This window comes from Kitasatospora sp. NPDC089913 (assembly GCF_044748625.1).
Lineage (GTDB): Bacteria > Actinomycetota > Actinomycetes > Streptomycetales > Streptomycetaceae > Kitasatospora.
Genome location: NZ_JBIVGI010000045.1, coordinates 1 through 49,008 on the forward strand (window position 1 = coordinate 1; position 49,008 = coordinate 49,008).

24 protein-coding genes and 1 tRNA gene are annotated in these 49,008 nt (G+C 75.6%); 21 read left to right on the forward strand and 4 right to left on the reverse strand.

All coding sequences use genetic code 11. The features are described from left to right. Positions 1-8: 8 nt before the first annotated feature. A tRNA-Met gene (locus ACIPYS_RS37805) sits at positions 9-82 on the reverse strand. Positions 83-914: 832 nt separating this feature from the next. On the opposite strand from ACIPYS_RS37805, the gene ACIPYS_RS37810 reads away from it, so the two are divergent. From ACIPYS_RS37810 to ACIPYS_RS37890, 17 genes are all read left to right on the forward strand, one after another. After that, entirely contained in the window at positions 915-2,558 is a 1,644-nt protein-coding gene (locus tag ACIPYS_RS37810; RefSeq protein WP_400754878.1) for an alkaline phosphatase D family protein, read from the forward strand. Between the two features lie 383 nt (positions 2,559-2,941). Beyond that, positions 2,942-4,201, forward strand: a complete 1,260-nt coding sequence (locus ACIPYS_RS37815) for a helix-turn-helix domain-containing protein (protein WP_093862987.1) — start codon at positions 2,942-2,944, stop codon at positions 4,199-4,201. A gap of 310 nt (positions 4,202-4,511) precedes the next feature. Beyond that, positions 4,512-5,078: a cobalamin B12-binding domain-containing protein gene (locus ACIPYS_RS37820; protein ID WP_353653515.1), complete on the forward strand. Its 567-nt coding sequence runs from the start codon at positions 4,512-4,514 to the stop codon at positions 5,076-5,078. Continuing rightward, on the forward strand, positions 5,075-6,487 hold the full coding sequence (locus ACIPYS_RS37825; RefSeq protein ID WP_400754883.1) for a methylaspartate mutase: 1,413 nt from the start codon (positions 5,075-5,077) through the stop codon (positions 6,485-6,487). Before ACIPYS_RS37820 ends, ACIPYS_RS37825 begins: the two co-directional genes overlap by 4 nt. Beyond that, complete coding sequence (locus tag ACIPYS_RS37830) at positions 6,484-7,494, forward strand: asparagine synthetase A (RefSeq protein WP_093862990.1); 1,011 nt, start codon at positions 6,484-6,486, stop codon at positions 7,492-7,494. Before ACIPYS_RS37825 ends, ACIPYS_RS37830 begins: the two co-directional genes overlap by 4 nt. Then, positions 7,491-8,747 (forward strand): glutamate synthase-related protein, encoded by a 1,257-nt coding sequence (locus ACIPYS_RS37835; protein WP_400754886.1) that lies wholly within the window; start codon positions 7,491-7,493, stop codon positions 8,745-8,747. The genes ACIPYS_RS37830 and ACIPYS_RS37835 overlap by 4 nt, the downstream gene beginning before the upstream one ends. A gap of 232 nt (positions 8,748-8,979) precedes the next feature. Continuing rightward, on the forward strand, positions 8,980-13,746 hold the full coding sequence (locus ACIPYS_RS37840) for an amino acid adenylation domain-containing protein (RefSeq protein WP_400754889.1): 4,767 nt from the start codon (positions 8,980-8,982) through the stop codon (positions 13,744-13,746). A gap of 56 nt (positions 13,747-13,802) precedes the next feature. After that, positions 13,803-18,290, forward strand: coding sequence for an amino acid adenylation domain-containing protein (locus tag ACIPYS_RS37845; RefSeq protein ID WP_400754891.1), 4,488 nt, complete (start codon positions 13,803-13,805; stop codon positions 18,288-18,290). Positions 18,291-18,497: 207 nt separating this feature from the next. Further along, entirely contained in the window at positions 18,498-20,333 is a 1,836-nt protein-coding gene (locus ACIPYS_RS37850; RefSeq protein WP_400754894.1) for a non-ribosomal peptide synthetase, read from the forward strand. Between the two features lie 59 nt (positions 20,334-20,392). After that, a complete protein-coding gene (locus tag ACIPYS_RS37855; RefSeq protein ID WP_400754897.1) occupies positions 20,393-21,361 on the forward strand; it encodes a thioesterase domain-containing protein in 969 nt (322 codons plus the stop codon). After that, positions 21,355-22,539, forward strand: a complete 1,185-nt coding sequence (locus tag ACIPYS_RS37860; protein ID WP_197698641.1) for a cytochrome P450 — start codon at positions 21,355-21,357, stop codon at positions 22,537-22,539. The genes ACIPYS_RS37855 and ACIPYS_RS37860 overlap by 7 nt, the downstream gene beginning before the upstream one ends. A gap of 273 nt (positions 22,540-22,812) precedes the next feature. Beyond that, the gene (locus tag ACIPYS_RS37865) at positions 22,813-23,025 is read left to right on the forward strand and encodes an MbtH family protein (protein WP_093862994.1); all 213 of its coding nucleotides are present in this window, start codon (positions 22,813-22,815) and stop codon (positions 23,023-23,025) included. A gap of 8 nt (positions 23,026-23,033) precedes the next feature. Next, positions 23,034-24,032, forward strand: a complete 999-nt coding sequence (locus tag ACIPYS_RS37870) for a TauD/TfdA family dioxygenase (RefSeq protein WP_093865267.1) — start codon at positions 23,034-23,036, stop codon at positions 24,030-24,032. A gap of 45 nt (positions 24,033-24,077) precedes the next feature. Beyond that, positions 24,078-37,607: an amino acid adenylation domain-containing protein gene (locus ACIPYS_RS37875; RefSeq protein ID WP_400754902.1), complete on the forward strand. Its 13,530-nt coding sequence runs from the start codon at positions 24,078-24,080 to the stop codon at positions 37,605-37,607. Continuing rightward, the gene (locus ACIPYS_RS37880) at positions 37,604-38,899 is read left to right on the forward strand and encodes an MFS transporter (protein WP_093862996.1); all 1,296 of its coding nucleotides are present in this window, start codon (positions 37,604-37,606) and stop codon (positions 38,897-38,899) included. Before ACIPYS_RS37875 ends, ACIPYS_RS37880 begins: the two co-directional genes overlap by 4 nt. A gap of 203 nt (positions 38,900-39,102) precedes the next feature. Further along, a complete protein-coding gene (gene ddaH / locus ACIPYS_RS37885) occupies positions 39,103-39,915 on the forward strand; it encodes a dimethylargininase (protein WP_197698642.1) in 813 nt (270 codons plus the stop codon). 190 nt (positions 39,916-40,105) lie between these two features. Next, positions 40,106-40,327 carry a hypothetical protein gene (locus ACIPYS_RS37890; RefSeq protein WP_093862997.1) on the forward strand — a complete coding sequence of 74 codons (222 nt, stop codon included), beginning with the start codon at positions 40,106-40,108 and terminating at the stop codon, positions 40,325-40,327. Between the two features lie 75 nt (positions 40,328-40,402). On the opposite strand, the gene ACIPYS_RS37895 is transcribed toward ACIPYS_RS37890, so the two are convergent. Next, positions 40,403-43,612 (reverse strand): AfsR/SARP family transcriptional regulator, encoded by a 3,210-nt coding sequence (locus tag ACIPYS_RS37895; RefSeq protein WP_400754907.1) that lies wholly within the window; start codon positions 43,610-43,612, stop codon positions 40,403-40,405. 297 nt (positions 43,613-43,909) lie between these two features. Here ACIPYS_RS37895 and ACIPYS_RS37900 point away from each other — a divergent pair, with 297 nt between their 5' ends. From ACIPYS_RS37900 to ACIPYS_RS37910, 3 genes are all read left to right on the forward strand, one after another. After that, on the forward strand, positions 43,910-44,995 hold the full coding sequence (locus tag ACIPYS_RS37900) for a hypothetical protein (protein ID WP_400754910.1): 1,086 nt from the start codon (positions 43,910-43,912) through the stop codon (positions 44,993-44,995). 135 nt (positions 44,996-45,130) lie between these two features. After that, the gene (locus ACIPYS_RS37905; RefSeq protein WP_093863000.1) at positions 45,131-45,499 is read left to right on the forward strand and encodes a DUF1304 domain-containing protein; all 369 of its coding nucleotides are present in this window, start codon (positions 45,131-45,133) and stop codon (positions 45,497-45,499) included. Then, positions 45,496-46,068 carry a TetR/AcrR family transcriptional regulator gene (locus ACIPYS_RS37910; protein ID WP_093863001.1) on the forward strand — a complete coding sequence of 191 codons (573 nt, stop codon included), beginning with the start codon at positions 45,496-45,498 and terminating at the stop codon, positions 46,066-46,068. Before ACIPYS_RS37905 ends, ACIPYS_RS37910 begins: the two co-directional genes overlap by 4 nt. A gap of 106 nt (positions 46,069-46,174) precedes the next feature. Here the strand turns inward: ACIPYS_RS37910 and ACIPYS_RS37915 are convergent, their stop codons facing one another. Then, positions 46,175-46,699 (reverse strand): hypothetical protein, encoded by a 525-nt coding sequence (locus ACIPYS_RS37915; protein ID WP_400754915.1) that lies wholly within the window; start codon positions 46,697-46,699, stop codon positions 46,175-46,177. Between the two features lie 114 nt (positions 46,700-46,813). Beyond that, positions 46,814-47,179: a hypothetical protein gene (locus ACIPYS_RS37920; protein WP_400754918.1), complete on the reverse strand. Its 366-nt coding sequence runs from the start codon at positions 47,177-47,179 to the stop codon at positions 46,814-46,816. 474 nt (positions 47,180-47,653) lie between these two features. Here ACIPYS_RS37920 and ACIPYS_RS37925 point away from each other — a divergent pair, with 474 nt between their 5' ends. Further along, positions 47,654-48,508 (forward strand): S-methyl-5'-thioadenosine phosphorylase, encoded by an 855-nt coding sequence (locus ACIPYS_RS37925; RefSeq protein ID WP_400754921.1) that lies wholly within the window; start codon positions 47,654-47,656, stop codon positions 48,506-48,508. Positions 48,509-49,008: the final 500 nt, after the last annotated feature.

Sequence of the window (49,008 nt, forward strand, 5' to 3'; positions counted from 1 at the left end):
CTACTGAGTAGCGGGGACAGGATTTGAACCTGCGACCTCTGGGTTATGAGCCCAGCGAGCTACCGAGCTGCTCCACCCCGCGTCGGTGAACACGACCTTACGCACCTGGCCGGTCGAAAGCCAATCGGTTGTTCCCGCACGGTCCGCCCCGGGCATCCGCCCGGCCGTCGGCGGCGACCTCCGCGCGGCTGCGCCCGGCCCTCGTGCGTCGGTCTCCCGGTGGCCGGCCGGCAGGCTGCTCCGCACCTGCCCGTAGGCCGTGAACAACCCTTCCGGGCTCGGAGTATGACGCAGCGTCCGGTCCCGTGAGCGGCGGGTTTGCGGGTGGGTGCGGTGTCGTGATTGGCTGCCGCCACCCACCCGCAGGCCCACCGGGGTGATCTCGCTCCGGGCTCTGCCGCGAACGCCGTTCACCTCGGCCTTCGCGGTGGCCGAGGACCTGCCGGTCGCCGTCCGGCGCGGGGCCGTTGAGGTCCCGCCGACGGGCGTGCACCCCGTGCGCGGTGGAGGGACGGGCGGCGCTCGTCCACCTGCGCGCGGGGCAGGACCGGCGGGCCGAGTGGGGCGGGCGGGTCCGCGCCGACCGCCCCGCTCGGTGCGAAGCCGGGGCGAGCCGGGCCCGGAACGAAGCCGGAACGAGCCCGGCCCGGAACGAGCCCGGCCCGGTACGGACCGCAGCGGACTCCGCGCGGTGCGCCCGGAGCGACCCCGCCGGGTCTCCGGGACGAATCTCCCGATTGTCCGGTCCGACCGCTGTGATCACACGATGATCACCTGTCGGCCGGTGCTCCGACGCCCGCCGTACCGCCCGGGCCGGTCCAATTTCCCTCCGTACACAGTCGGTGCGTACGTCCGGTCTGCCCGGCCGACGTGCGCCGCCGGTCCGTCCCCGCGTACGGAAGGCAGTCCAGCCCGTGGCCAGTACAGACCAGCAGCCCTCGCCCGACCGGCGGTTGACCGAGGCGGCGGCCCGGCTCGGCCTCGGCCGCCGCCGCTTCCTGACGGTCGCCTCGGCGGCCGCCGCGCTCGCGTTCACCACCGAGCTGCCGAGCGCCCACGCCGCCGACGCCGAACTCGCGCCCCGCACCCTGACCGAGGACCCGTTCACCCTCGGTGTCGCCTCCGGTGACGCGCTCGGCGACGCGGTGGTGCTCTGGACCAGGCTCGCGCCCCGTCCGCTGGAGCCCGGCAGCGGCCTGCCGCCGGCCGGACTGGTCCGGGTCGACTGGGAGGTGGCCCGGGACGAGGGCTTCCGCAGGGTCGCCCGGCGCGGCACCGCCAGGGCCCACGCCGAGTTCGACTGGTCGGTGCACGTGGACGTCGACGGCCTCGACCACGACCGGGTGTACTGGTACCGCTTCCGGGTGGGCGCCTGGACCAGCCCGGTCGGCCGGACCCGCACCGCCCCGGCCCGCAACCGCAACGTCGACCGGGTCCGCTTCGGTCTGGTCTCCTGCCAGGCCTACGAGGACGGTTACTTCACCGCCTACCGGCACCTCGCGGAGGAGGACCTCGACGCCGTCTTCCACGTCGGCGACTACATCTACGAGTACGGGATCGACGCCGCCGGCGGCGACCGCAAGTACACCGACCGGACCCTGCCCTCGCTGTTCGCCCACGAGACCACCACCCTGGCGGACTACCGGCTGCGCTACTCCCTCTACAAGACCGACCCCGACCTCCGGGCCGCGCACGCCGCCTTCCCCTGGTACGTCACCTGGGACGACCACGAGGTGGAGAACAACTACGCGGCGGGCATCCCCGAGAAGGGCCAGTCCCCGGAGGCCTTCGTCGCCCGCCGCGCCGCCGCCACCCGCGCGTACTGGGAGAACATGCCGCTGCGGATGCCGCGGCCGAACGCCGCCGAACTCAAGCTGTACCGGCGCCACCACTACGGGCGGCTGGCGCAGTTCGACATCCTCGACACCCGCCAGTACCGCTCCGACCAGGCCAACGGCGACGGCTGGCAGTACCCCACCGCCGAGTCGGCGGACCCGCGCCGCACCCTGATGGGCGCCACCCAGGAGCGCTGGCTGCTGGACGGCTTCCGCAGCTCCCGCGCGGTGTGGAACGTGGTGCCGCAGCAGGTGGTGCTCTCCCGCCGCAAGAACACCACCGCGGAGGTCTCCAAGCTGTCCATGGACGCCTGGGACGGCTACCCGGCCGCGCGCGAACGGCTGCTGGCCGGGGTGGAGGACATCGGCGTCGAGAACCTCGTGGTCCTCACCGGCGACGTGCACGTCGCCTACGCGATGGACGTCAAGCGCGACTTCGACGACCCGGACTCGCGGACCGTCGGCGTGGAGATCGTCGGCACCTCGATCGCCAGCGACGGGGACGGCGAGGAGCACCCGGGCAACTGGGCCACGCTGACCGCCGCCAACCCGCACCTGAAGTTCTACGACGGGCGGCGCGGCTACACCGCGATCACGCTCGACGAGGAGCACGCCCGCGCCGACTACCGGGTGGTCTCGCACATCACCCGCCCCGGCGGGACCGTGTCCACCGCCGCGTCCTTCGTCAGCGAGGCGTACAACCCGGGGCTCAGGCCCGCCTGACGCCTCCCCGTCCCGCCCCGGTCCCGTCCCGCCCCTGCCGCTCCCGCCCCGCCCCCGAGCCACCGGCCCGGTCGTACCGTTCCCCGATGCGGTACGCCCGGGCCGGTCCCGTCCCGCTGCCCTTTTCCCGGTCGTCCCGCCGACCGCCGTCGATCCCGCTCCGCGCCTTCGGGCGTCCGGGGGGTTCGTGGACGATGCGGAGGTGCCGTGAATCTGTGGTGATCGGCCGTTGATCGGCCGTAGAGCCGGGCCGTGGACCATCGGCGCCAGGGGAAAGCCGGTCCGACGGTCACCACCGTCCGGCGCCGCACTCGGGCCCGCCTGACGGGGGCGCGGGCCCCTGGTCCCCGGTACTTGGCCAACCCACGGAAGGCGGACGGAGCATGGACGGCGGTCACACCCTGCAGTTGACGGCGGGCTTCGGCGAGCTGCTCAGGATCCGGCGCGAGCGCATCGGACTGACCCAGCAGGTGCTCGCCGACCACGCGACACTGAGCGTCCGGGCGATCCGCGACATGGAGAGCGGACGGGTCCAGCGCCCCCGGCAGGAGACGGTCCGGCTGCTCGCCGACGCACTGCGGCTGGAGGGCCGCAGCCGCTCGGTCTTCGAGGCGGCCGCGCGACGCCAGGCGCTCGCCGAGGAGCCGCGCGACGAGCCGACCGCGCCGCCGGTCGCCCGGGGCGCGATCGTCGGCCGCGAACCGGAGATCGACGTGCTCACCGAGGCCCTCGCCGTGCACGGTGACCGGCTGGTCACCGTGGCCGGACTCGGCGGGGTCGGCAAGACCCGGCTGGTGCTGGAGGTGGCCCGCCGGCTGCACCTGACCGCCCGCTGGTCGGTGCGCTGGATCGACTGGGCCCGCCAGCCCGGAATGGGCCCGGAGCGCCGGGCCGACCTGGTCGCGGCGATCGGCGCCCACCCCACCCTGCTGGTCCTGGACGGCGCCGACGCCGGTGTGGAGACCGCCCTGCTGGACGAGCTGTTCCAGCGCTGCCCCGGCCTCAGTGTGCTGATCACCGCCCGGGTCGCGCAGCCGCTGCCCGGCGGGCAGGTGGTCCCGCTCGCGCCGCTGCCCACACCGGGCCCGGAACTCGACCACGACCCGGTGGCGCTGGCCGAGGTCGGTGCCGTCCGGCTGCTGCTCTCCCACCTGCGCCGCTTGCGCCCCGGGTACCGGCTGGAGCCGGAGGAGGCGCCCGCGGTGGCCGCGCTCTGCCGGCAGCTGGACGGGCTGCCCGGCGCCCTGGAGCTGGCCGCCGGCTGGTCGACGGTGCTCTCGCCGCGCCAGCTGGTGGCGCGGATGGCGGACGGGCCGTTCCAGCTGGGGCCGCCGCCGGCCGGATTCGGCGGGCGCGGGGGCGTGGGCGAGGCGCTGGACGCGGCGGTGGACCGGCTGACCCTGGGCCAGCGCGACCTGCTGGAGCGGCTGGCGGCCGAGCCGGGGGACTGGTCCGGGGAGGACGCCGTGGAGCTGAGCGGACGGCCGCCGCAGGAGTCGCTGGCCGCCGTGCACGAACTGCTGGCCAGTGGGCTGATCCGCAGCGTGCCGGCCCGGGACGGCGTCCGGTTCACCGTGCTGAACCTCTGCCGCCGACTGTTCGGCGGCGCCGGGGCGTACCCGCTGCTGGCGGCGGCGGGCTGAACCGCCGGACGGCCCAGGACCGGGCCGCCGGACGCTGAGGACCGGGCCGCCGGACGCCCAGGACCGGACCGCCGGACGGCTCGGCACCGGACCGCCGGACGCCCAGCACCGGACCGCCGGACGGCTCGGCGCCGGACCGCCGGAGGGCGGGGCACCGCGCCGCCGGGCCCGATACTGCCCGTCACTTGCCGGGCGAGCTGCCGGTCCGCCCGCCGGATCGTCCCTAGCGTTCTGCTCAGGCCGGGCCGGCCGGTCGCCGGTGCCGCCGGCCGGGACTCCCACCACCCACCGACTACAGAGGGTTTGCGCCGTGAACCAGTTGGAGCCGCAGCGCGGCGAGGCCGTACCGGCGGGTCTTGAGGTCGTCGTGACAACCATGTCCTCGGACTCGCACACCTGGAACCTGGTCTTCCTGCAGCTGCTGCTGGAGGAGCTCGGTCACCGGGTCACCAACCTCGGCGCCTGTGTCCCGGACGAGCTGCTGGTCTCCGAGTGCCGCCGGATCGAGCCCGACCTGATCGTGCTGAGCAGCGTCAACGGACACGGCTACCACGACGGACTGCGGGTGATCGCCGCGCTGCGGGCCTGTCCCGAACTGGCCCGCACGCCCACGGTGATCGGGGGCAAGCTCGGCATCGCCGGCTCCGGGGACCCGGAGCGGCAGCGCTCGCTGCTCGCCGCCGGGTACGACGGGGTGTTCGAGGAGGGGCGCTCGGTCGCCGACTTCCGCTCCTTCGTCGGCGCCCTGCCCGCGTCGGCCGGGCGGTCGCTCCCGGCCTCCGCCGGGCTCGCCCTGCCCGCTCCCGGCCGGGCGCTGTCCGCCGAGGCGGTCGTCGGGGTGCGGTCCGGGGCCACCGCCTCCGGGACGCGGCGATGAGCGGCCTCGCCACCGCGCCGCGCGGGGACGCCCCCGCCGCCCCGGGCTTCGGCGCCTTCGTCGCCCGCGCCAGGGCCGCCGGGACCCTGGTGGTCCAGCCCCGGATGGGCATGGCCGACCCGCTGCGGATGCGCGACGGCCTGCTCGCCACCCGCGGCGCCGCCGCCACCACGGTCGGCACCATCACCCTGGACAGCTACACCCGCACCGGGGACCTCGCCGCCGCCCGGAGCGCCCTCACCGAGGGTGTCGGCCTCAACGGCTACCCGATCGCCAGCCACCCGGTCGACGTCACCCGGGCCGTGCTGCGCGGGATCGCCGACGCCCGCTTCCCGGTGCAGGTCCGGCACGGCTCGGCGATGCCCGAGCACATCATCAGGGCACTGATCGCGGTCGGTCTGGACGCGACCGAGGGCGGCCCGGTCTCCTACTGCCTGCCGTACAGCCGCACCCCGCTCAGCGAGGCGGTGGCCTGCTGGCGCCGCAGCTGCGAACTCCTGGCCTCACTCAGGGAGTTCGGCGCGGAGCCGCACCTGGAGACGTTCGGCGGCTGTCTCATGGGCCAGCTCTGCCCGCCGAGCCTGCTGATCGCGATCAGTGTGCTGGAGGCGATGTTCTTCCGTCAGCACGGGCTGCGCAGCGTCTCGCTCAGCTACGCCCAGCAGCCCGAGCCGCGGTACGACGAGGAGGCCATCACCGTCCTGGGCCGGCTCGCCGACGAGCTGCTGCCCGACGTCGAGCGGCACATCGTCCTCTACGCCTACATGGGTGTCTTCCCGCGCACCCCCGGCGGGGCCAGGCTGCTGCTGGAGGACGCGGCCCGGCTGGCGGTGCGGACCGGCGCGGCCCGGCTGATCGTGAAGACGACGGCCGAGGCGCACCGGATCCCGACCGTCGGCGAGAACGTGACGGCGCTGGAGACGGCCGCCGCCGCGGCCGCCGCCGAGCGCCTGCGCCCGCCGCTCACCGCCGTACCGGACACCGGGGTCGAGGCGGAGGCGCGGGCGCTGATCGGGGCGGTGCTGGAGCTGGACACCGACATCGGCCGGGCCCTGGTCCGCGCCTTCGCGGCCGGCTACCTGGACGTGCCCTACTGCCTGCACCCCGACAACGCCGGGCGGGCCCGCAGCTCGCTCGGGCCGGACGGGCGCCTCCAGTGGTCGAACGTCGGCTCGATGCCGATCGCCGGCCTGTCCGGGGGCCCGCGCCCGCCGATCCTCGGCTCCGCCGAACTGCTCGGCGCGCTCTCCTACGTCCAGTGGAGCTACGACAGCCGCGCCGCCGAAGCCCGGGAGCTCGGCCGGACGACCGCCGACTCCGACCGGACATCCGCCGACTCCGCCCGGACATCCTTCGATCTCGACCGAACACCCGCCGCACCACGAGAGTTGGGACACACCACGCCATGACCACCGACGGGCCCACCCCCGCGACCGCCGCCGCGACGCTCCCCGAGCCCGGCCGCCACCTGACCTCCCCGACCACCCGGGCCGCCCTGCGGATCCAGCACCAGCTGCTGTTCGCCGCCCGCGAGTTCCTGCGCGCCCGGGGCTTCACCGAGCTGCTGCCGCCGATCATCGGCCCGGTCACCGATCCCGGTTCGCGCGGTTCCAAGCAGGTCGACATCGACTTCTACGGTCACCGCTACAAGCTGATGACCAGCGCGATCCTCTACAAGCAGGCTTCGCTGCTGGCCTTTGACAAGATCTTCTGCATCGCGCCGAACGTCCGGCTGGAGCCGCTGGAGACCGCCGGCACCAACCGCCACCTGGCCGAGTTCCACCAGCTGGACGTGGAGGTGGCGGGCGCCACCCGGGACGACGCGGTGCAGCTGGTGGAGGAGCTGGTGGCGCACATCGTCGGCAGCGCGGTCCGCGAGCTGCCCAAGGAGTTCGCCGAACTCGGCCGCGACACCGATGCGTTCGCCGAACTGCTGAAGGGCTCCTTCGGCCGGATGCGGCACGCCGAGGCGGTGGCGGAGCTCCAGGGACTGGGCCACCCGCAGAGCCCGGACGCCGAACTCGACTGGGCCGGCGAGGCGCTGCTCTCCGCCCGGCGCGACCGGCCGTTCTTCGTCACCGACTACCCCAAGGGCTCGCGCGGCTTCTACGACCGGGAGAACCCCGAGGACCCGGGCCTGCTGCGGAACTTCGACCTGATCGCGGCCGAGGGCTTCGGCGAGCTGTGCAGCGGCAGCCAGCGCACCAACGACTACGCCGAGATCATCACCCGGATGCGCGAGACCGGCGAGAACCCGCAGAAGTACCGCTGGTACCTGGACCTGGTCCGCGAGGGCGTGCCCGGCAGCGCCGGCTTCGGCATCGGGGTGGAGCGGCTGACCCGCTACGTCGCCGGGCTGGACGCGGTCTGGCAGGCCAGCGCCTTCCCGAAGCTGGCGGGGGTGGTGTCGCCGTGAGCGACCTCTCGGCACCCGGCTTCCCGGAGGAGGAGGTCCGGCACCGGGCCCGGGCCGGGACGGCCGCCGCCTTCCCGCCGCCCGGCAGCTACGGGCAGGTCCTGCTCGGGGCCGAACCCCCGGCGGAGGGGCGGACGGCCGGGGACGCGCTGGACGCCCTGCGGATCGTGCCGCCGGTGTTTGTACCGCAGCGCCTCGCCCGGCTGATCGACCTGGGCCGCGAGCCGGACTACCGGGACGTCGAACTCACGACGGCCATCGGCGGGTTCACCTCGGCACTGCCGGTGTACGTGTCCGCGACCGGCTCCACCCGGGCGGCCGGCGGTGACATCGGCCTGGCGCTGAGCCGGCAGGCGGGCGCGCTCGGCCTGCCGATGGTGATCGGCGAGAACGTCGTCCCGGTGAACGGCTACGGCCGGCTCGGCGAGGCCGCCGACCGGGCCCTGCTCGGCCGACTGCGCGCCTACGCGGAGGAACTCCCGGACGGGCTGGGCGGGGTGGCCGTCCAGCAGTCCACCGAGGACGCCGACGCCGAGGTGTGGAACCTCGTCTACAGCGACCCGGCGGCCCTGCCGCTGCTCGAATCCGGGCGGCTGGCCTTCGAGTTGAAGGTCGGCCAGGGCGCCAAGCCGGGCCTCGGCGGGATGACCGTGCTGGACGCCGCGGACGCCGAGCGGCTCGGCGACCGTTACGGCATCGACCCGGTCTTCGGCGACGACGGACGGGTCCTGCGCGCCAGTACGCCCGGCACCTTCACGGCGGAGATCCTGCGCCAGCAGGTCCGGCTGATGCGCAACAACTTCCCGCGGGCCCGGATCTGGGTGAAGCTGCACCCCGGCCGGGACGTCGCCGAGGCCGCCCGGGTGGCCGCCGAGGCGGGCGCGGACGCCGTCACCGTGGACGGTGCGGAGGGCGGCACCGGCTGGGCGCCCGGGGTGTTCCCGGCCCAGGTCGGCCTGCCGCTGGCGGAGTGCCTGCGCCGGCTGGCCGCCGCCGGGCCGCCGCCCTGCCTGCTGGTCTCGGGGCGGATGTGGGAGGGCGGCCGGGCGGTCAAGAGCCTGGCCCTGGGCGCCCGGGCGGTCGGCCTGGGCCGGGCGGCCCTGCTGGCCGCCGCCGAGGACCCGGAGGACGGGCTGATCCGCTTCGCCGACTGTCTCGCCCTGGAACTGCGGCTGCTGATCAGCGCGCTCGGCAAGTACACGCCGGCCGCGCTGGAGCGCGCGGACGTGTGGTCCCCGGACTTTCCCCAGTAATTCCCGCCCCCACCTCACCACCGTCTCCACGACAATCGCAGACCGTATTCCCGCGAGCCCGTCGCGGCGCCTCCGTGCGCCCCGGCGGGCCGTCTGCGTCTGCGGCAACTCTGTTGTGGTGAGCGGCAGTTGAAACTGCCGATGGTCTTCCGGGAATTCTGCCGATCGGCCCCGGAAGGCGGGCCTATCGTCGAGACCACTGCCCGCAGCATCGTTAATTCATCGGGGTTGGATGATGGAATCTCGCGGTTTCCCCTTCATATCCGTCGCGCGCCGGTTCCCGGACCGCCCGGCCGTCCGGCTCGGCGGGCGGACCGTCCGCTACCGGGAGCTGGACGAGCTGAGCGGCGCTCTCGCCGCCCGGATCGCCCCCGGCCGCACGGTCGCCGTCACCGGTCGCGACCGGCTCGACCACCTGGTCGGCCTGCTCGCCGCGCTCCGCGCCGGTGCCACCTACCTGCCGCTGGACCGGGACGCCCCGGAGGAGCGCAACCGCTGGATCCGCGAGGACGCCGGCGCCACCCTCGCCCTCACGGACGGCGAGCTGACCGGCGAGCCGGCCGGCGACCTGACCGGAGAGCCCACGGGTGAGGCGGCCGCGGACCTGCCGGACGAGCCGCCCGCCACCGCCGGCTACCTCATCTACACCTCCGGCACCACCGGCCGCCCCAAGGGCGTGCACGTCCCGCTCGCCGCCCTGGCCGGCCACCTGGCCGCCGCCGTCGAACGCTTCGGCCTCACCGCCGAGGACGTGGTGCTGCACCTCGCCCGCCCCACCGTCGACGTCGCCGTCGAGCAGGTGCTCACCGCGCTCTCCGCGGGCGCCTGCCTGGTCGTCCCGGAACAGCAACTGCTCGCCCCGGACGCCCTGCTGGACCTGCTGGACACCGAGGGCGTGACCGTCGCCAACCTGCCCGCCGGCTACTTCCAGGAGGTCGTGCCGGCCGTGCGCGACCGGGGCCGCGAGCGGGCGCCCCGCACCCTGCGGCTGATGATCTCCGGCAGCGACCGGCTCCACCCGGACGCCGCCGCCACCTGGTGGGACGCCACCGGAGTGCCGCTGCTCAACGCCTACGGCCCGACCGAGACGGTCGTCACCGCCACCACCCACCGGCTGGCCGGCCCCACCGCGCACGGCGCCGGGTCCGTCCCGATCGGCATCCCGCTCGGCGACCGCCGCACCTACCTGCTGGACGACCGGCTGCGGCCCGTCACCGCCCCCGGCGAGGCCGGCGAGCTCTACCTCGGCGGCCCGCTGCTCGCCGCCGGCTACCACGGCCGCCCCGGCCAGACGGCCGGCCGCTTCGTCGCCGACCCCTTCGCGCCCGAGCCGGGCGCCCGGATGTACCGCACCGGCGACGTCGTCCGGCGCGAGGCCCCGGACGCCCCGCTGGAGTTCGTCGGCCGCGCCGACCACCAGGTGAAGATCCGCGGCTTCCGGGTCGAGCCCGGTGAGATCGAACAGGTCCTGGCCGCCCACCCGGACGTGGCCGGCGCCGTGGTGGTCGCCCACGAGGGCCGGCTCGCCGCCTACGTCACCGGCGCCGCGCCGGACCCCGGCGCGCTCCGCGCCCACCTGGCCGAGCGGCTGCCCGAGCACATGGTCCCGGCCACCGTCACCGCGCTGGACGCCTTCCCGCTGACCGCCGGCGGCAAGGTCGACCGCGCCGCCCTGCCCGAGCCGCAGGCCGAGCCGCCCGCCGCCGCCCCCGCCGGGCGCCCGCTGCGCACCCCCGCCGAACAACTGATCGCCGCCGTCTGGGCGGACGTCCTGGGGGTGCCCGAGGTCGGTGCCGAGGACAACTTCTTCCACCTCGGCGGCGATTCGCTCACCGCCGTGCGGGTGGTCGGCCGGGTCTTCGACGCCTTCGGCATGATCTCCCCGTACGCCATCTTCGACGCCCCGACCCTGGCCGGGTTCGCCGCCGCCGTCACCGCCTCCGCGGGCGGCGAGCGCCCGCCGCTGACCCGGGCCGGCGCCACCTCGGCGCCGCTGTCCAGGTACCAGCGCGGGCTGTGGTTCCTCGACCAGATGAACCCGGGCGCGCCGACCTACATCGTGCCCTGGGTGTTCCGCTTCGCCGGACCGGTCGACCCGGAGCGGCTGCACCGGGCGCTGGCGGGCGTCGCGGCCCGGCACGAGGCGCTGCGCACCACCTTCGAGCTGACCGAGGACGGCCCCCGGCAGGTGGTCCACCCCGCCGTCGAGGTGCCGTTCACCGTCACCGACACCGAGCCCGGGCGGGTGGACGGGCTGGTCGCCGAGGCCGCGCTGGTCCCCTTCGACCTGGAGACCGGCCCGCTGCTGCGCGCCCACCTCTACCGCACCGGCGACACCGCCACCCTGCTGCTGCTCTGCCACCACATCGTCTGGGACGAGGGCTCGCTGCCGGTCCTGGAGGGCGAACTCGCCGCGCTGTACGAGGAGCCGGCCACCGGCCGCCCGGCCGCGCTGCCCGGGCTCGCGGTCCAGTACGCCGACCACAGCGCCTGGCAGTACCAGGACCGGGAGAGCGCCGAGCGCCAACTCGCGCACTGGCGCGAACACCTGGCCGACGCCCCGACCGAGCCGGTGCTGCCGACCGACCGCCCCCGGCCCGAAGTCCCGGAGTTCCGCGGCGACTTCCACCGCTTCGCGATGCCGCGCCCGGTCGCCGAGGCCGTCCGCGCGCTGGCCCGCAGCGAGGACGCCACCCCGTTCATGGTGCTGCTGGCCGCCCTGGCGCTGACCCTGCACCGCCGGACCGGGCAGCGCGACCTCGTCCTCGGCTCGCCGGTCAGCGTCCGCGGTGGACGGCCCGAACTGGACGCCCTGGTCGGCTACTTCGTCAACCTGCTGCCGCTGCGGGTGCGACTGGAGGAGGGCGCGGACTTCCGCGACCTGGTCCGGCACGTCCGCGAGGTGGCGATCGCCGGCTACCGCCACCAGGAGGCGCCGTTCGACGACATCGCGGCCACCGTCCTGGAGGACCGCCCGGACGACCGGGCCGAGAACCGCAACCCGCTCTGCCAGGTGCTGCTGGAGCTGCACCCGCTGGACTCCCGCCCGCTGACCGTCGGCGGCATCGAGGTGACCCGCGAGCTGCACTCCAACCCGGTCTCCCGGTTCGACCTGTCGATCTCCGTCGACGACCGGGGCACCGACTTCACCGGCCGGTTCGAGTACGACTCCGACCTGTTCGACGCCGCCACCATGGCGGAGCTGTGCGACGCCTGGCTCGGCACCCTCGCCACCGTCGTGGAGACGCCCGTGCACGCCCTGGTCGAGGCCCGGGCGGCCGCCGCCCCGCAGGCCCTCGCCGTGGTCTCCGGCGAGCAGCGGATCGGCTACGGCGAGCTGAACACCCGGGCCAACCGGCTCGCCCACCACCTGGCCGAGGCCGGCACCGGCCGCGGCGACACCGTCGCCGTCCTGGTCGAGCGCGGCCCGGACCTGGTGGTGGCGCTGCTGGCGGCGCTCAAGACCGGCGCCGCCTACACCCTGCTCGACCCGGACTTCCCGGCCGAGCGGCTGGCCGGGGCGGTCGCCGACAGCGGCGCCGCGCTGCTGGTCACCCACCGCCGCGCGAGCCCGCCGTTCCCGGTCGGGCGCCACCTCGACCTGGACGCCGAGGCCGCCGCGATCGCCGCCCGTCCCGGCCACGACCCGGGTCTGCCGGTGACCGGCAAGGACCTCGCCTGCGTGATGTTCACCTCCGGCTCCACCGGCCGCCCCAAGGGCGTCGCCGTGCCGCACCGCGCGCTCACCACCACCTACCTCGGCCAGGACTACGCCCGCTTCGGCCCCGAAGAGGTCTGGCTGCAGTGCTCCCCGGTCTCCTGGGACGCCTTCGCCCTGGAGCTGTACGGCGCGCTGGCCTTCGGCGGGGTGTGCGTGCTCCAGCCCGGTCAGCGGCCCGACCCGCAGGCGATCGCCGAGCTCACCCGGCGCCACGGCGTCACCCAGCTCCAGTTGTCGGCGAGCCTGTTCAACTTCCTGCTGGAGGAGTTCCCGGCGACCTACGACGACCTCAAGGTGGCGTTCACGGCCGGCGAGCGGGCCTCGGTCACCCATGTCGGCAAGGCGCTCGACCAGTATCCGGGGCTGGTGGTCGCCAACGGCTACGGCCCGGTGGAGAGCCTCGGCCTGACCACCTGCCACCGTGCCACCGCCGAGGACGCCGCCGGGGCCACGATCCCGATCGGCCGCCCGCTGCACGGCAAGGCGATCCACATCCTGGACGAGCGGCTGGAACCCGTCCCCGACGGCACCACCGGCGAGCTGTACGCGGCCGGCGGCGGCCTCGCCCACGGCTACCTCGGCCGCCCGGCGCTGACCGCGGAACGCTTCGTCGCCGCCCCCTTCGGCGCGCCCGGCGAACGCCTCTACCGCACCGGCGACCTCGGCCACCGGCGGTCGGACGGGCTGCTGGAGATCACCGGGCGGATCGACGACCAGGTGAAGATCCGGGGCTTCCGGGTCGAGCCCGGCGAGATCGAGGACGCGCTGACCCGCCACCCCGCCGTCCGGGAGGCCGTCGTCACCGTGCACCAGCCCGCCCCCGGCGACCACCGGCTCGCCGCCTATGTGACCCTCGACAGCGCGGCCGTCCCGGCCGGACCGGAGGCGCTGCTCGACCACCTGGCGGCGCTGCTGCCCGAGCACATGGTGCCCGCGACGGTCGACGTGCTGGACGCGCTGCCGCTCAACCCCAACGGCAAGGTCGACCGCAAGGCGCTGCCCGCGCCCGCCGAGCGCCGCGCCGGGGCCCCGGCCGACCCGCTCACCCCCGACCCGCTCACGCCCGGTCAGCGCCTGGTGGCCGACGCCGTGCGGGCGGTGCTGGAACTGCCCGGCGACCTCGGCCCGGACGACAACTTCTTCCGGATCGGCGGCAATTCGCTGGCCGCCGTGCGGGTCGCCATGCGGCTCTCGCAGGAGACCGGCACCAAGGTCCCGCCGCACGTGGTGTTCCGCGGCCGCACCGTGGGCGCCATCGCCGAACGGCTGGCCTCGTGATGACGGGCCGCCCCGACACCGCTCGCACCGACGCTCGCACCGAAGGGAACGAGGCCGTGCGCCCGTCCGACCCCCCGACCCCCGCTCCTCCTGCCGACGCCGTCCGCACCGCGCCCGCCTCCGGCCTCCAGCGCGGACTCTGGTTCCTCGACCGCCTCGACCCGGACGCCGTCACCTACACCACGCCCTGGACGTACGAGGTCACCGGCCCGCTCGACCTCGACCTGCTGGCCAAGGCCCTGGACGCCGTCACCGCCCGGCACGAGGCGCTGCGCACCACCTTCGCCCTGCACCCCGACGGCCCCCGCCAGCACGTCCACCCCGGGCTCGCGGTGCCGCTCGCCGTCACCGACCTGCGAACCCTGCCCGCGGACGAACGCGACGCCCGGGCCGAGGAGTTGATCGCCGAACGGTCCGCGCTGCCGTTCGACCTCGCGGCCGGCCCGCTGCTGCGCGCCGAGGCGCTCCGGCTCGACGACGAGCGCACCACCCTGCTGTTCGTCGTCCACCACATCATCTGGGACGGCTGGTCGGCCGACCTCTTCGAACGTGAACTCACCGACCACTACCGGGCGTTCCTAGAAGGGCGGACCCCGGACGCGCCCGCCCTCGGCACCCAGTACGCCGACTGGGCGGAGGAGGAGCGGCACACCTCCTACGAGGAGCACCTGGCCTACTGGAAGGACCGGCTGGACGGCGCCCCGACCCTGCTCGACCTGCCCGGCGACCGGCCCCGGCCGGCCGAGCGCGGGGAGCGCGGCGGAACCGAGCACTTCGGCCTCGCCCCCGGCAGCGCAGCCCGGGTCCGGGAGCTGGCCGAGCAGGAGGGCGTCACCCCCTTCACCGTTCAGCTCGCCGCCTTCGCCCTGCTGCTGAACCGCTGGACCGGTGCCGACGACCTGCTCGTCGGCACCCCGGTCACCACCCGCAACCGGCCCGAACTCGCCGATCTGCTCGGCTACTTCGTCAACCTGCTGCCGCTGCGGATCCGGCTCGCCCCGGACACCGCCTTCCGGACGCTGCTGGCCGACATCCAGGACGGCGCCTTCGACGCCTTCGGCTACCTCGACCTGCCCTTCGACCAGCTGGTCGACCGTCTCGGCACCGCCCGCACCCCGCAGCACCCGCCGCTGGTCCAGGTGGTGTTCGGCGCCCACGGCGAGGACAGCACCCCGCTCGCGCTCGGCCCGGCCACCGCCCGGCGCACCGTCCGCGCCAACGGCACCAGCAAGTTCGACCTCACCTGGTCGGTCTTCGAACCCGTCGGCGACGGCGGCGGCGAGATGCGTGGCGAGGCCGAGTACAACGGCGACCTCTTCGACCCCGGCACGATCCGGCGGCTGGCCGCCGACTACGCGGTCCTGCTGGACGCCGCCCTCGCCGACCCGGACGCCACCGTGCTGCGGCTCACCGCCGCCCCCGCCGCCGGGGCCCGGTCCCGCCCGGCCCGGCTCGACGAGGGCCACTGCCTGCACCACCTGTTCGAGCGGGCCGCCGACGCGCACGGCGACCGCCCCGCCGTCGACGACGGGCGGGAACGCCTCGACTACGCCGAACTCGACCGCCGGGCCAACCGGTTGGCGCACACCCTGATCGAGCGCGGCGTCCGCCCCGGCGACCGGGTCGGCCTGCTGCTGGAACGCACCGCCACCGTGCCGGTCGCGATCCTCGCCGTGCTCAAGGCCGGCGCCGCCTACGTGCCGGTCGACCTCGTCGCCCCCGCCGATCGGGCCGCCCTGGTCTTCGGCGACACCGCCGTGCGGGCCGTCCTCACCGACCGCCCCGACCGCGCCCCGGACGGCCCCTGGCCGACCCTCGACCTCACCGTCGGCGGCGCCGGAGCCGCCGAGGTCGCCGCCCGCCCCGACACCCGCCCGCCCGCGGTCGGCCGCCCCGGCGACCTCGCCTACCTGATCTTCACCTCGGGCTCCACCGGCCGCCCCAAGGGCGTCGCCGTCGCCCACGAGCACGTCAGCCGGCTGCTGGACTCCGGCCGCGAGCACTTCGGCTTCGGCCCGGACACCACCTGGACGCTGTTCCACAGCTACGCCTTCGACTGGACCGTCTGGGAGCTCTGGGGCGCCCTGCTGCACGGCGCCCGGCTGCTCGTCGTGCCCTACCTGACCAGCCGCTCGCCGGAGGAGTTCGCCGAACTCCTCGACACCGAGCGGGTCACCCACCTGTGCCTCACCCCGTCCGCGCTGCGCCAGCTCGAACCGGCCCTGCGCCGCCGCCCCCGCGCCCTGCCCGCCCTGCGCTGGATCATGCTCGGCGGCGAGGCGCTCGACCCGGGCGTGGTCCAGCGCTGGCACGACCTCGACCCGCTGCCGCCCGCCCGGCTGTGCAACCTGTACGGCATCACCGAGACCACCGTGCACGTCACGATCCACGACGTGGCCGAGGGCGGTGCCGGCTTCGAACGCAGCCTGATCGGCGACCCGATGCCGCACCTGACCGCCGCCGTCCTGGACGACTGGCTGCGGCCCTGCCCGCCCGGGGTGCCCGGCGAGCTGTACATCGGCGGCGGCAGCCTCGCCCACGGTTACTGGGGGCGCCCCGGACTCACCGCCGGACGCTTCGTCGCCGACCCGGCCGGACCGCCCGGCGCCCGCCTCTACCGCACCGGCGACGTCGCCCGGCGGCTGCCGGACGGCGGCCTGGAGTACGTCGGCCGGGCCGACTTCCAGGTCAAGCTGCGCGGCTTCCGGATCGAACTCGGCGAGATCGAGAACGCCCTGGCCGCCCACCCCGACGTCGACGCCTGCGTGGTGACCCTCCACGAGGACCGGCTCGCCGCCTACGTCACCGGCCGCGCCCCGGCGGACGCGCACGAGTTCCTCGGCCGCTCCCTGCCCGCCTACATGGTCCCGGCGAGCGTCACCGTGCTCGACGCCCTGCCGCTGACCGTCAACGGCAAGGTCGATCGGGCCGCGCTGCCCGCCCCCGGCCGCGCCGCGCCCACCCGGGCCGGCCGGCACACCGAGGCCCGCAGCCCGGAGGAGGAGCTGTTCGCCGCCGTCTGGACCGAGGTGCTCGGGGTGCCCGGGATCGGCGTCCACGACGACTTCTTCCACCTCGGCGGCGACTCCATCCGGGCCGTCCAGCTCGCCGGAGCCCTGCACGACCGGGGCTGGCAGGTCTCGCTGCGGGACGTCTTCAACGCCCCCACCGTCGCGGCCCTGCTGCCGCTCGCCCGGCCGGTCGAGGCCGCCCCCGGCGCCGATCTGCCGTTCGCGCTGATCGACGAGGAGGACCGCGCCGAGCTGCCGCCCGGGATCGTCGACGCCTACCCCATGGTGTCGATGCAGCTGTCGATGGTCTTCCACATGGAGGTCGCCGGCGGCACCGACAGCTACCACAACGTCAACTCCTACCGGATCAGCGGCGACCTCGACGAGACCGCGTTCCGCCGCTCGGTCAACGAGGCGATGGCCCGCCACGCCGTGCTGCGCACCGGCCTCGACCTCTCCGGCTACGGCGAACCGCTCCAGCTGGTGCACGGCACCCTGCCCGCCCCGGTCGAGTTCGCCGACCTGCGCGACCGGCCCGAGGCGCAGCAGGACCCCGAGGTCCGCGCCGTGTTCGAGGACCACCGCGACCGGCCGTTCGACCTCGCCGAACCCCCGCTGTTCCGGATCACCGTGCAGCGGCTCGCCGACCGGGCGTTCCAGCTCACCGTCTCCGAGCACCACGCGATCCTGGACGGCTGGAGCTTCACCTCCCTGCTCACCGAGATCCTCGAACGGCACACGGCGCTCACCGCCGACCCGGTCTCCGCTCCCGCCGCGCCGCCGCGCACCGCCTTCCGCGACTTCGTGGCCGTCGAACGCGCCGCCTCCACCGACCCGGACTCCCTCGCCTACTGGCACCAGCGGCTCGACGGCGCCACCGGCCAGCTCTGGCCCGGCAGCGAGGACGTGCACGAGCTGCCGCGCACCGTCGAACGGGTGCTGCCGGACGCGCCGGGCCAGCTGCGCGCCGTCGCCGACGCGCTCTCCGTCCCGGTCAAGTCCGTCGCCCTCGCCGCCCACCTGTACGCCCTCGCCCGGATCACCGGGCGGCAGCGGGTCACCACCGGGCTGGCGATGAACGGCCGGCTCGAACGGCTCGGCGGCACCGAGGTCTACGGGCTGTTCCTCAACACCGTGCCGCTGGTCGCCGAACCGGGCGAGGACCTCGCGGCGCTGGTGCGGCACGTGCACCGGGAGGAGCTCGACATGATGCCGCACCGCCGGGTCCCGTTCGCCCGGCTGGCCCGGATGATGGCCGACACCGCGCTCGACAGCCAGTTCGGCTACCTGCGCTTCCACGCCCTGGGCCGGCTCAGCGCGGCCCGGATCGAGGACGGCCGGATCGGCAGCGAACCCACCTACCGGCACGAGCCCAACAGCTTCACCTTCGGCGCCTCGCTGATCCAGGACCCAGCCTCGCAGCGGGTGCTGCTCGCGGTGGACCACCAGCGGGCGCTGGTCGACGACGCCACCGCCGAGGAGTTCATCGACACCTACGCCGGGGCCCTGGCCCGCCTGGCCGGGGAGGTCTGACCGGGCCCGCGAGCAGGGGTGGCGCCGGTGCCCGACCGCGGGCAGCTGTCCGGGCCCGGCCCCACCCCCTCCCCGCCCCTCCCCGCCCCTCCCCGCCCCTCCCGGCGCCGCGCCCCGCCGCGCCCCCATGACTTCGCACCACCGCCCGACCGCACGCCGTCCCGCCCCGCCCCGTCCGACCTCATCGAGATCGAGGAGTACCCCGCCATGACCACCTTCGCCGAGCCGGCCGCCACCACCTCCGCCGACACCCCCGGCTCCTCCACCGCCCCCGCCGACCTGCTGGCCCGGCTGCGCGCCGCCGTCGCCGCCCACCCGGCGCGGCCCGCCGTGCACGCCGCCGACGGCAGCCTCGACTTCGCCGCCCTGGACCGCCGCACCGCCGCCCTCGCCGCCGCCCTCCGGGCCACCGGCGTGCGCCGCGGCGACAAGGTCGGCGTCCACCTGGCCCGCACCCTGGACCTGCCGGTCGCGCTGCTCGCCGTCTGGCGGGCCGGCGCCGCGTACGTCCCGCTGGACCCGGCCTACCCCGCCGAGCGGATCTCCTTCATGGCCGCCGACGCCCGCCTCGCCGCCGTGGTCAGCGCCGAGGCGGCCCCGCCCGTCCCGGCCGGCGTCCCGGTGCTGCGCCCCGACGCGGCGTGCGAGGACGCGGAGGCCGAGGGCGCCTTCGTCCCGGACCCGCTGGACTCCGCCTACGTCATCTACACCTCCGGCTCCACCGGTCGCCCCAAGGGCGTCGAGGTGCCGCACGGCGCCGTCGCCGACCTCGCGGCCGGACTGGAGCAGGCCGGTGCCTACCGGCCGGAGCCGTCCGTCGTCGCCTGGAACGCCAGCGTCTCCTTCGACGCCTCGGTCCAGCAGTGGATCCGGATCTGCCGCGGCGACACCCTGGTGGTCGTCGACGACGCCCGTCGCGCCGACCCGGCCCGGCTGGCCGCGCTGCTCGCCGAGCACGCCGTCACCGACCTCGACCTGACGCCCTCGCACTGGCAGCTGCTCCGCGAGCAGCTGACCGGCGCCGCCGTGCCGCGCCTGTTCATGGGCGGCGAGCCCGTGCCCGGGCGCACCTGGCGCGAACTGGCGGACGGCGGCATCGACGCCTTCAACCTGTACGGGCCGACCGAGTGCACGGTCGACGCGATCACCGCCCGGATCACCGGCCCCGGCCCGCACCTGGGCGAGCCGCTGCCCGGTGTGCGGGTGCACCTGCTGGACGAGCGGCTGCGGCCGGTCACCGGAGCCGGCGAGGTCGGCGAGCTGTACCTCGCCGGACCCGGCCTCGCGCACGGCTACGCCGGGCAGCCGGGGCTGACCGCCGGCCGCTTCGTCGCCGACCCGTTCGCGACCGCGCCCGGCGCCCGGATGTACCGCACCGGCGACCAGGCCCGCCGCTCCGCCGAGGGCCTGCTGGAGTACGTCGGCCGGGTCGACCGGCAGGTCAAGCTGCGCGGCTTCCGGATCGAGCTCGGCGAGGTCGAGCACGCGCTGGCGGCACTGGACGGCGTCACGGCCGCCGCGGTGACCGTGCACGAGCCCGCCCCCGGCGACACCCGTCTCGCCGCGTACGTCACCGGCCCGGGCGCCGCCCCCGCCTCCACCGCTGCCGCCGAGCTGCTGGCCGAACTGCGCCGGACCCTGCCCGCGCACCTGGTGCCGTCCACCGTGACCGTGCTGGAGGCGATGCCGCTCACCCCGAACGGCAAGACCGACCACCGGGCGCTGCCCGTTCCGGCCGCCGAGGCGGCGCCGGAGGCGGCCGGCGGGGGAGTGGCGGAGCAGGTCGCCGAGGTGTGGCGGACCGTGCTCGGCGTCCCCGAGGTGCTGCCCGCCGACGACTTCCTCTCGCTCGGCGGCCACTCGCTCGCCGCGCTGCGCGTCGTCCACCTGCTGCGCCGCAAGCTGAACGTCGAGCTGCAGCTGCGGCACCTGCTGGACGCCGCCGACCTGGCGGCCTTCACCGAGGCCGTGCAGCGGGCCGCCCAGGCCGGACCGGCCGCCGCCCGTCCGGCCCTCACCGCCCGCCGGCCGGCCGTCCGATGAGCCCGACGACCCCGACGAGCCCGGTGACCCCGGTGACCCCGACGGCCCCGGCAACCGCGATGACCCCGACGGGTCCCGGTCCCGCCGCCAGGCCGCCCATCACCGCCCGTCCGCGCCCGGCCGCCGCGCCGCTGCCCACCACCCCGGCCGTCCGTCGTGCCTCGGCCGCCCCTGGTGCCACGGCTGTCGCTCCGTCCGCCGTCCCCGCCACCCGGCCGCGGATCGAGGGGGACTGGTTCCTCCTCCCCGCGCCCCGGCCCGAGGCCCCCGTCCGGCTGTTCTGCTTCCCGCACGCCGGCGGCGACGCCACCGCCTTCACCCCGCTGGCCCGGGCCCTCGGTCCCGCCGCCGAGGTGTGGGCACTGCGCCCGCCGGCCCGGGGCGGCCGCAGCCGCGACCCGATGCCCGCCGACTTCGCCGCGCTGACGGCCGAGGTCGCCCGGGAGATCGCCCCGCACCTCGCCCCCGGCCGCCGGGCCGCCTTCTACGGGCAGAGCTTCGGCGCCCTGCTCGCCCACGAGGTGGCCCGGGCCCTGCCCGCCGACCGCCGCCCCGAACTCGTGGTGGTGGCCGGCGCGCCCAGCCCGGCCGAGTGGACCGAGCGGGAGTCCAAGGACCTCGACGCGGCCGAACTCCTGCGGCTGACCGGCCTGGAGGAGCTGGTCAGCGCCGACCCCGAGCTGGTGGAACTCGCCCTCGGCGGTATCCGCACCGATCTCGCGGTCAGCGCCACCTACCGCCACCACCCGCACCCGCCGCTCGCCTCCGCGCTGTACGCGCTGGCCGGGGCCGACGACCCGATGCTCGCCACCACCGACCTCTCCGGCTGGGCGGCCCACACCCGGGGCGCCTTCGGCCAGTCGGTGCTGCCCGGCGGGCACCTGCTCGCCACCGTCGACCGGCCCGGTCCGGTCGACCTCCTGACCTCCCTCCTGCACTCCCTCCCCACCGGCCGCGCGGCGGCCGACCCCACCTCCAGCACCGCCACCGCCACCGCCACCGCTTCCGAGGAGCAGCCGTCATGGTGACCACCACCTCCGTCGATCTCACCGACCCCGCCCTGTGGGCGGACCCCGAGACCCCGGCGCTGGTCGCCGAGCTGCGCCGCGAGGCGCCCGTGCACCGCACCGACAGCCTGGACGACGGCCCGATCTGGTCGGTGATGACCTACAAGGAGTCGGCCGACGTGCTGCGCAACGCGGCCGTGTTCAGCTCCGAGTCCGGCTCGCTGCTGGGCGCCGGCGTCGGCAACGTCCCGGTCGGCTCGGGCCGGATGATGGCCCTCACCGACCCGCCCAAGCACCGCGAACTGCGGGCGCCCGCCAACCCGTTCTTCTCCAAGAACGGCGTCCGCGGAGCCTCCCGCTCGATCGCCGAGCGGGCCGGCGAGCTGTTCGACCGGGCCGTCGAGCAGGGCGAGGCCGACCTCGTCGACGTGGTCTCCGCGCTGCCGCTGGCCGTGATGTGCGACCTGCTGGACGTCCCGGAGAAGGACCGCGACATGATGGTCCGGGTCTGCGACGTGGCCTTCCTCGGCGCCACTCCGGAGGAACGCCGGGCCGGTCACCAGCAGTTGATCCCCTACCTGATGCACCAGGTGATGCTGCGGCGCACCGACCCCAAGGACGACCTCATCTCGATGATGGCGACCTACAAGGTCAACGGACGGCTGATGCCGGTCGAGGACGTCGTGCTCAACCTGGACAACATCGTCGTCGGCGGCGTCCAGACGGTCCGCCACACCGCCGCGATGGGCCTGCACACCCTGGTCAACCGGCCGGACCTGTGGCAGGCGCTGCAGCGCGGCGAGGTGGACATGGACTCCGCCGTGGACGAGCTGCTGCGCTGGACCTCGGTCGGGCTGCACACGCTGCGCACCGCCACCCGGGACATCGAGCTGGCCGGGCGGCAGATCCGGCGCGGCGACCGGGTCGCGGTCTGGGTGTGGTCGGCGAACCGGGACCCGGAGGCGTTCGAGGCGCCGGAGGAGATCCGGCTCGACCGCTCGCCCAACAAGCACCTGGCGCTGGGCCTGGGCGCCCACTACTGCATCGGCGCGCCGCTGGCGAAGGCCGAGCTGAGCGCGCTGTTCTCGGCGGCGCTGGAGAAGGCGGCGACGATCGAACCGGCCGGTCCGGTCGAGTACAACCGGTCGATCATCAACTTCGGCCTGGACCGCTTCCCGGTCCGGCTGACCCCGCGCTGACGACCCGCCGGGACCGCGCGCCGCGATCCCGCGCCGGCCCCTCCGACCAGCCCCGTTCCCGCCCGAGCCGCAGCCCCGCCCCAGCCCCACCGCACCCTCGCCCCAGCCCCGCTCCACCCCCCGTTCCCACCCCGTGCGCCCGAGGCCCGCGCAGGAGGACGGCAGTCCCGGAACTGCCGCTCACCTGCCGGGCCTTGTGCCGCTTCCGGCCCCGGCCCGCACCTACCTTCGAATCACACCGCACCGCGCCACCACCTCACCGAGGAGAGCACCGTGAGCAACCCGTTCGAGGACGACAACGCCGGCTACCTGGTCCTGGTCAACGACGAGAACCAGCACTCGCTGTGGCCGGTCTGGATCGACGTGCCGGCCGGCTGGACCACCGTCCACGGCGAGGCGCCCCGCCAGGAGTGCCTGGACTGGATCGAGACCAACTGGACCGACATCCGCCCGGCCTCGCTGGTCGCCGGCCTCGGGAACCGGTGAGCGTCGCCATGCTGACCTGGGAGCTGAACCCCGGCCGTCCGGCCCTCCTCCACGTCCCGGCCGCCGCCGACCTCGCCGAGGGCTGCGCCTGGCTCCGCGAGCACGAGGACGAGCTGACCGCCGCGCTGCACGAGCACGGCACGGTCTTCCTGCGCGGGCTGCCGGTCGCAGCCACCGAGGACGTCGCCGCCGTCCGCGACGTGCTGATCCCGGAGCCCACCCCGTACCGGGAGAAGGCCACCCCGCGCAGCGACTTCGGCAACGGCGTGTTCTCGTCCACCGACCTGGCGGCCGCGCTGCCGATCCGGATGCACAACGAGAACAGCTACACCCTGACCTTCCCCGGCCGGCTGCTGTTCGCCTGCCTGATCGCCCCGGAGGAGGGCGGCGCGACCCCGACCGCGGACGTCCGCAAGGTCCTCGCCGCGCTGCCGCCGCACCTGGCCGAGCGCGGCCGCCGCTCCGGCTGGACGCTCGGCCGCAGCTACTCGGAGTACGTCTCGCTGCCGTGGCGGACCGCCTTCGGCACCGAGGAGCCCGCCGAGGTCGAGCAGTACTGCCGGGAGAACGGCATCACCTGGGAGTGGCTGGAGGACGGCACCCTGCGCACCGACCAGCTGCGGCCGGCCACCATCCGCCACCCGCACACCGGCGAGGAGGTCTGGTTCAACCACCTGGCCTTCTGGAACGAGTGGTCGCTGGACCCGGACATCCGGGAGGCCATGGTCGAGGAGTTCGGCCCGGACGGCCTGCCGTTCAACACCGGCTTCGGCGACCGCGAGCCGGTCACCCGCGAGGACGTCGAGGCGCTGAACGCCGCCTACGAGGCCGCCACCGTGCGGGAGACCTGGCAGGTCGGCGACGTGATGCTGGTCGACAACGTGCTCTGCGCGCACGGCCGCGACCCGTACCGCGGCGACCGGAAGATCGCCGTCGCGATGGGCCGCCCGGTCGACGTCCTCGACTGCGAGCCGTCCGTCCTCCCGACCACCGCCGTCCCCGCGTGACGGCGTCCACCACCACACGCCCGTGACGTGAGCAGAGGAAGCACCGTGATCCCGGTTTCGTACGCACAACAGCGTCTCTGGCTGATCGACCAGATCGAAGGGCCGACCGCGCTCTACAACCTGCCGTTCGCGGTCCGCCTGCGCGGCGCGCTCGACCTCGACGCGCTGCGCGCCGCGACGGCGGACGTGGTGGCCCGGCACGAGGCCCTGCGCACGGTGTTCCCGGTGGACGGCGAGGGCGTGCCGGTGCAGCACATCCTGCCGTCGGCGGAGGCGGGCACCGCCTTCACGACGGTGGAGTGCGCGCCGGCCGACTACGCCGCCCTGCGGGACCGGGCCGCCGCCCACACCTTCGACCTGAGTGCCGAAACGCCCGTCCGGGTCACGGTCTTCTCGCTCACCCCGACCGACGACGCCGCCGCCGCGGACGCCGTCCCCGAGCACGTGCTGCTCGTCGTGCTCCACCACATCGCCGGCGACGGCTGGTCGCTCGGCCCGCTGCTGCGCGACCTCGCCGCCGCCTACACCGCTCGCCTCGCCGGCGCCGAACCGGACTGGGAGCCGCTGCCGGTCCAGTACGCCGACTACGCCCTGTGGCAGCGCGAGCTGCTCGGCGAGGAGTCCGACCCGTCGAGCCTGATGAGCCGTCAGCTCGACCACTGGAGAGGAGTCCTGGCCGGTCTGCCGGAGGAGCTGGAGCTGCCGGTGGACCGCCCCCGGCCGCCGGTGCCCACCGGTGCCGCCGACGCCGCCCCGTTCGTCCTCGGCCCCGAACTGCACTCCGCGCTGGCCGACCTGGCCCGCCGCCACCGGTCCACCCTGTTCGCCGTCCTCCAGGCCGGTCTGGCCGCGCTGTTCACCCGGCTCGGCGCCGGCACCGACATCCCGCTCGGCACCGGTGTGGCGGGCCGCTCCGACGAGGCCCTGAACGACCTGGTCGGCTTCTTCGTCAACACCCTGGTGCTGCGCACCGACACGTCCGGCGACCCGTCCTTCGCCGAACTGCTGGGCCGGGTCCGGGAAGCCCAGCTGGACGCCTTCGCCCAGCAGGACGTGCCGTTCGAGCGGCTGGTCGAGGAGGTCAACCCGGCCCGCGCGCTCGGCCGCCACCCGCTGTTCCAGACCCTGCTGGTGCTGCAGAACCACGAGGAGGGCGAACTCGGCCTGCCCGGACTGGAGTCGGCACCGGAACCGCTGGGCCTGCGGGTCGCCAAGTTCGACCTCAACATCGGCATCACCGAACGGCACGCCGAGGACGGCACCCCGGCCGGGCTCGAGGGCTCGGTCGAGTACTCCGCCGACCTCTACGACCGGGCCACCGTCGACACCCTGTTCGCGCGCTTCGGCCGGCTGCTGGCCGCCGCGGCCGCCGACCCGGGGGCGCCGATCGGCACCCTGGACATCCTCGCCCCCGAGGAGCGCGCCCGGCTCGCCGGGGACTGGAACGCCACCGCCGCCCCGGTCCGCACCGGCTCGCTGCCGGAGCTGTTCGCGGCCCAGGCCGCCCGCACCCCCGACGCGGTCGCCCTCGCCCACGACGGCGGCGAGGTCGGCTACGCCGAGCTCGACGCCCGCGCCAACCGGCTCGCCCACCACCTGATCGCCGCCGGTGTCGGCCCGGAGTCCCCGGTCGCGCTGCTGATGGAGCGCTCGGTGGACCTGGTCGTCGCCACCCTCGCCGTGCTCAAGGCCGGCGGCTGCTACGTGCCGATGCACGCGAGCCTGCCGCCCGAGCGGATGACCGCGCTGCTCGCCGACACCGCCGCGCCCGTCCTGGTCACCGACCGCGCCGAGCCGGGCTTCACCCACGACGCCGTCGTGGTCCGCCCCGGCGACGAGGCGGGCGCCCCCGACCACGACCCCGGCCTGCCCGTCCACCCGGACCGGCTCGCCTACATGATGTTCACCTCGGGCTCCACCGGCACCCCCAAGGGCGTCGCGATCCGCCACCGCGACGTGGTCGACCTCGCCGACGACCGCCGCTGGCGCGACGGCCGGCACGAGCGGATCCTGCTGCACTCCCCGCACGCCTTCGACGCCGCCACCTACGAGCTGTGGACGCCGCTGCTGCACGGCGGCACCGTCGTCGTCGCCCCGCCCGGCACCATGGACGCGGACGCCCTGCGTACCGTCACCACCCGGCACGGCGTCACCGCCGTCTTCCTCACCAAGGCGCTGTTCGACCTGGTCGCCGAGCAGGCCCCGGAGACCTTCCGCGCCCTGCGCACGGTCTGCACCGGCGGCGAGGCGGCCTCCGGCACCCTGATGCGCCGGGTCCTGGAGCACTGCCCCGAGCTGCTGCTCGCCCACGTCTACGGCCCCACCGAGGCGACCACCTTCGCCACCCACCACCACCTCCTCCCGGCCGACCTGGACGGCGCCCGGGCCCCGATCGGCGGCCCGCTGGACAACATGCGCACCCACGTCCTGGACGCCCGCCTCCGGCCGGTGCCGCCCGGCGTGCCCGGCGAGCTGTACATCGCCGGGGCCGGCCTGGCCCGCGGCTACTGGCGCCGCGCCGCGCTGACCGCCGAACGCTTCGTCGCCGACCCGTACGACCCGCAGGGGCACGGCGGCCGCATGTACCGCACCGGCGACCTGGTGCGCCGCCGCGCGGACGGCGCGATCGAGTTCCTCGGCCGGATCGACGGCCAGGTCAAGCTGCGCGGCTTCCGGATCGAGCTCGGCGAGATCGAGGCGGCGCTCTCCCGCCACCCCGCCGTCCGCCAGGTCATCGTGGTCGCCCGCGAGGACCGCCCCGGTGACACCCGCCTCGTCGGCTACTGCGCCGTGCCGCCGGAGGCCCTCGAGGAGCGCCCGGAACTCGCCGCCGAGATCAAGGAGTTCGCCGCCGCCGGGCTGCCCGGCTACATGGTGCCCTCCGCCGTGCTGGTGCTGGACGCACTGCCGCTGAACGCCAACGGCAAGGTCGACCGGCGCGCCCTGCCCGCCCCCGACCTCACCGCCTCCGAGGGCGGCCGCGCCCCGCGCGACGAGCGCGAGCGGGCCCTGTGCGCCCTGTTCGGCGAGATCCTCGGCATCGCGGACATCACCGTCGACGACGACTTCTTCGCCCTCGGCGGCCACTCGCTGCTCGCCACCCGCCTGGTCGGCCGGGTCCGCGCCGACCTCGGCGCCGAACTCGCCATCGGCGACCTCTTCCAGGCCCCGACCGTGGCCGCCCTCGCCGCGCGGCTCGCCGACGGCCCGGCCCGCCCGGCGCTGCTCCCCGAGCCGCGCCCCGAGCACCTGCCGGTCTCCTTCGCCCAGCGCCGCCTGTGGTTCCTCGGCAAGGCCGAGGGCCCCGCCGCCACCTACAACGTCACCCTCGCCCTGCGGCTGTCCGGCCCGCTCGACACCGCCGCCCTGGAGCGCGCCCTCGGCGACGTGGTCGCCCGGCACGAGTCGCTGCGCACCGTCTTCACCGAACTCGACGGCGTGCCGCACCAGCGGGTCCTCGACGGCCCGCCCGGGCTGCTGCTCACTGTCACCGACCGCCCCGCGCAGGACCTCGTCGGCCACCTCTTCGACCTGGCCGAGGACGTCCCGCTGCACGCGTACCTGTGCCCGGAGGGGCCCGAGGAGCACGTGCTCACCCTGGTGCTGCACCACATCGCCGGCGACGGCTGGTCGCTGCGCCCGCTGTTCCGCGACCTCGCCGAGGCCTACACCGCCCACCGCGACGGCACCGCCCCCGCACCGCGTCCGCTGCCCGTCCAGTACGCCGACTACACCCTGTGGCAGTACCGGCTGCTCGGCGCCGACACCGACCCGCGCTCCCTGCTGTCCCGTCAGCTCGACCACTGGCGCGAGGCCCTGTCCGGACTGCCGGACGAACTGCCGCTGCCGCTGGACCGCCCCCGCCCGCCGGTGCCCACGCACCGCGGCGACGTCGTCGAACTGGACCTCGACGCCGCGCTGCACGCCCGGCTCGCCGAGCTGGCCGGCCGGCACGGGGTCACCCTGTTCATGGTGCTCCAGGCCGCCTGGGCCACCCTGCTGCACCGCTTCGGCGCCGGGGACGACATCCCGATGGGCACCCCGCTGGCGGGCCGGCTCGACCCCGCCCTGGACGAGCTGGTCGGCTTCTTCGCCAACACCCTGGTGCTGCGCACCGACCTGGCCGGCTCGCCCACCTTCGCCGAACTGCTGGGCCGGGTCCGGGAGGCCGACCTGGCCGCCTACGCCCACCAGGACGTGCCGTTCGAGCGGCTGGTCGAGGAGCTCAACCCGGCCCGCACCCTGGCCCGGCACCCGCTGTTCCAGGTGATGATCGCCTTCGACAACACCACCGGCGGCGGACCGGAGTTCCCCGGCACCCGCGCCTCCTACGAGCCGCTGGGCCTGCCCACCACCCCGTTCGACCTGACCCTCAACCTGTCCGAGCGGCTGGACCCGGCCGGCACCCCGGCCGGCCTCTCCGGCGGACTGGAGTTCGCCGTCGACCTGTTCGACCGGGGCACCGCCGAGCAGCTCGCCGCGGCGCTGGCCGGACTGCTCGACCAGGTCGCCGAACAGCCCGGCCGCCCGGTCGCCGAACTGGACGTGCTCGGCGCCGAGGGCCGCGAGGACCTCGCCCGCTGGCACGGCACCGACGGCCCCGGCGACGGGCTGCTCGTCCCGGCCGCGTTCGCCGCCCAGGCGGCCGCCACCCCCGACGCCACCGCCCTGGTCTTCGGCGAGCAGCGGCTCAGCTTCGCCGAGCTGAACGCCCGCGCCAACCGGCTCGCCCACGGCCTGGCCGGCGCCGGGATCGGCCCCGAGTCGCTGGTCGCGCTCGCCGTGCCCCGCTCCGCCGAGTCGATCGTCGCCCTGCTCGCCGTGCTCAAGGCCGGCGCCGCCTACCTGCCGCTGGACTCCGACTACCCGCGCGACCGGCTGGCGGGCATGCTCGCCGACGCCCGCCCGGCGGCCGTGCTCAGCACCGACGCCTGGCCGCTGCCCGAGGTGCTGGTCGGCCACACCGTGCTGCCCGCCGGCGCCGCGACCTGGGCCGAGCTGCCCGCCGACGAGCCGGAGGCGGCGATCGGCCCCGAGCACGCCGCCTACGTCATCTACACCTCCGGCTCCACCGGCCGCCCCAAGGGCGTCGTGGTCCGCCACGGCGGCCTCGCCCACCTGCTCGCCTTCCACCGCGCCGGAACCCTCGCACCCGCCCGGCAGGCGCACCCCGGGCGCCGGTTCGCCTTCGCCGCGACCGCCTCGCTGTCCTTCGACACCTCCCTCGAGGCGGTGCTCTGGATGGTCGCCGGGCAGGAACTCCACCTGCTCGACGACGACCTGCGCCGCGACGCGGCCGGCATCGTCGGCTACCTGGCCCGCACCGGCGCCGACACCCTCGACGTCACCCCCGCGCTGGCCGAACGCCTGGTCGAGGAGGGGCTGCTCACCGTCGCCCCGCCCGCCGTGCTGATGATCGGCGGCGAGGCCTGCGGCCAGCAGCTCTGGACCACCCTGAGCGCAGCCCCCGACACCGTCGTGTTCAACCTGTACGGGCCGACCGAGTGCACCGTCGACGCCCTGCACCACCGCCTGGACGGCGCCGTCGCCCGCCCGGTGATCGGCCGCCCGCTGCCCGGCCTGCGCGCCCACCTGCTGGACGCCCGGCTGTGCCCGGTGCCGGTCGGCGTGCCCGGCGAGCTGTACCTGAGCGGCCCCGGCCTGGCCCGCGGCTACCTCGGCCGCCCGGGGCTGAGCGCCGAGCGCTTCGTCGCCGACCCGTACGGCACCGGCGCCCGCATGTACCGCACCGGGGACCTCGCCCGGCGCCGCTCCGACGGCACCGTGGAGTACCTCGGCCGCACCGACCACCAGGTCAAGGTGCGCGGCTTCCGGATCGAACCCGGCGAGATCGAGGCCGTGCTGACCGCCCACCCGGCCGTCGTGCAGGCCGCCGTGCTGCCGCACCAGGACGGCACCGCCGGCACCCGGCTGGTCGCCCACCTGGCCGTCGCGGCCGGCGCCGACCCGGCCGCGCTCGACCTCGCCTCGGTGCGCGCCCACGCCGCCGCCGCGCTGCCCGACTACATGGTCCCGGCGGCCTTCACCGTCCTGGCCGCGCTGCCGCTCAACGTCAACGGCAAGATCGACCGCGCCGCCCTGCCCGCCCCCGACTTCACCGCCGCCGCCGGAGCCGGCCGCGCCCCGCGCACCCCGCGCGAGGAGATCCTCTGCGGCCTCTTCGGCGAGATCCTGGGCGTGCCTGAGGTCTCGATCGACGACGACTTCTTCGCCCTCGGCGGCCACTCGCTGCTCGCCACCAAGCTGCTCAGCCGGGTCCGCGCCACCCTCGGCGCCGAGCTCGGCATCCGGGACGTCTTCGAGGCCCCGACCGTGGCCGGCCTGGTCGAGCGCCTCGACGGCGCGGACGCCCGCCCGGCACTGACCGCCGGCCCGCGCCCGGAGCGGCTGCCGCTCTCCTCCGCGCAGCGCCGGCTCTGGCTGATCGACCGGATGGAGGGCCCCTCCGCCCTCTACAACATGCCCTTCGCGCTGCGCCTGACCGGCCTGCTCGACCGGGACGCGCTCACCACCGCCCTGGCCGACCTGGTCGCCCGGCACGAGAGCCTGCGCACCGTGGTCGCCGAGCACGAGGGCGAGCCGTACCAGCGGATCCTGGCCCCGGCCGAGGCCACCGTCCCGGTCGAACTCCTGGACTGCGCACCGGAGTCCGTCGCGGCCGAGGTCGACCGCGCGGGCCGCCGCCCGTTCGACCTGGCCGCCGAGCCGCCGGTCCGGGTCACCCTGCTCCGGGTGTCGGAGTACGAACACGTCCTGGTCGTCGCGCTGCACCACATCGCCGGTGACGGCTGGTCGATGGGCCCGCTGCTGCGCGACCTCACCGAGGCCTACACCCTGCGCCTCGGCGGCGAGCCGCCGCTGTCGGAGCCGCTCGCCGTCCAGTACGCGGACTACGCGCTCTGGCAGCGCGGGCTGCTCGGCGACGAGGCCGACCCGCAGAGCCTGGTCTCCCGCCAACTCGCCTACTGGCGCGAGACGCTGGCCGACCTGCCGGAGGAGATCGCGCTGCCGGCGGACCGCCCGCGCGGCGCCCGGGCCGACCACCGCGGCGACCGGGTCGCGCTGCCGATCGACGCCGGACTCCACGCCGGACTGGTCGCGCTGTCCCGCGAGCACCGGGTGACGATGTTCATGACCCTCCAGGCCGCGCTGGCCGCGCTGCTCACCCGCCTCGGCGCGGGCACCGACGTGCCGATCGGCTCGGTGGTCGCGGGCCGCTCCGACGAGGCGCTGGACGAACTGGTCGGGTTCTTCGTCAACACCCTGGTGCTGCGCACCGACACGTCGGGGGACCCGGCCTTCGCCGAACTCCTCGGCCGGGTCCGGGAGACCGGCCTCGGCGCCTTCGCCCACCAGGACGTGCCGTTCGAGCGGCTGGTCGAGGAGCTCAACCCGGCCCGCTCGCTGGCCCGGCACCCGCTGTTCCAGGTCGCGATGGTGCTCCAGTCCACCGACGAGGGGGAGTTGGAGCTGCCCGGCCTGGAGGTCGAGGCGCTGCCCTCGGACACCGGGGTCGCCAAGTTCGACCTCAACGTCACCCTGGAGGAGTTCTTCGGCCCGGACGGCGCGCCCGCCGGTCTGGACTGCGCGATCGACTACGCCACCGACCTGTTCGACCGCGGGACGGTGGAGGCGATCGCGGTCCGCTTCGGCCGGCTGCTGGCCGGGGTGGTGGCGGACCCGGCGGCGCCGATCGGCGGGGTGGAGCTGCTGGACGGCGCCGAGCGCGCCGCGCTGCTGGCCCCCGCCGCCGCGCTGCCCGCCGACGTCCCGCTCGTCCCGGCCGCGTTCGCCGCCCAGGCGGCCGCGACCCCGGCCGCCACCGCCCTGGTCTTCGGCGGACTCCGGCTCGGCTACGCCGAGTTGGACGCCCGGGCGAACCGGCTCGCGCACGGCCTGCTGGCCGCCGGCATCGGCCCGGAGTCCGTGGTCGCGCTCGCCCTGCCCCGCTCGGCGGAGACGGTCGTCGCCCAGCTCGCCGTACTCAAGGCCGGCGCCGCCTTCCTGCCGCTGGACGCCGAGTACCCGCGGGAGCGCACCGCCCACATGCTGGCCGACGCCCGCCCGGCGGCCGTGCTCAGCACCGACGCCTGGCCGCTGCCCGAGGTGCTGGCCGGTCTGACCGTCCTGCCCGCCGACGCCGACGCCTGGTCGGAGCAGCCCGCCGAAGCCCCGCCGCTGCGGATCGGGGCGGCCCACGCCGCCTACGTCATCTACACCTCCGGCTCCACCGGCCGCCCCAAGGGCGTCCTGGTGAGCCACGGTTCGATCGCCGCCCTGCTGGCCCAGCACCGGGCCGAGACCTTCGCCGGGCCGGAGCGGCAGCACGGCCGGCTGAGCGTCGCCCTGACCGCCTCGCTCTGCTTCGACGCCTCCTGGGACAGTCTGCTCTGGCTGGTCGCCGGACACGAACTGCACCTGATCGGCGACGAGTTGCGCCGCGACGCGGCCGCCCTGGTGCGCCATGTGCGCGGCACCGGCATCGGCGTCGTCAACGTCACCCCCTCCTACGCCGAACAACTCCTCGCCGAGGGCCTGTTGGACGCGGACGGCGAGGACGGCAACGCCCCGCGGGTGCTGCTGCTCGGCGGCGAGGCCGTCGGCCGGTCCCTCTGGACCAGGCTGCGGGACACCCCGCGGCTCACCGGCCACAACCTGTACGGCCCCACCGAGGCCACCGTCGACACCCTGGTCCAGTCCTTCGCGGACTCCGAGCGCCCCTCGCTCGGCCACCCCGTGCTCGGCACCCGCACCCACGTCCTGGACGAGTACCTGGCGCCGGTCCCGGTCGGCGTGCCCGGCGAGCTGTACCTCTCCGGCCACAGCCTGGCCCGCGGCTACCTCGGCCGCCCGGCGCTGACCGCCGAGCGCTTCGTCGCCGACCCGTTCACCCCCGGGGGCCGGATGTACCGCACCGGCGACCTGGTGCGGCGCACCGGGGACGGCGGGATCGACTACCTCGGCCGCACCGACGACCAGGTCAAGCTGCGCGGCTTCCGGATCGAACTCGGGGAGATCGAGCAGGCGCTGACCCGCCACGAGGCCGTCCGGCAGACCGTGGTGACCCTGCACGAGGGCGCCGACGGCGATCGCCGACTGGTCGCCCACTGCGCCACCGGCACCACCGCTCCCGGCGCCGAACTCGCCCAGGAGCTGCGCCGGTTCGCCGCCGAATGGCTGCCCGCCCACATGGTCCCGGCCGCCGTCGTCCCGCTCGACACGCTGCCGCTCACCGGCAGCGGCAAGGTCGACCGGCGGGCCCTGCCCGCCCCCGACTTCGCCCTCTTCGGCGGCGGTCGGGCGGCCCGCACCGCTCACGAGGAGATCCTCTGCGGCCTGTTCGGCGAGGTCCTCGGCGTCGACCGGGTCTCGATCGACGACGACTTCTTCGCCCTGGGCGGCCACTCGCTGCTCGCGATGAAGCTGGCCGCCCGGGTCCGCGCCGTCCTCGGCACCGAACTCGGCATCCGGGACGTCTTCGAGGCCCCGACCGTGGCCGGCCTCGCCCTGCGGCTGGACGGCGGCGCCGAGGCCAGGCCCGCGCCGACCGCCGGCCCGCGCCCGGAGCGGCTGCCGCTCTCCTCCGCGCAGCGCCGGCTCTGGCTGATCGACCGGATGGAGGGCCCCTCCGGCCTCTACAACCTGCCGCTCGCGCTGCGGATCGGCGGACCGCTCGACCCCGTCGTGCTGGCCGCCGCCCTGACCGACGTGGTGGGCCGGCACGAGAGCCTGCGCACCCTGATCGCCGAGCAGGACGGCGAGCCGTACCAGCGGATCGTCCCGGCCGCCGAGGCGCGCGTCCCGTTCGAGCACCGCACCGCCCCGGCGGGTGACCCGGCCGCGGAGGTGGCGGCCTTCGCCGACCTGCCCTTCGACCTCGCCGCCGACCTGCCGCTACGGGCCCTGCTGCTGCCCGCCGAGGACGCTTCGCAGGAGCACCTGCTCGTCCTCGTCCTGCACCACATCGCCGGTGACGGCCGCTCGATGGAGCCGCTGCTGCGCGACCTCGCCGCCGCCTACGCGGCCCGCCGCGACGGCACCGCCCCCGCACTGCGCCCGCTGCCGGTCCAGTACGCCGACTACGCGCTCTGGCAGCGGGAGCTGCTCGGTGACGAGACCGACCCGCAGAGCCCGGCCGCCCGCCAACTCGCCCACTGGCGCGAGACGCTGGCCGACCTGCCGGAGGAGATCGCGCTGCCGGTGGACCGCCCCCGGCGGGCCGACAGCTCCCACCGCGGCGACCGGGTCGTGCTCCCGCTCGGCGCCGAGCTCCACCGCGGGCTGACCGCCCTGGCGCGCGAGCACCGGGTGACGATGTTCATGACCCTCCAGGCCGGCCTGGCCGCGCTGCTCACCCGCCTCGGCGCCGGTACCGACGTGCCGATCGGCTCGGTGGTCGCGGGCCGCACGGACGAGGCGCTGGACGAGCTGGTCGGGTTCTTCGTCAACACCCTGGTGCTGCGCACCGACACTTCGGGGGACCCGGCCTTCGCCGAGCTGCTGGGGCGGGTCCGGGAGACCCAGCTGGACGCCCACGCCCATCAGGACGTGCCGTTCGAGCGGCTGGTCGAGGAGCTCAACCCGGCCCGCTCGCTGGCCCGGCACCCGCTGTTCCAGGTGATGCTGCTGCTGGAGGGCGCGAGCCAGGGCGCGACCGGCGGTGACGCCCCGCTGGACCTGGCCGGGCTGCCGGCCGCGGTCGAACCGGTCGGCGGTCACGTCGCCAAGTTCGACCTCTCCGTCGGCATGGGGGAGTCCTTCGACGCCGAGGGCGCCCCGGCCGGCCTGGAGTGCGCGATCGACTACGCCACCGACCTGTTCGACCGCGGGACGGTGCAGGCGATCGCGGTCCGCTTCGGCCGGCTGCTGGCCGCCGTGGTGGCGGACCCGGCGGCGCCGATCGGCGGGGTGGAGCTGCTGGACGGCGCCGAGCGGGCCGCGCTGCTGGCCCCCGCCGCCGCGCTGCCCGCCGACGTCCCGCTGCTGCCCGCCGCGTTCGCCGCCCAGGTGGCCGCCACCCCGGACGCCACGGCGCTGGTCTGCGGCGAGCAGCGGCTGAGCTTCGCCGAACTGGACGCCCGCGCCGCGCTGCTCGCCGAGCGGCTGCGGGCGGCCGGGGCCGGTCCCGGCACCGTGGTCGCGCTGGCCCTGCCCCGCTCGGCGGAGACCGTGACCGCCCTGCTGGCCGTGCTGCGCTCCGGCGCCGCCTCGCTCCCGCTGGACGCCGAGTACCCGGCCGACCGGACGGCGGCGATGCTCGCCGACGCCGCGCCCGGGCTCGTCCTCACCGACGAGGGCTGGCCGCTGCCGGAACTCCTGGCGGGACTGCCCGTCCTCCCGGTGCGCGGCCCCCGCCCGGAGGCCGCCCCGGCCCCGGCGGGCGCCCCGGCCGCCGCCCCGGACCGGGCGGACGCCGCCTACGTCGTCTACACCTCCGGCTCCACCGGCCGCCCCAAGGGCGTGGTGGTCGGCCACGGTTCGATCGCCGCCCTGCTCGCCTCGCACCGCGCGCCCACCGGCCCGATCGGCGCGGGCGAACGGGACGGCGGGCGCCGCCGGGTCGCGCTGACCGCCTCGCTCTGCTTCGACGCCTCCTGGGACGGACTGCTCTGGCTGGTCGCCGGACACGAACTGCACCTGGTCGGCGACGAGGTCCGGCGCGACGCCGCCGCGCTCGTCCGACACCTGCGCACCGAGCGGATCGACGTCCTGGAGGTCACCCCCTCCTACGCCGAACAGCTGCTCGACGAGGGCCTGCTCGACCCCGCCGCGCCGCAGGGCCCGGCCCCGGCCACGGTGCTGCTCGGCGGCGAGGCCGTCGGCCAGTCCCTCTGGACCAGGCTGCGCGAGGCCCCGCACACCACCGCCCACAACCTCTACGGCCCGACCGAGTCCACCGTCGACGCGCTGGTCCAGCCCCTCGCCGACTCCGGACGCCCGTCCCTGGGGCACCCGGTGCTCGGCACCCGGGCCCTGGTCCTGGACGAGCGGCTGGCACCGGCCCCGGTGGGTGTGCCCGGCGAGCTGTACCTCGCCGGGACCGGCCTGGCCCGGGGCTACCTCGGCCGCCCGGCGCTGACCGCCGAGCGCTTCGTCGCCGACCCGTTCACGCCCGGGGGCCGGATGTACCGCACCGGCGACCTGGTCAGGCGCACCGGGGACGGCGGCATCGACTACCTCGGCCGCACCGACGACCAGGTCAAGATCCGCGGCTTCCGGATCGAACTCGGCGAGATCGAGCACGTGCTGACCCGCCACCCCGGGGTCCGGGCCGCCACCGTGACCGTCCGCGAGGACGGTGCCACCGGCCCCCGACTGGTCGCCTACGTCGTCCCCGACGGCGCGGGCGAGGGCGCGGCCGGGCGGCCGGACCCGGCCGACCTGCGGGCCTTCGCGGCCGAGTCGCTGCCCGGCTACATGCTCCCGACGGCCTTCGTCCCGCTCACCGCCCTGCCGCTCACCGCCAGCGGCAAGGTCGACCGGCGGGCCCTGCCCGCCCCCGACCCGGCCGCCTCGCCCACCGGACGCGCGCCGCGCACCCCGCGCGAGGAGCTGCTCTGCGGCCTCTTCGCCGAGGTGCTGGGGGTGGACCGGGTCTCGATCGACGACGGCTTCTTCGACCTCGGCGGCCACTCGCTGCTGGCGATGAAGCTGCTCGGCCGGATCCGCGCCGCCCTGGCGCCCGAGCTCGGCGAGCGCGCCGACCTCGGCATGCGGGCCCTGTTCGAGGCCCCGACGCCGGCCGGCCTGGCCCGCCGGCTGGAGGCCGCGGACGACCGGGGCTCCGACGGCCCGCGCGGGTCCGACGCGCTGGACGTGCTGCTCCCGCTGCGGACCGGCGGCGGCACGGCCCCGCTGTTCTGCGTCCACCCCGCCGCCGGCATCAGCTGGGTCTACTCGGGCCTGCTGCGCCACCTCGACCCGGACCGGCCGGTGTTCGGCCTCCAGGCCCGGGGCCTGCGCGGCGGCTCCCCGGACTCCGTGACCGGGATCGCCGCGGACTACGTGCGGGAGATCCGCGCCGTCCGCCCGCAGGGCCCCTACCACCTGCTCGGCTGGTCGTTCGGAGCGGTGGTCGCCCAGGAGATGGCCGTCCAGCTCCGGGCGGCCGGCCAGGAGGTGGGCCTGCTCGCCCTCCTCGACGGCCTCCCGGCCGGCCCGGCCACCGAGGAGCCGCCGGCCTCCGACGACCCGGTGGAGACCCTGGCCGAACTGCTCGCCTCGCTCGGCTACGACCCGGCCGACGGGCGCGGGCAGGCCGAACTGACCGCCCTGCTGGGCGAGGCGGCGGCGCTGCTGCCGGACGTCTTCGAGCACCACCGCAAGCTGATGGCCGAGCACGTGCCCGGCCACTACCGGGGCGCGGCCGTCTACGTCGGCGCCACCGCCGACAAGCCCGCCGACTGGCCCTACGAGGCCGCCTGGGCCCCGTACCTCACCGGCGGGATCTCCGCCCACCGGATCGACTGCGCGCACGGCGCCCTGACCCAACCCGAGCCCCTCGCACGGATCGCCGCCGTGCTGGCCGAGACGCTGGAGAGTGACCCCCGATGAGCACGAGTACCGTCCCGGTCGAACCGCCCGCGGTGGACGAGGGCCCCCGCCGCAGCCGCTGGGGCCTCTGGGCCCAGGGGAACTTCCGCAAGCTCTGGATCGGCGAGACGGCCAGCGGTCTCGGCACCGCCGTCGGCAATGTCGCCCTCGCCCTGGTGGCGGTGGTGACCCTGGACGCCTCGCCGTTCATGGTCGGCGTGCTGACCGCCTCCGCGTGGGTGCCGTGGCTGTTCCTCGGCCTGCTGGCCGGCGCCTGGGTGGACCGCTGGCCCCGGCTGAAGGTGATGCTGGTCTGCGACCTGCTGCTGCTGGTGCTGTTCGGCAGCGTGCCGGTGGCCGGCTGGTTCGACGCGCTGACGATGGTCCAGCTGATCCTGGTGGCGCTGCTGGCAGGCGCGGTGAAGGTGTTCTTCTCCACCGCGTACGGGGCCGTGCTGCCGGCCCTGGTCGCCAAGGACGACCTGCTGGAGGCCAACGTCAAGCTGCGCTCCGGGGACTCGGCGGCGGAGATCGCCGGCCCCGGCCTGGCCGGCCTGCTCTCCCAGGTCTTCGGCGCGGCCAGCGGACTGCTGGCCGACGCGATCACCTACCTGGTGTCGGCGGTCTGCCTCGGCGGCATCAAGGTGAAGGAGACGCCGCCGCCGGTGGCCGAGCGGCGCGGCATCCTGCGGGAGATCGGCGAGGGCGTGCGCTTCCTGGCCGGGGACCCGTTCCTGCGCAACCTGGCCCTGTTCGGCGCGGTCGGCAACCTCGGCCTCAACGGCATCCAGGCCGTGCAGACGGTCTTCCTGGTCCGCAGCGTCGGGGTCTCGCCCGGCGGCATCGGCGCGGTCTTCGCGGTGGTCTCGGTCGGCGGCCTGGCCGGCGCCGCCCTGGCCGGGCGGATCGCCCGCCGCTTCGGCACCGCCCGCGGGCTGCTGCTCTGCGAGCTGGTCGCCGCGCCGTTCATCCTGCTGCTGCCGCTGGCCGGCTCCCGGCTGCCGCTCGCGGTCAGTGCCGTCGCCTGGTCGGTCGCGGTCTGCGGGGTGGTCGCCGGGAACGTCCTGGCCGGCAGCTTCTACCAGTCCTACTGCCCGCCCGACATGATCGGCCGGATCCGGGCCAGTGCCTCGACCGTCAACTTCAGCGCGATCCCGGTCGGCGCCCTGCTCGGCGGCTGGCTGGGCGAGGTGCTCGGCGCCCGCACCACCATCTGGATCATGGCGGGGGTGCTGCTCTCGGCCGGCGCCGTGCTGCTGGCCGGCCCGCTGCGGGCCCGCCGGGACTTCCCCGAGCGCCCGGCCGCCGCCTGATCGTCCGCCCCGCCGCCCGGTCCTGCGCTCCATCCCGTCGTCACGTACCGATCGCCGGCCCGGAGCACCGCCCGCTCTCGCGCACCGCCCGCCCCTCGTGCACCTGCCCGTCCCCGCGTACCGTCCGCCCCTCGTGCACCTGCTCGCCCCCGCGTACCGTCCGCCCCCCGCGTACCGTCCGTCCTCACCCTCGGAGCCCCGCCATGACCCGCACCGCCCGCCCGCGCCGCTACCTGATGTGCCGTCCGACCCACTTCGACGTCAGCTACGCCATCAACCCCTGGATGGACCCGGCCAAGCCGGTCGACACCGCCCTCGCCGTCGCCCAGTGGGAGCGGCTGTACGAGCTCTACCTCGAGCTCGGCCACCGGGTCGACCTGATCGACCCGATCCCGGGCCTGCCGGACATGGTGTACGCGGCGAACGGCGCCACCGTGGTGGACGGCCGGGTGCTCGGCGCCCGGTTCCGCAACACCGAGCGCGCCGCCGAGGGCCCGGCGTACCTGGACTGGTTCCGGGAGCACGGCTTCACCACCCACGACCCGGCGCACGTCAACGAGGGCGAGGGCGACCTGCTGCTGACGGACCGCTACCTGCTGGCGGGCCGGGGCTTCCGCAGCGTCTCCGCCGGGCACGCCGAGGCGCAGGAGTTCCTCGGCCGCCCGGTGGTCGGCCTGGACCTGGTCGACCCGCGCTTCTACCACCTGGACACCGCGCTCAGCGTGCTCGACGGCGACCGGATCATGTACTACCCGGGGGCGTTCTCGGAGGGCAGCCGGGCGGTGCTGGCCAGGCTGTTCCCGGACGCGGTGCTGGTGGCGGAGGAGGACGCGGCGGCGTTCGGCCTCAACGTGGCCAGCGACGGGCTCAACGTGGTGCTGCCGGAGCCGGCCACCGGGGTGGCGGCCCGGCTGCGGGAGCACGGCTTCCGCCCGATCGGGGTGGACCTCTCCGAACTGCTCAAGGGCGGCGGCAGTGTGAAGTGCTGCACCCTGGAGATCCGCGAGGCGGCCTGACGGCGGCTGGGGAAATCCCTGGCCGCGGGCGGTCCGCACCCCGATCAACGACGGTGGTCGACGCACGGTGCTTGTGCGTCGATCTGCCGTTGAACGCCCCTTGCCATGCTGATCACGTCAGCCCGGGGAGCCCCCCGGGAAGAGCCCGGAACACTCCTTCCCGCCAGGGAAGACGACCCAGGGAGCAGTCATGGCGAAGAACTCGACGAACGGCACCGCCCGGATCCGCCTGGCCGTCGCGGGCCTCGGCCTCGGCACCCTGCTCGCCCTCGGCGTGGCCGGCACCGCCATGGCGGACGGCGCGGCGGGCCCCGCCCAGGGCGGGACCACCGCGCCGACCGCCACCCCGACCCCGACCGCCACGCCGACCAACGGCAACGCCCACGGGGACTGGAACAGCACCGGTTCCTGAGCCCGGTCCGACCGTCGGGATCCACCGGAGAACCGCGCGCAGAACCGTTTCTGCCGCTCCGTCACACCGCCCTGATCAGGGATCCACCAGCGCGAACGCCGGCTCCGCGAGCAGCCCCGCCACCTCGGCGGCCTCCGGCAGCCCCAGCCGCCGGAAGATCGCGTGGGCCTCCCGCAGCCGCGTCCCCGCCTCGGCCCCGCGGCCGAGATCCGCCAGCGCGCAGCCGAGCACCACCAGCGCCTGCGCCTGGTCCCGTTCCGCCCCCAGCTCCTCGCAGAGCCGCAGCGCCTGTTCCGCGTGGCCGAGCGCCTCGTCGGCCCGGCCCAGCTCGCGCAGACTGTCCGCCAGCCGGTAGCGCGCGTGCGCGGCGCGGTCCCGCAGACCGGCGGCCACCGAGACCGCCAGGCACTCGCCGAACCAGGTCACCGCCTCCTCGTGGCGCCCCAGCGCGTGGTGCGCCAGCCCCAGCACGTACAGCGTGTACGCCCGGCCCGGGTCGTCCTGCCGGGTCCGCAGCTCGGCCAGCGCCTCGTGGCAGATCGTCACCGCCTCGTCGGCCCGGCCGCTGCGCACCCGCGCCAGTGCCGCGTTGACCGTCGTCACCAGCGCGCCGGAGCGGTGCCCGAGCCGGTTGGCCAGCAGCAGCGCCTCGTCGTAGTGGTCCACCGCCTCGTCGTAGCGGCTCAGGAACTGGCAGATCAGCCCGAGGTCGTTGAGCGCCTGGCGCAGGATCACCGAGTCCCCGGCCGCCCGCGCGGCCTCCACCGCCCGCCGGGACGCCGCCTCGGCCGCGTCCAGCCGGGTGGCGGCCAGGGCGACGTTGCCGCGCAGGAAGTGCGCCCGCCCCTCCGCCCGGACGTCGCCGTGCCGGGCGGCGGCCTCGGCCAGCGCATCGGCGGTCGCGGCGAGCTGACGGCTCGGCGGGGTGAGGACGAACGGGGTGAGCGCGATCAACAGATCGGTCGCCGCGCGCAGGGCCGTGCCGGACCCGGCGGCCGGGTCGGCGGCCACCTGGGCCGCCAGCGCGACCGCGCCCGCCCGCTCGGCCGCCGCCCACTCGCGGGCGGCCTCCCGGCCGGACAGCGGGACGCCGGGGGAGTGGGCCGGGCCGAGCGCGCCCGCGGCCGGATCACCCGGCACCGCGTGCTGGAACGCGCTGCACGCGGTGGCCAGCAGGTGGTCCAGCAGCCGGTCCCGGGCGGCGAGGGCCTCCCCGCCGTCCTGCTCGGCGCCGTTCCCGCTGCCGGCGCCGTTCCCGCTGCCGGCGCCGTTCCCGCCGCCGGTGCCGCTCCCGCCGCCCGGTCGTCGCCGGGCGAACGCGCGGAGCAGGTCGTGGTACCGGTACCGGCCGGGGAAGGGCGATTCCACCATCGCCACGTCCACCAGCGCCTCCAGCAGGTCCTCGGCGTCGTACTCGTCGAGGTCGAGCAGCGCGGCGGCGGCCGCCAGGCCGATGTCCGGGCCGTCGACCGAGGCGACCAGCCGGAACGCCCGGGCCTGGTCCCCGGTCAGCTGCCGGTAGCTCAGTTCGAAGGCCGCCGCCACCGCGAGGTCACCGATCCGCAGCTCGTCGATCCGGCGCCGTTCCACCTGGAGGCGGCGGCTGAGCGTCTCCACCGTCCAGCCCGGCCGGGCGGCCAGCCGGGCGGCCACGATCCGCACCGCCAGCGGCAGGTGCCCGCAGGCCACCACCAGCTCGCGGGCGGCCGCCGGTTCGGCCGCCAGCCGCTCCGCGCCGATGGTGCGCCCGAGCAGGTCGAGCGCCTCCTCCGGCTGGAACACGTCCAGGTCCACCTGGACCGTCGCCGGCAGGCCGGCCGGTCGGGTGCGGCCGGTGGTCAGCACCGCGCAGCCGACCGCCCCGGGCAGCAGCGGCCGGATCTGCGCCGCGTCCTTGGCGTTGTCCAGGAGGAGGAGCAGCCGCCGACCGTCCACCACCGAGCGGAACAGCGCCGAGCGCGCGTCCAGTCCGTCCGGCACGCCGTCCGCCGGGACCCCGAGCGCCACCAGGAAGCCGCTCAGCACCGCCTCCGGATCGGCCGGGACCGGGTCCGAGCCGCGCAGGTCCACGTACAGCTGGCCGTCCGGGTAGCCGTCCCTGACCCGGTGCGCGACGTGCAGCGCCAGCGCGGTCTTGCCGACCCCGCCCATGCCGACCACGGTCGCGACCACCAGCGCGTGCGGCTGTGCGGGGGCGCCGCCCCCGGCGTCCGGCGGGGCGGCGGCCAGGGCCGTGTGCAGCACCCGGACGGGCGCCGCCCGGCCGGTGAAGTCGGCGGCGTCCGGCGGCAGCTGCGCGGGCCGCGGCGGGGCGCCCGTCGCCCTGGCGTCGCGCCCGGCCGGCTCCGCCCCGCCGCCCGGTTCCTCGGCCGTCCCGGGCCGGTCCGCCGCTTCCGGGGCGGCGTCCGCCCGTCCGGCGCGGGGGCTGCCCGGCCCGGCGCCGGACGGTCCGGCCGGGTCCGCGGCCGGCCCGCCCGCCGCGGTGCCCGGCGGCTGCGGCGCGGCCAGTGTCGCGTCGCCCTCCAGGATCCGCCGGTGCAGCTGTTCCAGCTCGGCCCCCGGCCCGACCCCCAGTTCGGTGAGGAACAGCTGCCGGACGCCGCGGAACACCGCCAGCGCGTCCGCCTGCCGCCCGGCCTGGTACAGCGCCCGCATCAGCAGCCCGTAGGCCCGCTCGTGCAGCGGGTGCTCGGTGGTGAGCGCGGTCAGCTCCGGAATGCAGCGCGAGTAGCGGCCGAGCGTCAGGTCCAGGCCGATGCGCTCCTCCAGCAGGGTCAGCCGCAGCTCCTCCAGCCGCTGCCGGTGCCGCTCCGCGAACGGGCCGGGGATCCCGGCCAGCGGCTCGCCCTGCCAGAGTTCCAGCGCCTGGTTGAGCAGGTCGCGGGCGCGCAGCGGATCGGCCCGGGCGGTCCGCTCCGCCTCGGCCGCCAGTGCCTCCGCCTGCTCCGCGTCGACCGCGAGCTTCGGCAGGACGAGCCGGTACCCGTCCCCCATCGACATCAGGACGCTGCCCGCGGCCTTCTCGCCGGGGTTCTCCTCCCCGGCCGCCACGGCGTCCAGCACCTTCCGCCACCGCCACGCGTACGTCCGCACGGTGGTCATCGCCGCACCCGGCGGCTCCTCGCCCCACAGCGCCGCGATCAGGTCCGTGGCGCTGGCCGAGTGGCCGGGCCTCAGTAGCAGTACGGCCAGCATGGCCTGCTGCTGTGGGCTGCCCACCTTGAGCGCCGTCGCGCCGCGGTGAGCCCGCATCAGACCCAGTACGGAAAAACGGAGATCGCTCATACTGCCCCCTGCTGCCCCAAGGACAGTGCCCGCCCCGTTCGTGCACATGTCATATGATATGAGAGTTGTCAACCTCAAGGTCGAGCCCGGTGTCGAGACTCCGTTGAGCCTGTGGTGACCGGGCGTTGAACCCCACCGGCAAGAATCACCCTGCCGGGGCCTTCCGGAGACGGTCCGGTCCGCGCCCCTCCTTCACCTCCCGCGACCGGGTACCCCCTGTGCCCGGTCGTGATCGCCCCCGCCCCCGGCCGTCGGCGGCGTGGGGCGCCATGACCATACCTTCGGAGGCGGACGTCCGTGAACACCGCTCTGCTGTACCACCTGCTCGACGTCGACCCGGCCGACGGGCCGGCCGAACTGCTCCACCGCGCCCGCGGCAGCCGCCACCTGCCCCACCTCGTGCTCTCCGCCCTGGCCCGCGAGGACGTCCGGATGGGCGAACCCGCCCGCGCCGAACTGCGCCGCGCCCGCGTCCGCGCCGACCGCTACGCCGGCCTCGCCCTCGACCTGGCCCGGTCCACCGGCGTCCGCGCCATCCACGGCCTCCCGCTCGCTGGTTACTACCCCGCCGACCTGCTCCGGCCCCAGGCCGCGCTCGACCTGGTCGCCCCCGGCGAGGCCGCGCTCTGGCAGGCCGTCGTCCGACTGGTCACCGACCACCCGGTGGAGACCGTCGACGTCACCCTGCTCGGCGACCGCCCCCACCACACCGCCGTCACCCTCCGCTGGCCCGCCGAGGACCCGCTGCTCGACCCCTGGTACCGGGTCCGCCTCGCCACCGCGGCGCTCCCCGGCAACTGCGTCACCGTGCCGGTCCGCCCCTACCTGGTCGCGGACGAGCACGTCGAATGCCTGATCGCGCTCGCCGAGTCCCAGCTGGTGAACGGCCGGCACCCCGAGGCCGGGGCGCCGCCCGCCGCCCCCGACCCGCTCACCCTGCTCGACCTCTCCTGTCTCACCTCCCAGCCCTTCGAACCCGCCGAGACCGCCGCCGTCCTGGCCGCCTACCGCCTCGCCCCCGAGGCCGCCGCCCTGCTCGACCTCGCCGCCCCGCTGCTGCCGCTCGGCACCCTGGCCGCCGTCCGCACCGCGCTCACCCCCGAACTCGCCCCCGAGCGCCGCCGCCGCGCCGAGGCCGCCGCCGCCCCCCGGCTGCCCGTCCGGCACGGCACCCTGCTGCGCCGCACCGTCATCCGCCACGACTGGGACGAGGCCCGGCTGCTGGGTGCGGGCGACTCCCTCGAGGGCGGCGGCCCCCAGGGCGGGGCCCTGCTGCTCACGCCCGTCGCCGACTACCTGCTCGGCGCCCCCGAGGAGTCCCCCACCCTCGCCGACCGCAGCACCGCGCTGGACGCCCTGCACCGCTGGGACACCCGCTGCTGACGGTGCGTCGGAGCTGCGCCGGTCCACCTCCACGGCCTGCGGGACTTCCGCCGTCCCGCTCACGGGGCCGCGCCGCTGTCCTGGACAGGTGTCCATGTATGCTGGACACCTGTCCAAGAGAATGGGAGGTCGACCGTGCGTACGGCCGCGAACGTCCTGGTGGTCCTGGTGGCCGCCCTGCACCTGTACTTCCTGGTCCTGGAGATGTTCCTGTGGCAGCGGCGGCCCGGCCGCGAGCTGTCCGGCTTCGACGCCGAACTCGCCCGGACGACCGCCCCGCTCGCCGCCAACCAGGGCCTCTACAACGGCTTCCTCGCCGCCGGACTGGTCTGGGGCCTGATCGCCGGCGGCTCGAACACGACCGGCTTCCAGGCCCAGGTCTTCTTCCTGTCCTGCGTGGTCGTCGCGGGCGTGTTCGGCGCCGCCACCGCCAACCGGCGGATCCTGTTCGCCCAGGCCCTGCCCGGCGCACTGGCCCTCGGCGCCGTCCTGGCCGCCCGATGAGCCCGGACCCCTCGCCGGAGGACCCCCGGGCCGCCCGCACCAGGACCCGGCTCCGGCAGGCCCTGCTGGCCGAGTGCGCCGAGCAGCCCCTCGCCGCGATCGGCGTCGCCGCCGTGGTCCGCCGCGCCGGTGTCGGCCGGGCCACCTTCTACGTCCACTACGCCGACCTGGAGGCCCTCGCGGTCGACGCCTGCGCCGACGTCGTGCGCGAGGCCGTCGACGCCCTGCACGCCTGGCGCGGCATCCCCGACCCGGCCGCCCCGCCGCCCGCCCTGGCCGCGTTCCTGGCCGCCCTGCTCCCGCACGCCGACCTCTACCGCTCCCTGCTCGCCCCGGGCGGCGGCGGCCCGCTCGGCCAGGTCCTCCACCGCGAACTCCGCGAACGCAGCCGCACCGAACGCACCCTCGCCGGCGCCCCGCAGCCCGAACTCGTCGCCTCCGTGGTGGCCGGCGCCTTCACCGCCCTCCTCGCGGACTGGCTCCACGGCTCGATCGACGCCACCCCCGCCGACCTCGCCGCCCGCACCTGGCGCCTGCTGATCTCCCTCCACCGCACCCCGGGTCTGTAGGGGCCGCCCGGTCGCTCGGCGTGGACGGCCGAGGGTGGTTCGACCGGGCAGGTCGAACCACCCTCGGCCGCCGAGGCGCTGGAGGTCGCGGCAAGGGGAGTGGGGCTCAATCGCCGGAGTAGTAGGCGGCAAGTTTGTCCTGGAGTGTTGATTGGACCGGGCCGGACGGCGGGTCGATCCGGACAAGGTGGTCCGACGGAGAGTCGAAGATCGCGACGAACCGTACGCCGACCTCGGACGGGAACTCGTAGGTGGGCTCGACGGTCACACCCGAGACGCGCGTCACTCTGACTTCGCGCAGGTCGGGGCGAGTTACTCCGAACGCGGCGGTGTAGCCGCTGGAGAAAGTCTGGAGGCCGACGTTGATCGCGTCCTGCCCGCCAATTTCTACATTGCAGGCAGGATAAGAAGGCTCGCCCTCGAAGGTAACACGAAGGCAATCGCCGAGACGTTCGCTCCGGCCTCTTTCCAGGCCCCAGGTCCGTCCGTCCCGCGCACCGGAGGCGAGCATCGAAACTGTCGTCATTGTCCCGGGTTCGACGGGATTCCGAGGTGCGTCGGAGGATCCGGAGCAGCCGCTCGAAACAATCAGCACAATTCCGGCCGCGATGGTGGTCCTGAATCTGCTCATAAGGTCGCTCCGTATTCGCCGGCGGCATCCTCGCGGCAAGTGAAAAGGCGCCCCGGATTCCTGGTGGACGCGGCGGTCCGGGGCGCCTTCGAGTGAGGGTCGATCTTCCTGCCGTCAGGTGTTCATCTCCACCCTGATGTCGGACAGGTAGGTGCCCTTGTGCGCGGTGACGCGCGTGTACGTCCAGAACGAATTGGACTGGCGGTACATGCACTGCCGTCCGGTTCCGTAGTAATTGGGCGACCCGGCGCCCTGCCGCTCGGCGGTCTTGGACGTGCGAATCGTGAAGAACCATCCCTGCGGGCTGAAGTCACCGTGGGACTGCCCATAGGTCACCGAGACGCAGGAATTCACCCCCCAGCCGTCGATGTCGGTCGAAGAGATCCACTTGTCGCCCTCCCAGGGCATGGCCCACACGTCCGCCAGGTTCTGGCTGAACTGTGAGGCCTGTGCGCTGGTCGGCAGAAGTGCCATCGCCACGCCGCCGAGAACTCCGGCTATCACTGCTGTGCGCCTCTTTGTGGATGAACCTCTTGTGCCCATGTGCCCTCCCCGGCTCATGATCCATCTGGGAGTTGCCAGGCCCAATTGATGCGGCTCTTTTATGCAAGCATGTCTCGACCGTCGATCGCAAGGGTTGTGCAAAGGTGGTGGCCGATGGGCGGCGTATAAATATTTGGGGAGATTTGCGGACAAATATGTGCGCGGCTCGGCGTTATTTCTTGATCGACGGGTGGGGGTGGTGCCTGAATGGTTCCTTTATGAGGAAATTCAATCGGAAGGTACGCGGGAGACGCGGTCCGGTTGTGGCGGGTGAGGCGCTGGGCGGGCGCCGGGGACCGTTCGCCCGCCGTGGCAGTCCCCGGCCGGGTGGCGGGCGGCCCGGCGGTCCTACGACCGGCCGGAAGGACCATAGTCTGAATCCTTGACGATCTCCTCAGAAGGGCGGGCGACATGACGGACCATCGGGCGGTGGAGCGGGCCGAACTCGGTGTCCTGGGCGGCTCGGGGCTGTACGCGCTGCTGGACGACGTGGTCGAGGTGGCCGTCGACACGCCGTACGGGGCGCCCAGTGACTCGGTGTTCCTCGGCGAGGCGGGCGGCCGACGGGTGGCGTTCCTGCCGCGGCACGGGCGGGCGCACGCGATTCCGCCGCACCGGATCAACTACCGGGCCAACCTGTGGGCGCTGCACTCGCTCGGGGTGCGGCAGGTGCTGGGCCCGTGCGCGGTGGGCGGGCTGCGGCCGGAGTACGGGCCGGGCACGCTCCTCGTTCCGGACCAGTTCGTCGACCGCACCGCCGCCCGGGCGCAGACCTTCTACGACGGCGAGCCGCTGCCCGACGGCTCCCTGCCGGGCGTGGTGCACGCGCCGATGGCGGACCCGTACTGCCCGGCCGGCCGCGCCGCCGTGCTGGCGGCGTCCCGGGGGACCGGGTGGGAGCCGGTCGACGGCGGCACCCTGGTGGTGATCGAGGGCCCGCGCTTCTCCACCCGCGCCGAGTCCCGCTGGTTCACCGCCAACGGCTGGTCCACGGTCGGCATGACCGGCCACCCGGAAGCCGTGCTCGCCCGCGAACTCGCCCTCTGCTACACCTCGCTGAACCTGGTCACCGACCTGGATGCGGGCGTGGAGAGCGGCGAGGGCGTCACCCACGCCGAGGTCCTGGAGGTCTTCGGCCGCAACGTCGACCGCCTCCGCACCGTCCTGTTCGCCGCCCTGGCCGCTCTCCCGGCGGCCCGCGGCTGTCCGTGCCGCCACGCCCTCGACGGCTTCACCCCCGGCCTGCCCGGCGTCCCGGGGGAGTGAGCCCCGGAGCCGGGGCGGCCCGCCCCGGCTCCGGAGGGCTACGCCGCCCAGCCCTGGAGGGTCGGGAGCAGCTCCTCCGCGATCCGGCGCAGGGCCGTGTCGTCCTCCGTCGTGGCGTCCCGGCGCCGGGACGACAGGTCGAAGGAGCCACCGCTCCCGCGTCGGCAGCCTTGGCCACGACGAGGTGGTGGCTGCAGCCGCCGGGCCCCGAGGTGCCCGTCGGCCCCGCGCCGCCGATGGTGCACATCCGGTAGGCGCCGGCGGGGTGGCCGAGCACCGGTGCCCGGGTGCGCGGCAGCTCGGAGAAGCCGGGAACGCACGACGCCGCTGATACCGGACCGTTCCCTGTGGTGGGGGTGGTCGGGTGTCAGCGGCGTGTGTCGTGGTGCGGCCCCCGGTGGTGGTGGGGGCGGGGGTGTTACTTGGTGAGGCCGGCCTTGACGGAGCAGACGGGCCAGGCGCCGGGGCCCTGGGCGGCGAGGACCTTCTCGCCGACGGAG

What these genes read in the sequence shown, in the direction of transcription:
- ACIPYS_RS37855 (WP_400754897.1), top strand. Translation starts at nt 20,393, where the DNA reads ATGACCCCGACGGGTCCCGGTCCCGCCGCCAGGCCGCCCATCACCGCC.
- ACIPYS_RS37815 (WP_093862987.1), top strand. Translation starts at nt 2,942, where the DNA reads ATGGACGGCGGTCACACCCTGCAGTTGACGGCGGGCTTCGGCGAGCTG.
- ACIPYS_RS37890 (WP_093862997.1), top strand. Translation starts at nt 40,106, where the DNA reads ATGGCGAAGAACTCGACGAACGGCACCGCCCGGATCCGCCTGGCCGTC.
- ddaH (WP_197698642.1), top strand. Translation starts at nt 39,103, where the DNA reads ATGACCCGCACCGCCCGCCCGCGCCGCTACCTGATGTGCCGTCCGACC.
- ACIPYS_RS37850 (WP_400754894.1), top strand. Translation starts at nt 18,498, where the DNA reads ATGACCACCTTCGCCGAGCCGGCCGCCACCACCTCCGCCGACACCCCC.
- ACIPYS_RS37910 (WP_093863001.1), top strand. Translation starts at nt 45,496, where the DNA reads ATGAGCCCGGACCCCTCGCCGGAGGACCCCCGGGCCGCCCGCACCAGG.
- ACIPYS_RS37895 (WP_400754907.1), bottom strand. Translation starts at nt 43,612, where the DNA reads ATGAGCGATCTCCGTTTTTCCGTACTGGGTCTGATGCGGGCTCACCGC.
- ACIPYS_RS37840 (WP_400754889.1), top strand. Translation starts at nt 8,980, where the DNA reads ATGATGGAATCTCGCGGTTTCCCCTTCATATCCGTCGCGCGCCGGTTC.
- ACIPYS_RS37915 (WP_400754915.1), bottom strand. Translation starts at nt 46,699, where the DNA reads ATGAGCAGATTCAGGACCACCATCGCGGCCGGAATTGTGCTGATTGTT.
- ACIPYS_RS37870 (WP_093865267.1), top strand. Translation starts at nt 23,034, where the DNA reads ATGCTGACCTGGGAGCTGAACCCCGGCCGTCCGGCCCTCCTCCACGTC.
- ACIPYS_RS37860 (WP_197698641.1), top strand. Translation starts at nt 21,355, where the DNA reads ATGGTGACCACCACCTCCGTCGATCTCACCGACCCCGCCCTGTGGGCG.
- ACIPYS_RS37825 (WP_400754883.1), top strand. Translation starts at nt 5,075, where the DNA reads ATGAGCGGCCTCGCCACCGCGCCGCGCGGGGACGCCCCCGCCGCCCCG.
- ACIPYS_RS37880 (WP_093862996.1), top strand. Translation starts at nt 37,604, where the DNA reads ATGAGCACGAGTACCGTCCCGGTCGAACCGCCCGCGGTGGACGAGGGC.
- ACIPYS_RS37925 (WP_400754921.1), top strand. Translation starts at nt 47,654, where the DNA reads ATGACGGACCATCGGGCGGTGGAGCGGGCCGAACTCGGTGTCCTGGGC.
- ACIPYS_RS37830 (WP_093862990.1), top strand. Translation starts at nt 6,484, where the DNA reads ATGACCACCGACGGGCCCACCCCCGCGACCGCCGCCGCGACGCTCCCC.